The organism is Pantanalinema rosaneae CENA516 (assembly GCF_050753385.1).
GTDB lineage: Bacteria > Cyanobacteriota > Cyanobacteriia > Leptolyngbyales > Leptolyngbyaceae > Pantanalinema > Pantanalinema rosaneae.
The window spans coordinates 1-48844 of the sequence record NZ_JBLZFZ010000051.1 but is presented as its reverse complement, the minus strand read 5'-3'; the positions used below and the strand labels follow the sequence as shown (position 1 = coordinate 48844).

At 47.9% G+C, this 48844-nt stretch carries 44 protein-coding genes, 32 tRNA genes and 1 pseudogene; 55 read left to right on the top strand and 22 right to left on the bottom strand.

The window, feature by feature from the left end:
* Positions 1-228: 228 nt before the first annotated feature.
* Both ACN4EK_RS24235 and ACN4EK_RS24230 read right to left on the bottom strand, forming a co-directional pair.
* The gene (locus ACN4EK_RS24235) at positions 229-1596 is read right to left on the bottom strand and encodes a helix-turn-helix domain-containing protein (protein WP_431660848.1); all 1368 of its coding nucleotides are present in this window, start codon (positions 1594-1596) and stop codon (positions 229-231) included.
* 612 nt (positions 1597-2208) lie between these two features.
* Positions 2209-2430 (bottom strand): hypothetical protein, encoded by a 222-nt coding sequence (locus ACN4EK_RS24230; protein WP_431660847.1) that lies wholly within the window; start codon positions 2428-2430, stop codon positions 2209-2211.
* 221 nt (positions 2431-2651) lie between these two features.
* Between ACN4EK_RS24230 and ACN4EK_RS24225 the strand changes: the two genes are divergently transcribed.
* The 6 genes from ACN4EK_RS24225 to ACN4EK_RS24200 all read left to right on the top strand — a co-directional run bounded on the left by ACN4EK_RS24225 (position 2652) and on the right by ACN4EK_RS24200 (position 5039).
* Complete coding sequence (locus ACN4EK_RS24225) at positions 2652-2939, top strand: hypothetical protein (RefSeq protein ID WP_431660846.1); 288 nt, start codon at positions 2652-2654, stop codon at positions 2937-2939.
* 5 nt (positions 2940-2944) lie between these two features.
* Entirely contained in the window at positions 2945-3220 is a 276-nt protein-coding gene (locus ACN4EK_RS24220; protein ID WP_431660845.1) for a hypothetical protein, read from the top strand.
* A 138-nt stretch (positions 3221-3358) separates the two neighbouring features.
* Positions 3359-4009 (top strand): hypothetical protein, encoded by a 651-nt coding sequence (locus ACN4EK_RS24215; RefSeq protein ID WP_431660844.1) that lies wholly within the window; start codon positions 3359-3361, stop codon positions 4007-4009.
* A gap of 122 nt (positions 4010-4131) precedes the next feature.
* A complete protein-coding gene (locus ACN4EK_RS24210) occupies positions 4132-4443 on the top strand; it encodes an HNH endonuclease (protein WP_431660843.1) in 312 nt (103 codons plus the stop codon).
* 72 nt (positions 4444-4515) lie between these two features.
* Entirely contained in the window at positions 4516-4887 is a 372-nt protein-coding gene (locus ACN4EK_RS24205) for a hypothetical protein (RefSeq protein WP_431660842.1), read from the top strand.
* Positions 4888-4895: 8 nt separating this feature from the next.
* Positions 4896-5039 (top strand): hypothetical protein, encoded by a 144-nt coding sequence (locus ACN4EK_RS24200; RefSeq protein WP_431660841.1) that lies wholly within the window; start codon positions 4896-4898, stop codon positions 5037-5039.
* Here the strand turns inward: ACN4EK_RS24200 and ACN4EK_RS24195 are convergent.
* Complete coding sequence (locus ACN4EK_RS24195; RefSeq protein WP_431656348.1) at positions 5016-6080, bottom strand: IS4 family transposase; 1065 nt, start codon at positions 6078-6080, stop codon at positions 5016-5018. The two genes, ACN4EK_RS24200 and ACN4EK_RS24195, sit on opposite strands and share 24 nt — an antisense overlap.
* 10 nt (positions 6081-6090) lie before the next feature.
* Here ACN4EK_RS24195 and ACN4EK_RS24190 point away from each other — a divergent pair, with 10 nt between their 5' ends.
* Positions 6091-6315, top strand: coding sequence for a hypothetical protein (locus ACN4EK_RS24190; protein WP_431660840.1), 225 nt, complete (start codon positions 6091-6093; stop codon positions 6313-6315).
* 373 nt (positions 6316-6688) lie between these two features.
* Here the strand turns inward: ACN4EK_RS24190 and ACN4EK_RS24185 are convergent, their stop codons facing one another.
* The 3 genes from ACN4EK_RS24185 to ACN4EK_RS24175 all read right to left on the bottom strand — a co-directional run bounded on the left by ACN4EK_RS24185 (position 6689) and on the right by ACN4EK_RS24175 (position 8662).
* Positions 6689-7912, bottom strand: coding sequence for an IS110 family transposase (locus ACN4EK_RS24185; protein ID WP_431660839.1), 1224 nt, complete (start codon positions 7910-7912; stop codon positions 6689-6691).
* A gap of 166 nt (positions 7913-8078) precedes the next feature.
* Positions 8079-8336 carry a hypothetical protein gene (locus ACN4EK_RS24180; protein WP_431660838.1) on the bottom strand — a complete coding sequence of 86 codons (258 nt, stop codon included), beginning with the start codon at positions 8334-8336 and terminating at the stop codon, positions 8079-8081.
* The gene (locus tag ACN4EK_RS24175; protein ID WP_431660837.1) at positions 8324-8662 is read right to left on the bottom strand and encodes a hypothetical protein; all 339 of its coding nucleotides are present in this window, start codon (positions 8660-8662) and stop codon (positions 8324-8326) included. Before ACN4EK_RS24175 ends, ACN4EK_RS24180 begins: the two co-directional genes overlap by 13 nt.
* A gap of 203 nt (positions 8663-8865) precedes the next feature.
* Between ACN4EK_RS24175 and ACN4EK_RS24170 the strand changes: the two genes are divergently transcribed.
* Positions 8866-9828 (top strand): helix-turn-helix domain-containing protein, encoded by a 963-nt coding sequence (locus ACN4EK_RS24170; protein WP_431660836.1) that lies wholly within the window; start codon positions 8866-8868, stop codon positions 9826-9828.
* 77 nt (positions 9829-9905) lie between these two features.
* Here ACN4EK_RS24170 and ACN4EK_RS24165 read toward each other — a convergent pair whose 3' ends face one another.
* Complete coding sequence (locus ACN4EK_RS24165; protein ID WP_431660835.1) at positions 9906-10946, bottom strand: PDDEXK nuclease domain-containing protein; 1041 nt, start codon at positions 10944-10946, stop codon at positions 9906-9908.
* Positions 10947-11088: 142 nt separating this feature from the next.
* Between ACN4EK_RS24165 and ACN4EK_RS24160 the strand changes: the two genes are divergently transcribed.
* Positions 11089-11727, top strand: coding sequence for an AAA family ATPase (locus ACN4EK_RS24160; RefSeq protein WP_431660834.1), 639 nt, complete (start codon positions 11089-11091; stop codon positions 11725-11727).
* On the top strand, positions 11711-12625 hold the full coding sequence (locus ACN4EK_RS24155) for a ParB/RepB/Spo0J family partition protein (RefSeq protein WP_431660833.1): 915 nt from the start codon (positions 11711-11713) through the stop codon (positions 12623-12625). Before ACN4EK_RS24160 ends, ACN4EK_RS24155 begins: the two co-directional genes overlap by 17 nt.
* Positions 12626-12868: 243 nt before the next feature.
* On the opposite strand, the gene ACN4EK_RS24150 is transcribed toward ACN4EK_RS24155, so the two are convergent.
* Positions 12869-13654: a hypothetical protein gene (locus tag ACN4EK_RS24150; protein WP_431660832.1), complete on the bottom strand. Its 786-nt coding sequence runs from the start codon at positions 13652-13654 to the stop codon at positions 12869-12871.
* A gap of 178 nt (positions 13655-13832) precedes the next feature.
* Here ACN4EK_RS24150 and ACN4EK_RS24145 point away from each other — a divergent pair.
* The 9 genes and pseudogenes from ACN4EK_RS24145 to ACN4EK_RS24105 form a co-directional block, all read left to right on the top strand.
* A pseudogene (locus tag ACN4EK_RS24145) lies at positions 13833-14750 on the top strand (helix-turn-helix domain-containing protein); the annotation flags it as partial.
* A 15-nt stretch (positions 14751-14765) separates the two neighbouring features.
* Positions 14766-17501, top strand: coding sequence for a protein NO VEIN domain-containing protein (locus ACN4EK_RS24140; protein ID WP_431660849.1), 2736 nt, complete (start codon positions 14766-14768; stop codon positions 17499-17501).
* A gap of 147 nt (positions 17502-17648) precedes the next feature.
* A complete protein-coding gene (locus ACN4EK_RS24135) occupies positions 17649-18650 on the top strand; it encodes a hypothetical protein (protein ID WP_431660831.1) in 1002 nt (333 codons plus the stop codon).
* Complete coding sequence (locus ACN4EK_RS24130; RefSeq protein ID WP_431660830.1) at positions 18643-19503, top strand: hypothetical protein; 861 nt, start codon at positions 18643-18645, stop codon at positions 19501-19503. The genes ACN4EK_RS24135 and ACN4EK_RS24130 overlap by 8 nt, the downstream gene beginning before the upstream one ends.
* Before the next feature lie 12 nt (positions 19504-19515).
* Positions 19516-22680, top strand: a complete 3165-nt coding sequence (locus ACN4EK_RS24125; RefSeq protein ID WP_431660829.1) for a DUF1156 domain-containing protein — start codon at positions 19516-19518, stop codon at positions 22678-22680.
* 54 nt (positions 22681-22734) lie between these two features.
* Positions 22735-26100, top strand: a complete 3366-nt coding sequence (locus ACN4EK_RS24120; RefSeq protein WP_431660828.1) for a DUF499 domain-containing protein — start codon at positions 22735-22737, stop codon at positions 26098-26100.
* Positions 26101-26287: 187 nt separating this feature from the next.
* Positions 26288-26968 carry a tyrosine-type recombinase/integrase gene (locus ACN4EK_RS24115; protein ID WP_431660827.1) on the top strand — a complete coding sequence of 227 codons (681 nt, stop codon included), beginning with the start codon at positions 26288-26290 and terminating at the stop codon, positions 26966-26968.
* Between the two features lie 176 nt (positions 26969-27144).
* Positions 27145-27762, top strand: coding sequence for a hypothetical protein (locus ACN4EK_RS24110; protein WP_431660826.1), 618 nt, complete (start codon positions 27145-27147; stop codon positions 27760-27762).
* 178 nt (positions 27763-27940) lie between these two features.
* Positions 27941-28174: a tautomerase family protein gene (locus ACN4EK_RS24105; protein ID WP_431660825.1), complete on the top strand. Its 234-nt coding sequence runs from the start codon at positions 27941-27943 to the stop codon at positions 28172-28174.
* 19 nt (positions 28175-28193) lie between these two features.
* Here ACN4EK_RS24105 and ACN4EK_RS24100 read toward each other — a convergent pair whose 3' ends face one another.
* From ACN4EK_RS24100 to ACN4EK_RS24090, 3 genes are all read right to left on the bottom strand, one after another.
* A complete protein-coding gene (locus ACN4EK_RS24100) occupies positions 28194-29897 on the bottom strand; it encodes a protein adenylyltransferase SelO (RefSeq protein WP_431660824.1) in 1704 nt (567 codons plus the stop codon).
* A 320-nt stretch (positions 29898-30217) separates the two neighbouring features.
* Positions 30218-30370, bottom strand: coding sequence for a hypothetical protein (locus ACN4EK_RS24095; RefSeq protein WP_431660823.1), 153 nt, complete (start codon positions 30368-30370; stop codon positions 30218-30220).
* Positions 30371-30442: 72 nt separating this feature from the next.
* A complete protein-coding gene (locus ACN4EK_RS24090) occupies positions 30443-30619 on the bottom strand; it encodes a hypothetical protein (protein ID WP_431660822.1) in 177 nt (58 codons plus the stop codon).
* 99 nt (positions 30620-30718) lie between these two features.
* Between ACN4EK_RS24090 and ACN4EK_RS24085 the strand changes: the two genes are divergently transcribed.
* The 35 genes from ACN4EK_RS24085 to ACN4EK_RS23915 all read left to right on the top strand — a co-directional run bounded on the left by ACN4EK_RS24085 (position 30719) and on the right by ACN4EK_RS23915 (position 35135).
* Entirely contained in the window at positions 30719-30958 is a 240-nt protein-coding gene (locus tag ACN4EK_RS24085) for a hypothetical protein (protein WP_431660821.1), read from the top strand.
* Between the two features lie 75 nt (positions 30959-31033).
* Positions 31034-31585, top strand: coding sequence for an HNH endonuclease (locus ACN4EK_RS24080; RefSeq protein ID WP_431660820.1), 552 nt, complete (start codon positions 31034-31036; stop codon positions 31583-31585).
* 27 nt (positions 31586-31612) lie between these two features.
* A complete protein-coding gene (locus ACN4EK_RS24075) occupies positions 31613-31999 on the top strand; it encodes an alr0857 family protein (RefSeq protein WP_431660819.1) in 387 nt (128 codons plus the stop codon).
* A gap of 193 nt (positions 32000-32192) precedes the next feature.
* Positions 32193-32268 (top strand) — tRNA-Asp (locus ACN4EK_RS24070).
* A 6-nt stretch (positions 32269-32274) separates the two neighbouring features.
* Positions 32275-32351, top strand: a tRNA-Glu gene (locus ACN4EK_RS24065).
* Between the two features lie 2 nt (positions 32352-32353).
* Positions 32354-32427: transfer RNA gene (locus ACN4EK_RS24060), tRNA-Arg, on the top strand.
* A gap of 90 nt (positions 32428-32517) precedes the next feature.
* A tRNA-Cys gene (locus tag ACN4EK_RS24055) sits at positions 32518-32593 on the top strand.
* Between the two features lie 5 nt (positions 32594-32598).
* Positions 32599-32673: transfer RNA gene (locus ACN4EK_RS24050), tRNA-Ile, on the top strand.
* Positions 32674-32675: 2 nt separating this feature from the next.
* Positions 32676-32746 (top strand) — tRNA-Trp (locus ACN4EK_RS24045).
* Positions 32747-32776: 30 nt separating this feature from the next.
* Positions 32777-32841: transfer RNA gene (locus ACN4EK_RS24040), tRNA-Tyr, on the top strand.
* 32 nt (positions 32842-32873) lie between these two features.
* Positions 32874-32950: transfer RNA gene (locus ACN4EK_RS24035), tRNA-Glu, on the top strand.
* Positions 32951-32959: 9 nt separating this feature from the next.
* Positions 32960-33043, top strand: a tRNA-Tyr gene (locus ACN4EK_RS24030).
* 108 nt (positions 33044-33151) lie between these two features.
* Positions 33152-33229 (top strand) — tRNA-Arg (locus ACN4EK_RS24025).
* A gap of 5 nt (positions 33230-33234) precedes the next feature.
* Positions 33235-33317, top strand: a tRNA-OTHER gene (locus ACN4EK_RS24020).
* A 5-nt stretch (positions 33318-33322) separates the two neighbouring features.
* A tRNA-Phe gene (locus tag ACN4EK_RS24015) sits at positions 33323-33395 on the top strand.
* 5 nt (positions 33396-33400) lie between these two features.
* Positions 33401-33475, top strand: a tRNA-Asn gene (locus ACN4EK_RS24010).
* A 5-nt stretch (positions 33476-33480) separates the two neighbouring features.
* Positions 33481-33557: transfer RNA gene (locus ACN4EK_RS24005), tRNA-Gln, on the top strand.
* A 6-nt stretch (positions 33558-33563) separates the two neighbouring features.
* Positions 33564-33636: transfer RNA gene (locus ACN4EK_RS24000), tRNA-Gln, on the top strand.
* A gap of 52 nt (positions 33637-33688) precedes the next feature.
* A tRNA-Leu gene (locus ACN4EK_RS23995) sits at positions 33689-33765 on the top strand.
* 5 nt (positions 33766-33770) lie between these two features.
* Positions 33771-33847: transfer RNA gene (locus ACN4EK_RS23990), tRNA-Leu, on the top strand.
* Between the two features lie 5 nt (positions 33848-33852).
* Positions 33853-33928: transfer RNA gene (locus tag ACN4EK_RS23985), tRNA-Pro, on the top strand.
* Positions 33929-33931: 3 nt separating this feature from the next.
* Positions 33932-34005 (top strand) — tRNA-Leu (locus tag ACN4EK_RS23980).
* A gap of 5 nt (positions 34006-34010) precedes the next feature.
* Positions 34011-34086: transfer RNA gene (locus ACN4EK_RS23975), tRNA-Leu, on the top strand.
* A gap of 84 nt (positions 34087-34170) precedes the next feature.
* Positions 34171-34245: transfer RNA gene (locus tag ACN4EK_RS23970), tRNA-Pro, on the top strand.
* 3 nt (positions 34246-34248) lie between these two features.
* Positions 34249-34324, top strand: a tRNA-Lys gene (locus ACN4EK_RS23965).
* A gap of 7 nt (positions 34325-34331) precedes the next feature.
* Positions 34332-34407: transfer RNA gene (locus ACN4EK_RS23960), tRNA-Lys, on the top strand.
* 3 nt (positions 34408-34410) lie between these two features.
* Positions 34411-34484, top strand: a tRNA-Leu gene (locus ACN4EK_RS23955).
* Positions 34485-34486: 2 nt separating this feature from the next.
* Positions 34487-34557: transfer RNA gene (locus ACN4EK_RS23950), tRNA-Met, on the top strand.
* A gap of 9 nt (positions 34558-34566) precedes the next feature.
* Positions 34567-34641: transfer RNA gene (locus ACN4EK_RS23945), tRNA-Thr, on the top strand.
* Between the two features lie 4 nt (positions 34642-34645).
* Positions 34646-34717, top strand: a tRNA-Gly gene (locus ACN4EK_RS23940).
* A gap of 23 nt (positions 34718-34740) precedes the next feature.
* Positions 34741-34812 (top strand) — tRNA-Gly (locus ACN4EK_RS23935).
* 5 nt (positions 34813-34817) lie between these two features.
* Positions 34818-34892, top strand: a tRNA-Val gene (locus ACN4EK_RS23930).
* Between the two features lie 5 nt (positions 34893-34897).
* Positions 34898-34974: transfer RNA gene (locus tag ACN4EK_RS23925), tRNA-Arg, on the top strand.
* 5 nt (positions 34975-34979) lie between these two features.
* Positions 34980-35056: transfer RNA gene (locus ACN4EK_RS23920), tRNA-Ala, on the top strand.
* 2 nt (positions 35057-35058) lie between these two features.
* A tRNA-His gene (locus ACN4EK_RS23915) sits at positions 35059-35135 on the top strand.
* 46 nt (positions 35136-35181) lie between these two features.
* Here ACN4EK_RS23915 and ACN4EK_RS23910 read toward each other — a convergent pair.
* The 5 genes from ACN4EK_RS23910 to ACN4EK_RS23890 all read right to left on the bottom strand — a co-directional run bounded on the left by ACN4EK_RS23910 (position 35182) and on the right by ACN4EK_RS23890 (position 41356).
* Positions 35182-35751 carry a protein NO VEIN domain-containing protein gene (locus ACN4EK_RS23910; protein ID WP_431660818.1) on the bottom strand — a complete coding sequence of 190 codons (570 nt, stop codon included), beginning with the start codon at positions 35749-35751 and terminating at the stop codon, positions 35182-35184.
* The gene (locus ACN4EK_RS23905) at positions 35717-37777 is read right to left on the bottom strand and encodes a Tn3 family transposase (RefSeq protein WP_431660817.1); all 2061 of its coding nucleotides are present in this window, start codon (positions 37775-37777) and stop codon (positions 35717-35719) included. Before ACN4EK_RS23905 ends, ACN4EK_RS23910 begins: the two co-directional genes overlap by 35 nt.
* Before the next feature lie 166 nt (positions 37778-37943).
* Positions 37944-38708: an IS21-like element helper ATPase IstB gene (gene istB, locus ACN4EK_RS23900; RefSeq protein ID WP_431656493.1), complete on the bottom strand. Its 765-nt coding sequence runs from the start codon at positions 38706-38708 to the stop codon at positions 37944-37946.
* A gap of 24 nt (positions 38709-38732) precedes the next feature.
* Positions 38733-40280 carry an IS21 family transposase gene (gene istA / locus ACN4EK_RS23895; RefSeq protein ID WP_431656492.1) on the bottom strand — a complete coding sequence of 516 codons (1548 nt, stop codon included), beginning with the start codon at positions 40278-40280 and terminating at the stop codon, positions 38733-38735.
* A gap of 134 nt (positions 40281-40414) precedes the next feature.
* Positions 40415-41356: a DUF4158 domain-containing protein gene (locus ACN4EK_RS23890; RefSeq protein ID WP_431660816.1), complete on the bottom strand. Its 942-nt coding sequence runs from the start codon at positions 41354-41356 to the stop codon at positions 40415-40417.
* A gap of 100 nt (positions 41357-41456) precedes the next feature.
* Here ACN4EK_RS23890 and ACN4EK_RS23885 point away from each other — a divergent pair, with 100 nt between their 5' ends.
* Complete coding sequence (locus tag ACN4EK_RS23885) at positions 41457-42053, top strand: tyrosine-type recombinase/integrase (RefSeq protein ID WP_431656548.1); 597 nt, start codon at positions 41457-41459, stop codon at positions 42051-42053.
* 457 nt (positions 42054-42510) lie between these two features.
* Here the strand turns inward: ACN4EK_RS23885 and ACN4EK_RS23880 are convergent, their stop codons facing one another.
* From ACN4EK_RS23880 to ACN4EK_RS23855, 6 genes are all read right to left on the bottom strand, one after another.
* Positions 42511-43044, bottom strand: a complete 534-nt coding sequence (locus ACN4EK_RS23880) for a hypothetical protein (RefSeq protein ID WP_431660815.1) — start codon at positions 43042-43044, stop codon at positions 42511-42513.
* 29 nt (positions 43045-43073) lie between these two features.
* Entirely contained in the window at positions 43074-43616 is a 543-nt protein-coding gene (locus tag ACN4EK_RS23875) for a hypothetical protein (RefSeq protein ID WP_431660814.1), read from the bottom strand.
* Between the two features lie 77 nt (positions 43617-43693).
* Entirely contained in the window at positions 43694-44179 is a 486-nt protein-coding gene (locus ACN4EK_RS23870) for a hypothetical protein (RefSeq protein ID WP_431660813.1), read from the bottom strand.
* Positions 44180-44206: 27 nt separating this feature from the next.
* A complete protein-coding gene (locus ACN4EK_RS23865; protein WP_431660812.1) occupies positions 44207-44698 on the bottom strand; it encodes a hypothetical protein in 492 nt (163 codons plus the stop codon).
* Positions 44691-45083 (bottom strand): hypothetical protein, encoded by a 393-nt coding sequence (locus ACN4EK_RS23860; RefSeq protein WP_431660811.1) that lies wholly within the window; start codon positions 45081-45083, stop codon positions 44691-44693. The genes ACN4EK_RS23865 and ACN4EK_RS23860 overlap by 8 nt, the downstream gene beginning before the upstream one ends.
* A gap of 191 nt (positions 45084-45274) precedes the next feature.
* Complete coding sequence (locus ACN4EK_RS23855) at positions 45275-48700, bottom strand: plasmid replication protein, CyRepA1 family (protein WP_431660810.1); 3426 nt, start codon at positions 48698-48700, stop codon at positions 45275-45277.
* Positions 48701-48844 lie beyond the last annotated feature (144 nt).

Genomic DNA, 48844 nt, shown 5'->3' with positions numbered 1-48844 from the left:
ACTCTATATTGATCAGGGTTGTAATCAAAGCTGAAAGACTTGCTACATAAGGCTTTTAGAAAATTATTATCCTAAGATCCTAGAGAAATTATCCTGAGATCCTAGAGATTTGATCCTAAGATTCTAGAGGTTTTGTAATCAAACTGAAACGCTTTGTCTACAAGGATTTAAGGGCAAAATTCTCAAATATTTTTTTGATTACAAGTACCAAGAGCAACTGTGTTGTAATCAGCCTTCAATGTTGAGCACAAGACGCAAACGAGCTTCCTGATCCGGACTAGGGGTGCGCTTGCCCTTCTCCCAATGGTTAACTAGGGATTGGGAAACTCCCATCCATCCTGCTAACTTCCTCTGATTCCATTTTTTCCCTTCCCGTGCTTGACGAATCTGCTCGCCAGTCAGAGTTGGGGGAGGTTTTATTTTCGGTTGTATTCGCTTAGGCTCAGTTTTAGCGCTAATTAGTTCAGGAATAGGTGCTTTGGGTTTGATGGTGATTCCGGCAGATAGCAAAGTTTCAAAGTAGCCTTTAGGATTCCGTCCCTTATGGTTGGGTCTGATTGCCTCTAAGTAAGATTCATCAAACTCGACAGACCAATCTAGTTGCATCAATAGCAGTAGGGCTTTATCCCATCTCTTCTTCAGGTCGAAAGCTCGGCGGGAGTCTTTTCGGGCATTATCTACGATCGCCTTGGGCATGATGGTTTCTAACAATGTCCCGACTTGGTACTTCCCGCTGGGATGGATGCGGCTATCCATCGTCATGTGGATTGCTAGCCGGAGAGCTAATTCATCATGATAAGGATCGATTTTAAGAACCTCTTGGGCAAGGTAACCAAATTGGTAGAGGGCTTCTCTCAGCTTGCTTCCGGCTCTATTGAGAAACCTTTCAAAGATCATTCCGGGTTGAACACCTAAGTAAATCTCTTCTGGATGCGAGATTTTGCCGTCTACATCAAGTTGTCCATGAGGATCGATTACAACGGTCCACATTCTGCCAGTGGGGGTACTGGCATCAAGTCTGCCTTGTTTACCTCGTCCCTCAACCCACACCGTTCGTACTAACAAGCAATCCAGAATAAAAGCCGCTTTAGCAATCTCATTCAGTTTTGTATGTAAGGGAAGGTCGGTACGTTTATCCCATCCCAGTTCCTTCAAAATAGAAGTTCCTTTCAAGACAAAACCATTTCTCCAGGGTTCAGCCTGACTCATGGTATGAGCCGCAAAGAGGAGATGCAGCTTCACGGTTGTGAATCCAAATTTATCGATAATTTGTTCAGCCTGCTCCCAAGGAAGAATTTCTACATCGCCTGGGCTACTGATGTAATGCTCAACATAGTTATTGGGGTTTCCCTTAGCTCGATGCAGGAAGTATCCTAGTCCATTCTGATCTTTTTGCCAAAGGTCTTTCCGAAGCTGAGCATAGATACTACTAACCATTGCTACTGACGTCGGAATTGTAGTGAATGACTCCGACTGGAACAATGAGGACTCAACCTCTGAATAGGTTGAGTCACTGGTACTTTTAACCTCTAAGTCTTCAAAAACCTTTGTAATATTGGTGCTGAGGGCTGCCAAGGATTCAAAGGATTCACTCAATCGTTCGGCTGCTTGCCGCAAGGTGTCCGCTTTAGCGATCGCCTTCTCAGGTGTGAGCTTCCGAATGACATTGAGCGTTAAACCAAATTCGGCATTCAATACTCTGCGCCAAACGGTCTTTTCCTTAGAGGGCTGCTCAAACTCAAGAAAGTATTCAGGATGAAGAAATTTAGGTGGTTCGTCGTCAGCACACTTACGGTAAAGGGACCCATCTCCAACTTCATAATAGAGCGTTCCAGGAGGGGGTTTCGTGTCACACGAGCCATCAAATGCGAAAACCTGAGGGGTTTTGGCGATCGTTTCTAGAACCTCAGCTAAGTCCAGAAGTTGCAATGTCGTTAGGCGGACCGCTGTTTTCTCCAAATCCCGATCAGTTTCCACCCCAATCAGGTTTTCCCCAATTTGGTTTAATCGTTCAATGACGAAGGCTCTAAGTTGGGCACGTTCGATCAGTTCCATGCGTTAGTAACCTACCTTGCAGGATGATCTGGAGACGATAAGCAAGTCAGATGCTGCAAAACAATGGATTTTAAGGAGAGTTTTGAACAATCCTTCTTTTATATCCTGGCTCCAGGTTAATCCTTGCAACAACTGTAGTGTTGTCTTTGAGATTTAAGGCGAATTTGATAAATTCTTCCTTTCCTGGGCAAGTTCTGCTTCCTTCTGAGCGACCCATGCCTCTAATAAAGGAGCGAGAGCATCTCCGTGTTCCAACCCCAGGACGGCACAGACACCCTTAAATCTTCTTGCTAAATCTTTGGGTACAAAACCCCGGATTGCCTCAAAATTTGGATCTTCACGCTTTCCCACATCTATAAATTCCACGATCGCCATTTTTGATTAACCCTCAATGTGACTTGATGGTCAATGCTACAGCGATTCAGAGCAATAAATGTATAAAGCTTTGTTGCTCTGTTGCTCTGATGCTCTAGCTATTCAGAGCAACAACGTATTAAACTGTATTTTGAAGCCAACCTGTCAGCCACGATCGCCCGTCGTTGACTATTCGGTTTGCTCAATGCCTAGTCACTCAACCCTGCGACATGCCAAACCCGTTGCCGCAACTGCCACCTATTGCTCTTCCTGAGCAGATTCCGCTGATTCTGCCTCAGCCCAAATTTCAAGTCGGTGAATTTGTTCGTTGGCAGGCTGTTGTGGAACCAGATTTTGGGCGTGTAATTGGAGTAATTTTCACCCATGAGGCAACTCATCAGGTAACGGGGTTGCATTATTTGGTTTTGCTTGATCGGCAAAGTCCCTCTTATGAGTTTTGTATTCATGACTTTGCTTTTGAAGAAGATTTGGAGGCAATAGAGAAACCGCCTTATAAAGCTGAAGGGTGAGCGGTATGAGCAACTCCAAGCAACGAGTTGTCGAACTACAAAATCAGATGATGATGCATCCTGAAATTTTTAGCTTTCGCTGGGGAATGGATGCAACTGAAATTGCGGCAATCTGCGGAGTGTCGCGATCCAGTGCAAATCACTGGCTAGGTGGACGCTCTAGTCGTCGTGTGCCGGGAATTCCCTATCAAAGGATTTTGGCAATGACGGATTTTCTATTGACGAATGCAGAGCGTATACAACCGTTGATGGAACGATGGCATCAGCAATCAGAACAGTAGAGTTAATTGCACTCGGATCAATTTCCTGAAGATTAGAACACCGGGGGAAGTAGCTTTTGTCAGATTGACAACGATTTCTTGCTTCCTGTTCAGTGTGGTTTTTTAATATTCAGCAATACGTTCGTTCTGACTCAGCAAATGGCAAAATCTGCTTCAGTGATTGGCAATGTGATTACTGCTCGCGTCTCTATCCAAGGAACTCGGGCACTCCTTTGGCACCACTTTGGAATCGACTCCATTCCCCTAGAAAAACAGGAGCGAACTGGGGTTTCGGGCAATGATCCGGAGGAATGGCGTAGGACCGTTTTGATGGACTCGAATCGGCAGCTTTACCTGTTGAAAAGCTATCTTTTCCGGTGCATCCGCGACTCAGCCCCTTACATCAAACGGGGAAAAGCTTTCCAAACCGCAGTCGCCGCCACATTGCAAATCGTCGAAGATATCATTCTAATTCCTGATCGCTATGTTCCCCAAAAACCAGTGCAAGTAGAGGAAAGACAGATTTTTGAGGATACACCCCCTACGTATGTGCTGGTTGCAGGAGTTAAAAATCCCAGCACCAACAGACGCAATATCCGGTATCGCGTTGCAACCTCTCCCGGCTGGTTTTGCAACTTCACCATGATGTGGGACAAAACAGTTATTTCGAGAGGCGAAATGGAGTCTCTCTGCTTAACAGCCGGACAACTTGTCGGTGTAGGTGATGGGCGATCAATTGGCTACGGTCGTTTTCTAGTGAAGGAGTTTGAGGTGCAGACCTCAGTCGCGACATCAGCCGATACTTCTTAATGAGGTGTCGGCGCACGAGGCTAGACAAGACGTGACGTGGTCCGGCTTGTTACGGCAAAGGCTGGGCACGGTTGGGCGTGATGTGGCTAGACAAGACACGACAGGGTTTTAGGTGAGCCTAAATGAGACGGCAGCGGCGACCACCTAGCAAGATTTGGCAGCAGAAGCGGCAGCAAGTGTGGCAACGCGATGAGGGCAGATGTCAGGGACCGTACTGTGAGGATACTCTTCCCTTTTCGCTGCCATTAGAGCGGGCGCAGATTGACCATATTTTAGAATTGTCCTACGGAGGGACAAACGAGTTGAATAATTTGCGAACACTCTGCCGCCGTTGTCATACGCTCCGAGCTAGTAAAGCTCATCAGGGGTTAATTGCTAAAGCCCTGAAAGATGAAATTATTCCAGCTGACTGGCGATCGCTTGTATGGGAGTGAAAATGCTACGACAATCCTGGCGACGCCTTCGTTGAATCCAATCCCGACTCTAAAAATAGAAAAGTGAAACTATTGAGTAAACGATATATTGCAGTTACTACGACATTGTCATGGATACTATGGCTCAACAAGAAAATTTACGCTCTAAAAGTAATCTCTCTTCAACAAGCCATACGCATAGAACAATGGTTTTTACAAGGGTGGGAGAGAGAAAAGAAACGTTTGTGCCGTGCCAGTCTGAAGGCATTAGAGCAGAGTTTTGCAGAGGGGAGGTTACTCGCCGAACCTGACGTCGTCAGTCTTTTTCTTGATTTGCGGGCATTAGAAGACGAAGGGTATTACAACCAAGTTCTCAATGAACTGTATGGTAAGGGTGAGGCGCTTTTTGATGCACTCATCTATCCAGGTCTTTTGCATTTGGATTCCAAGCATAGGCAGCAGTGAGGTGCAGTATGGGCAAAGAGGTAGGATACATCCTCGATCGCGATGAACTTCTCCAGATCCGGCAGCGGAAGTTGCTGACCAGCGATCGTGACTACCTGTACTTTGCCTTACAGATTGATTATCCGGGTCTAAGTACGGGACAAAAGTTGTAGAGATTGCAAAAAGTCGGACCCATTAGACGCAGATGGATTGAGCACCAAATGGCGCAAATAATCGAATCCTAAGCGAAACAAACTTTTGGCACGACGACCGTGTTTTTTCATCTCAATCGGCTGCCATTGATGCAACCATACGCCTGTTTTCATGGCCCAACATAAAGCTAAGGTCAACAAGGCGAACAACTTGCTCAACCGCTCGGCATCGGTGAAGTGAGTGGATTCCAGACAGAAACCCCGCGTTTTGAAAATGCCAAACAAGGTTTCAATCGACCAACGTTTGGCGTAATCTTGAACCAAATTCTGGGTGTGGACGGGCGCAATGACCACGAGTAACTCCCCATCCTCAAGTCGCAGGGCTTCCACAGCAACCGGATAACCCCAGACCCGGCAAGTGCCAGTGAGTCTTTGAGATTGACCGACTTGCAGATGGGCAAAGACGACCCGCGCCGCCAGGACCTTGCCATCGTGCTCAATCTGGTCGGTGTCCCGAATCCGTAAGCGAAAGGCTAAAGCCGGTTCGAGCAGGAGATAGCGCACCCAGGCTTGGCCAACGAACTCGCGATCCGCACACAAGCAGTTCACCCGAGCGGTGGGAAATCGTTTGGCAAAGGTTTCCATAAACCGCATCCGCTCGTCGCTGTTGGAGTTCCCTTTTTTATCCAACAGCCACCACAGAATCGGGAAGGCAACCCCTTCATGCACAATGCCTAAGGTCAAAATGTTGTGCCAATGACTCCCGAATTTCCAGGTCGTGCGATCCAGGCTCAACACCCACCCTGGTGGAATTTGCATCCAACTCACCAACAGGGTCGCCAGTTCGGTGTAATCCAGGTCAAACTCTCGAAAAAAGCGCTGCAACCGCTTGTAGCTCGATTCGGGCAAAGCCTTGCCGCCAAAGCCTAAACATAGTTCGCTTAAATTTACCGTTTTGACTTTCAGCAAGGCTAACAAAAACAAAGCCAGAAATGAAATCCTGGCTCCATGCCAGTTCAATTGGGCTTGGAGGACTCGCCTTAATTCGCTATATTGGCTCATAGGGTTTCTGATGAGTGTCGTAATTCTGATGAAACCCTACCCTGCTCAATCTTTCAAGCTTTTTGTCCTGTACTTAGATCCGGGTAAGCTCAATCCAGTTATTGATGTAGAAGCATTTTGCGAACGATGGGAACTTTCGATTGGTAATTTCTATAAATCACTTGGTGATTTGAAAAATAGAGGTGTAGTAGAGGCAATCACCAACCAGTTAAACCTCAGAATTCAGGAAACCTGAGGTTCTCGTGAGAGAAAAAGAATTTACTGGGGATTCACTCTAGTAAATTCCTACGAGTTACCAAACAACTCTAATACCCAATCCTCAACAATACAGAGATGAAAATAGCTACCTAAATCGAGGTAGCTATACCAATTACCAATAAGGATGCTAGAAGTAGGTTATTACTCTTAGGTGCGTTTGCAGATTGAGCAATTTATGGTCAATAGCCGAGTCCATGAAAACGAAAGAACCAGAGGTTCATTTCACTGTGGAGACCCTAAGCTATTGGCGAAAGGTGTGGACCCTACCGCTATGTTTTATGTATCATCAATACGGAAACATTTCGCTGCTGGGTCAGTACAGCTCATCAGGCGGTTCTTAAGTAGACGGTTTAGGGTTTGCTAAAAACTTTGAGTAACTCCCTAAACAACAGAGTTGCAGCTTTAGCGCTTACTTTTGATCGAATAATCCTAATATTTCCTCTAGTCCCGTTAGCTTTGAGTTGATCGCATAGCGAACCAAGCTCCTCCACAATTTCACTTCCAACACTAGATCGTGTCCTGCGAGGCTCAATCATAGTAAAAACCCACTGCCAGATCGCTTTACGGCACAGAGCTGACCCACTTACAGTAGCTTCTTTCTTTTTTCCTGAAGATTTTTCAACGGGTGCAAACCCTATAACATGTTTAAACTTCCGCAGTGAAAAGTGCTTTTTGATCGTCTTACTACTTTTTGTGCTTGGTGCATATTCAGTATGCGCTTTACCCTCTGCAGTAAGAAAGTGTTCAAATGGAAATATTTGACTCATCAAAACCGCTTGCACTCGCGGTCCAAATCCAAATTTAGCAAATACCTGTCGGTATCTGACAAACTCCTCACTGTCAAGTAGACTATACAACTCATTTTCAATCTCAATTTCTAACAAAGATAAAGTGCACAAGATTTCTGCATAGACTTTCGTAAAGTGAGTAACCCCCAATCCAACAGATTTTTGCAGGAGGTTGTTATACCGCGTAGAAGCATTTTTGCTAACTTCTCTTCCAGCTAGCCACGCCCAAAGAGGCGGCGGCTGATCCAAAGAGTTTTTTGGTCGTTGCGATTTCACCTTTGCAATTTCCGGAAACTCATGGGCTAATCCCTGTCGTAATCGATTGATAATTGGACTTTGTGCTCGATTAATATTTTCCAACTGCAATACAAGCTCACGAATTCGAGCTGCTTCTGGAGTTCGAATTTGAAGAAATCGAGTTGGATCGTTCTGGTAGTCAAAGTAGTAACAGGCTAAAGCCAATGCGTCCGCTTGATCACTTTTTCCAGACAGGTTTAAGTGCTCACGTTGTGTCTTTAACTGATTATGTCCAACAAAAACAACCTTTACTCCATGATTTATCAGGAAAGTGCTCCAAAGACGAGAATAATGCACCCCAGTAGGTTCCAAAACTGCAATTTCTAAGTTAAGGGACAGAAGTTGCTGAAGCCCCGTAGTATCCGAATTAAGTGTTTGAAAATTGCAAAGATCTGAATGGAAAAAACTGCGAGGATTCTCAGGTCTCTCAGAAATTGAGCAAACTACAGCAGAGCTATTGCCAATATCAATGCCAGCAACACGAGTCATATTTATAGATATTTGGGTACTAATCTGTGCTTAAAAACCCCGTTGAGGGTGCCATTGAATCTCCCGAGAGCCTGGGGCTCAATTCACTCTTATAAGCACCAAGGGGTGAACTGTTCAAGCAATGCTTGACAGGCGGTGGTTTGGACCCAGTCCGCGACCTCAATTTTTAGCAAGGTTTCGCTGTCGGGTTAGGCAGCTCATCAGGCGGTTCATGACAAAAAGGTAAATTGTTACCATCTGGAAGACTTTGTTCTAATGCTTGTATTAGTTCCCAAGCATCCTCTCCACGAAAAATCGAATCCTCAACCCCGTTTGCCCAGCAAATTGTAACAAGAGGGGCTTCAGATCCAGCTTCTAAGAGAAATTCAGCAAATTGAATTTGCGCTAAATTAACAAAACAAGAGGATAATTTTAAGAACTGCATTCTGTATCTCCAAAGGTTTGCTGGTCAGAACCGGTAGATGAGTTATCTTTACCATTGCTTAGGAATGCCTCTAGCTCCTTTTGGCATTCCCTAGCAATCTCTAAATCACGGCGTTTGCACTCAATCCCTTCAAGCAGGTCAGAGATTGAAATCCCTTTTCTTGCAGCAATTTGAAGCTGTTTTTCAGATATCCCCCGCTTCCGCCCGATCCACTGCGATGCATTTGCCTTGGTCGTTTCAAAAATTCTTGCAATTTGGCTGGTTTTGGCATACCGAATGTGAAAGGCTGTAATTTTTGAGTTTTTTGGAGGAATGACGTGTTCCATTCTTGTATAACTTGTTTTACAAAACGATAACACTTTGCCAGTTCTACGTCAATATCTGGTTTCTCAGTTAAAGAACCCTCTTCCTAGATTTCTTGAGTCCCACGTCTTACGAGAGTGCGGTAGGTTACAGTAGTAGTGTTAACAAGTTATTCATTTGTATAACTTGTTTTCTAAATTCCTAGAAGCTTGTTGGTGTCATAAGAGTGATACACCTGGATGAATCTGTTACAACTCAAGAGGCATTACGCCAAACGCTTTTTGAATTCAGGCTATCGGCCGCCCAGTTAGCAAGAGATACTGGGCTGACGAAAGCACAGATTAGCCTCTTTAAAAATGGGGAACGAGATTTAACTACTCAGAGCTGGGTTAAGTTGGTTAGAGCTTTACCGGTAGAGGCACGCCTGTATTACCTAGACTTGTTATTCGGTCTTAAATTAGTTCAAAGTAAAGACTTACCTACAACCCCAACTGGTAATACTAATGAAGAGATTCAAAATATTTATAGGAATGTTCGTGAGATTAGTGAGAGCAAAATCGGGAATATTATTCAGAATCTAGAGGTGCTTAAACAGCGTTGTGATCCGAAAAACGAGAATTTATTTGTGAGTCTGCAACGTCAACTTAGAGAGTTAGGAGAAACTTTAGCGACGGTTAATACTCAATCAAAATTTGACGAAATATTTGATGCTATTTCTGAATTTGAAAGGGAAGAAGCCATCCTATTTTTAAAAGAACGAGCTGAATGTATTCGAGAACTATACCTAGAGAGTATTAGGCAAGATGGTTTAAACAAGGCAAGGGAGAAGCTTGGCTTGCCTGCACGAATAACATCCAGCGATACGCTTCCCAGTTACATAGCAGTAATGAAGGAGTTGAAAGAACTGCAAGGGTTAAGATTTTCGCAGCAAGCAGTAAGCGAATTGACTCAATTAGTTCAGAGAAGAATAACGCGCTACTTTGATCGGAGTCTCAAAGAGTACTCATTGCATCTTGGGGTCCCAATGGAGCAATTGCAGCAATTTATTAGAGGGGATATTCAGGACATAATTAACGTATTCTTAGAGCGTTTAGCTCCTGACCTGACTAATCCAGATACTAAACAACCGTTCACTGATGCAAATGAGTTGGCCCTATGGAGTGGATTAATAGACACTAGTCATCCCTAATAAGAAACTCACTTTTCTCTAGAAATTTAGATCTACTACAAGGGTATCTATCTCCGGCACGTTGAACGCTGCTTACTCTACTCGGGTATATTTCCGATGTCAGAGGCGATCGCCTCTAGCTTCATCTCCAACTGCTCAATCGAAGGTAGGTTCTCTTGAAGTTTGCCGGGTAGCTGATGGGTCGCCACCGCGATCGGTGTGTTCAAGTTTCGGAGGGCATACTCTGCCTTTGTCTTCCTCTTGGATTTGCAGAGAATCAGTCCGATTGTCGGGTTATCGGTCTCATGGCGCATCAGGTCGTCTACTGCCGACACGTAAAAATTCATTTTTCCAGAGTATTCCGGCTGAAACTCGCCCATCTTTAAGTCGATCACAATGAAGCAACGCAGCTTGAGGTGGTAGAAGAGCAAGTCCAAATAAAAATCCTCACCATCAACCTCAAGGTGGTACTGACTGCCAACGAAAGAGAACCCAATGCCAAGTTCGATCAGGAAATCACGGATATGATTGACCAGTGCCTGCTCTAATCCACGCTCCTGTATGTCGTCCTGAATTGAGAGAAAATCGAAGCAATAGGGATCTTTAATTAGATTCTGTGCCAGGTCTGACTGGGGTTTGGGTAATGTGCGCTCGAAATTCGTGACAGCTTTACCCTGCCTTCCGAAAAGATTGCTTTCAATCTGCCAGACTAGGACATCCCTACTCCATCCGTTTTCGATGGCTTTTTCTGCGTACCAGAGCCGTTGCTCCTGGGTCTTTACCTTGTCGAGAAGAGCAATGTTGTGCCGCCACGGTAATTTACCAACGCTGCGTTGGTAAATTGCTTCATCTGGGTATGCCTCTGCAAAAGCCTTCATGTAGCCCAGGTTGGAGCGGGAAAATCCTTTGATTTCTGGAAACTCCTTCCGTAGGTCTTTAGCCAAGCGTTCGATCACCCTGGTTCCCCATCCCTCGCTCTGTTGTTGTTCCAGAATTGAGCGTCCAATTTGCCAGTAGAGGTGGATTAGCTCCTGGTTTACAGCCAGCGCCGCCCTAACTTGAGCGGTTCTAATCCGCTCTTTGAGTCGATTTAGAAAGTCATCGTAGTCCTGGGGCAGGGAAAGCAGGCGATCGCTCACGAAACTCGCACTCTAAAAATCTGGGGTTCAGCCTCTTATCGTGACATGATCCCAATGCATTTGCTTAAAATTGGCGAGATTTTAGGTTCATGGAGATGCGATTCCTGGCATCATTAAGAGCAAAGAGGTTATCAGAATAGCAATGCTCATTGGTGTTTTAAACAGAAAAGGGGGATGTGGTAAGTCAACAACGGCTGTCCATTTGGCGTACTGGCTATCTCAGAAGCAGCAACGTGTAATCCTGATTGATTCAGATGGGCAGATGAGTTCCAGCCAGTGGCTCAAGAAGTTGGATATGCCTTCTGTCGTGATTGATGACCCCGATGACCTGTTTGACCAGATCGGCAAGCTATCTGAGGAGTATGATTCCGTCGTTGTAGATTCTCCTTCCGTTCTAGGGGAACCAGCTAAGTCTGTATTACTCAGCGTGGATCTGGCGATTGTTCCGGTACAACCTTCCAACCTGGATCTCCTCTCAGCCAAGGATATCGTTCGTTTGGTTCACCAGGCGCAAAAGATTCGGAAGGGCGCACCCAAAGCAGCGATGTTTCTCAGCCGAGCGTCTCGGGGAACCGTGCTCATGAGAGAGGCTCAGGAAGCATTGAGCAAAACTCAAGGGTTTGTACTGCTGGATTCTGTAATTTACCAACGGCAGGCGATCGCTGATGCACCCGGACAGGCAGCAACAGTTTTCACAATGTCGGGAGAAGCTGCTAACTCTGCTGCGAAAGATTATGACAGTTTGTTTGAAGAGGCTGTGAGTTATGGCAAGGCGAAATAGTTTGAAAGACGAATGGCAATTTGAGGCTGATGCTACTTCTGTGGATAAGCAGAGCCTTTCAGTTGAATCAATTACCTTGCCCGCAAGTCAGCCCCGCCGTTATTTCGATCCCGAAAAACTCCGGCAGCTTACGGAATCGGTTCGGCAGCATGGAATTCTTGAACCTATCCTGGTTCGTCCCTCTCAGAAGGAGGGATTGTATGAGTTGGTTGCCGGGGAGCGACGGTTCAGAGCAGCCCAGGAAGTGGGGTTATCTTCCGTTCCGGTCACAATTCGAGAGTTGAGTGATGAAGAAGCTCTACAGCTTGCCCTGGTTGAAAACTTACAGCGCGAGGATTTGAACCCTGTTGAAGAGACGGAGGGAATTCTGCAATTGCTGGCTCTCAGGCTCAAAATTCCCCCGATTGACGTTCCCCCTCTCCTTTACAAAATGCGAAATGAGGCGATCGGCACAGTTAATCAAAACGTTTTGATTAGCTCAGAAGCTGAATCAGTACAGGCTGTTTTTACCGAGGTGGGGACGATTACCTGGGAGTCCTTTGTAACTAGCCGACTCCCTCTTCTCCGGCTACCACCAGAGATCCTTGAAGCTCTCCAAAGTGGGAAGATTGCCTACACCAAGGCACAGGCGATCGCTCGCGTGAAGGACGACAACCAGCGCAAGGAACTGTTAGAAGAAGCGATCGCACAAGACTTCTCCCTAAGCCAAATTAAAGAGAAGGTCGCTATCCTTAAATCTCCTAAAACGGATGTCGAGGCTGAGCCGTCATTGAGAAGCCAGATTGATGATGTTTTGCGACAAGCGAAGCGATCCAAGGTATGGGATGACCCCAAGAAGCAGCGCCGGCTAGAAAAAATATTGACAGAACTAAAGATGCTAGTAGACGATGCTGATTAATGTTCTTTAAAGAAATTTATCTGAAGTGGGAAATATTTCCGCTATGCTGATGTCTGAGCAAAGAATTGTTTCATTTAAATCTGGGCTAATCTGATAACAAGGGGATGGGTTAATCAAAACGTTTTGATTAACACTAAGGGATCGTTAATTAGTTGGTGTATTAGCTTTTAACGCTTCTAAGTAAACAGCAGATGTTCTTTAATAGCCACATCTGCTGTTTAGAGGAAATCATGCAAGCATCAGCTATGCAGACTCTGCCAATTCTGGTAAGAATCTGTTCTTCTCAAGCTTGCGGAACCGAGCTAATCGTTCTAACCACTCATGTTTGTAAATCTCCATCTGAACTGGGGAGAAGACAAACTCATCACACGTACCATCCCCAACTAGGTAAATTAGCGCGGCTTGTTCAACTGGGTACAACAATTCGATCGGAAGATAATACGCAGCAAGTTGCAGAATCTTATCTTGAACCCAGTCCAGAGAGGTCTTCGCCTTTGAAGAGGTTTTTAAGTCGCTCAACGTGAGTTTGCCTTTGTATGAGCTTAGCTGGTCAATAACCCCATAGTACCGATGAGTAAAGCTAACGACCATCTGCTCAGAGAGGATTGACGGTTCATAGTTAGGCAACACCTTCTCCAAAGCTTGAAAATATGGCTCAAATCTACTGCTAACTGGCGGAGGAACTTCGCCAGTTACGTAGGAGTGAAGCAGGGCATGGGCAGCCTTTCCAGCAGCAATTGCCTCATTTCGAATTCGCTCTGCTTCTTGCACTCCAACACGCTGCTCCCACCGCTGTAAAGCAGCTTCAGATGCGGGGTCTTTAGTTAATCCTTGGATTGCGCCAACACTGTAGAATGTACTGTCTTGGCATGGTTCCAACCCATGGGGTACGTAGCAGAACTGCCCTAGGTATTTCCGACCTTGTAACACTGGGAGATGTTGCTGATTAGGATCAGCAGGGCGCAAGGTTTTATCAGGTGCACGAAAATAGAGTGCTGCTGCACTCAAAGATTGAGATAGAATAGTCATAGTTATTTTTGAACTCGGCGATTTCACACAGGTGTGATGTCGCCGTTTTTGTTGGCTTATTCACCTGTGTGATCGAAATATAGCTTGACGCTATATTGTCGTCAATAGGTCACGCGATGGTGTAAAGTTTATCTGTTGGATCAACTAAAGCCGATATAGCGGTGCTAAATTAGCAAGCATGGAACATGATTTGCCTAGGGACTTCCCAACCAGAATCAAGCGGTTGCGTACCAAACTTGGATTGACTCAGAAAGCGATGGCTGAAGTGATGGGGTTGTCTTTTACCTCTGTCAACCGATGGGAGAACGCTAAGGCTGAGCCATCTATCCTTGTTTGGAACCGCATTCTTCGTGCTGAAAGCTTGGGAATTGAAGCACTGAAGCCAGATTATATCGAGCAACTTCTATCTGGGGAACCGATCCTAGAACCTGTTCTCGAAGAAGTAATAGAGGAGGTACCTGACTTTTCTGCTGAACCAGATATTGTTTGGGTTGTTTCCGAAGCAGAACGATTGACCTGTGGGCATTTATTCAACCCTACCTTTGCCACTGAAACATCCCAAATTGACCCCTTACCCCACCAGCGAGTTGCAGTCTATGACTTCATGTTGAAGCAGCCTAGGCTACGGTTTCTGCTGGCAGATGATGCAGGAGCTGGGAAGACCATTATGACTGGTCTCTACATCCGAGAGATGATATCGAGACGATTAATAAATCGAGTGCTGATTGTGCCGCCTGCTGGCTTAGTTGGCAACTGGGCAAGAGAAATGAGAGCGCTCTTTAATCTACCGTTTCAAGTTGCAGTAGGCGCTGATGCCAGAATGGGTAACCCGTTTGTAGGTACAGACAGCAACCTGCGGATTGTTAGTGTAGATACACTGTCCGCTCAAAGGATGTTCTCTCGGCTGCAAGCACCGGATGTTGTTCCCTACGATCTTGTAGTTTTTGATGAAGCCCACAAACTATCAGCAACGCAAGAAGCGGATTTCAGTGTACGCCGAACTCGCCGATATCGCCTAGCGGAAACCTTAGCTGGAATTAGTAGCGCTGATCCAGATTGGCAGTTGACATGGAGTTGCCGACATCTATTGTTACTAACTGCAACCCCACACATGGGTAAGGACTTACCCTACTACTACTTATGGCGGCTATTAGAACCAGAAATTTTATCAACGCGGGACGCGTTTGATGCTTATCCACTAGAAGCAAGAGCGCACCATTTTATTCGTCGCACTAAAGAAGAAATGGTGGACTACAACGGAAATCGTATCTATCCTCTACGAACCTCGGATACTCTTAGCTATGTGTTGACTCAAGGTGAAATTAGCGAGCAGGCACTCTACGATCAAACGACTCAATACATTCAAAAATTTTACAATCGTGCCCGAATATTGAACCGTTCTGCTGCTCAACTAGCAATGAGCATTTTCCAGCGGCGATTAGCAAGTTCAACTTATGCGTTAATGCGCTCATTTGAGAATCGCTTGAAGAAACTGGATGGGCTGATCGAAGAAATTGTGTCTGGACGGTTGGATTTGGAAGAACTGTCGTTGCGTCAAGGGCGATTAGACAGAGATGCTTATGATGCTCTAATCGAAACTACGGCCGAGGAAGAAGAGAGTGAGGACGAATGGGAAGGTAATGAAATTGCAGAGAACAAGACGTTGGGTGGTGTTGCAGCAGTTTCTTTAGACGAACTGCACGTGGAACGACATCAAGTGAATCATCTGTTGAAGCTGGCGCAGCAGGTTTATCAGATGGGACAAGAGTCGAAGTTTGAGAAGCTACGGGAAGCTTTAAGTGATCCTCACTACAAAGCAGAAAAATGGCTAATTTTTACAGAACACCGCAACACACTGGAGTTCTTAGTACAGAGGTTAGAGAGTTTAGGCTACACCGATAAAGTGGCGCAAATTCATGGGGGCATGAACTATGAGGAAAGAGAACGACAGGTAGAGTTGTTTCGCCGTGAGGATGGGGCCAATTACTTGGTGGCGACAGATGCTGCGGGGGAAGGAATTAATTTGCAGTTTTGTTGGTTGATGATCAACTACGACATTCCGTGGAATCCGGCTCGATTAGAACAGCGTATGGGTCGAATTCACCGCTACAAACAGAAACGGGATGTAATTATCTTAAATCTTTTGGCTCAAGGAACTCGTGAGGGACGAGTTCTAAAAACATTATTGGACAAATTAGAACGAATTCGTCAGGAGATGGGTTCAGACAAAGTTTTTGATGTAGTGGGGCGAGTGTTCAAAAAACTTTCTATCAAACAATATATGGAGCAATCTTTAACTGAAGAAGGAGCGAGAATTGCTCAGCAGGAGATTGAGTCACTGTTGACGAAGCGGCAGATTGAGAAAGAGATTCAGAAGCGGGAGCAAGAACTTGGATTTAGTTTTAAATCCAAGTCTGTTTCACCAAAATCTTCCAATCAATTACTAACCCAATCCCTTGCCTTATCGCAACTGTCCTCACTAAAACAGCAATTAAGCCATGAGGAGTTACGATTACTCCTGCCAGGTTATGTTCTGCGGTTACTGACAAAAGCAATGCCACTACTGGGAATTGCTTTTGAAGGCAACATCGATGGCTACTTTTCCTTCAAAGCAATTCGTTCTGGTGCACTTGATCCGCTTTGGCTTACTTTGGAGACATATCCCTCTGAGAATCGGAATCGCTTTACAGTTTACAAACCAGGCGATAAACGATCAGTTATTCATCCTGACGCGGATTTACCATCGATCTTCTTACATCCCGGCGAACCCGTTTTTGAGCGCCTCTGCGCTTATATTCGGTCGCAGTTTGCTGATCGGGCACTAAAAGGAGGAGTATTTGTTGATCCGACAGTGGTACAGCCCTACCTGTTTCATTTATTGCGGGTAACTGTGCTGCGGAAAGCAGACCCGGCTTTTCCAAACCTAGCCCAGGAAGAGCAGTTGGATTATCGTCTAGTAGGGTTGAAGCAAGATCAGTCAGGACGAATTACACCCTGTTCAGTGGAGCATTTGATGTTGCTGAAGGGAACTAAGGGTATTGCAGCTAAAGCAGAACAGTTAGTGGCTTCGAGTCGTGAATCTTGCAAATTGGCAAAAGCTTTCGCACTAGAGCGAGTGGCAAGGACGTATGCTGACCAGAAAATTCAGGAGGTTCAAGCGGCTTTACCAGAGAAGGAAGATTTCTTGCGGCGTGGTTATGACTATCAGGAAGCAGAACTAGCAGCAGCACGGGCAAAGCAAACTGAAAAAGCACGGACAGGTAACATTCGAGCGAAAGGGGAACTAACGCGGATTAAGGAGCGCCAACGACGGCTAGCTTCTATTAGGGATGAAGCGATCGCAACATTGCGACGAGAACCAGAGTTAATTGTGCCTGGTGAGGTTTCATTCTTGGCTCATGCGTTAGTGTTACCGTCAAGTGATCCGGAAGAGATGCAGCGTTTTGACCAGGAGGTAGAAGATATCGCGATGAAAGTAGCACAGGGATATGAAGTAGCACAGGGTGCAACTGTTCGGGATGTTTCAACTCCTAGTCAAGCAATTGAAGCTGGATTAAGCGAATATCCAGGATTTGATTTGTTATCAGTACGACCTAACGAGTTACAAGGACGGGCAATTGAAGTAAAGGGGCGTAAAGGAATTGGTGTTGTAGAGCTTACTGACAACGAATGGAGTAAAGCATGTAATTTGCGCGGTCGCTACTGGCTCTATGTCGTTTATGAGTGTGCTTCTGCTCATCCCCGGTTGCTACGAGTACAAGACCCGTTTGGAAAACTAATGGCACGTACCAGTCAACATTGGCTGATTAACGAACGAGATATTTTTAACGCTGCAGAAGCTGATTAGAAATTTATTTATTGAGTGACTAGAGGAGAAGTAAATGCAAATCAAATTTGCAAGCAAAAACCCATTTTATTAGCTAATGGCGAATTACTTAAATTTTTGAGGATTGAAGAGACCGAATCACTAATCAATAAAGGACAAAATTGTTGAATGGTATATACGGTTTGGAGCGCGTTTAATCAGTTTAGACAGAATACTGTTGACCTTGATCCTAATGCTGTCAAAGTTGCGAGGTCAAGTCGAGATCACCTCTTTGAGCAAATTGAAAGACTTGCTCAGAATAATGTTGGGTTTCCTAAATTACAAGGTTCATTCCTACCTTTTGGCTCATTTGCACGACGAGCAAAGACACGTCCCTTAAATGATATTGATCTGCTTATTCTCCTTAAAGGAAATGGGCTAGAGGTTCAGCAGGCATGGTCGTCGCTCTACACCTATCGATTGAAGCTTGTCAATAGTAAGGCTCCTCTAGCCTTCTTTGTAGATGAATATGGATACATCAATTCAACCAGAATTCTGAATAGCTTCAAGTCTAATTTGAGTTTGGTTAGTAGTTACCAAAAGGCTGAATTGAAACGGTCGATGCAGGCCGTTGTATTGAATTTGAAATCTTACTCTTGGGTTTACGATATTGTTCCAGCAGTGCCAGTAGAAGGTTATGACGGTAAGATCAGTTATTTCTTAATCCCAGATGGGGCTGGGAATTGGATTAGAACTGATCCGCGCACTGATTCCAAAAATATCACTGAGGTCAGCCTAAAACATAATGGTAAATTTTTACCTACAATGAGGCTGCTGAAATATTGGAATTTTAGAGTTCATAAACCTCGGCTTGCTTCTTATTATTTTGAGACGCTTGCAATCAAAGTCTTTCAATATGCCCCTGCTATTGAGGACTATCCAAAGGCAATTAAGTATTTCTTTGACTATTGTCCTAGCTATCTCCAATCGTCTTGTCCTGATCCTAAAGGTTTAGGTTCAAATTTAGATGAGAACGTAACTTGGGAAACAAAAACGAAGGTTGTTCAGGCGATGAACGGGGCCTCAAAGCTTGCAACAGCAGCTTTCATTCATGAGGCAAGAGCAGAACAGAAACAGGCGATTGCCTGCTGGCGGCAAGTGTTTGGTTCGGAGTTTCCTATCTATGGTTAATCCAGGAAGTCCTTCACGACACGATCCACGAGCTATTTGCAATGCCTACTTTGTATTAGCAAAAAAATGGCTAACATTTGCGTTGCTTTGTAAGTTGCTGATTTTTGTAGTTGGAACGATTACAGTTTTTGTGCCAAGTCTTGGAGGTTACATCCCCCCTTTATTGATTACGCTCTTCGCGATCATTGCAGAACTGTTTTCATGGCGCTCTGATGTATACAAGGGTAGTGCTGAAGCATTGCTTAGGAAGTTAGATGCCAGAGATTCATTGGGTTGGGCCATTTCTGGAGCAGAGATGTCTGACTTGGGAATTCGTAGTCCGAAGAAGTTGAGCAAACTTGTGTCTGCTGCTGCTCTAAACCAAGAGTATTTTGCTAGTCAAGAAGGAGTTGGTGCAAAGCGAACGTTAGAAAACATTCAAGAGTCGGCCTGGTGGAGCAAACACTTATCTGAACGAATGGGGCAGTACTATCTGCTCCTAACTGTTGGTCTGATTATTGGGCTAGTTTTGGTGTTAGCTGCAAGTGTTGAAACAGTTCGTAACTACACTCTTTTGGTTGGAATTGGGCGAGTTGTAACGGCTTCGCTCATGTTGGTGTTTTCGCTGGGCTTATTTCGGTCAGTGCTGGGTTACTACAGCTTTGCTGGGAAGGCGGCGCGAATTGAGGAGAGGATTGAGCATTTATTGGGAAACGTCTCGATCACTGAAATTGATGCCATTAAAGTCATGCATGAGTATCAACTCGCCCGCTCGTCTGCACCGTTAATTCCATCTTGGCTATGGGAGCAGATGAAGGATGATCTCAATGAAATGTGGCATCAGTATCGACAACCACACGCAAATCAGCCATAGGGGAAGTGGAACATGACAGATTTACAAGGTCGTCGGTTGATTGAGGTGGCATTTCCACTCCGGCAAACTTCTATTGACTCAGTTCACGAGAAGAACGTCCGGCATGGTCATGTCTCGACATTGCACCTCTGGCCTGCACGTCGTCCACTGGCAGCTTGTCGAGCTGCACTGATCGCTACCTTGCTTCCAGATCCGGGTAATACAGAAGAGCGCAGACAGCTATTGGAAAAGCTAGGCGGACGAACGACGCCGGTGCTTAAACGGAAAAAGATGCCGAGTGGCAAGGTTGAAGAAGCGGAAGTTGAAGAAACGGTCGGTGGCATTTTGCACTGGGGACGGGAGTCTAGCCCAGACTTGGAATGGTTTCGGCAAAAAATTCGAGAAGCTTATGGTGGTAGATCCCCCAAAGTGCTTGATCCATTTGCAGGAGGTGGGGCAATTCCTCTAGAGGCAATGCGATTGGGTTGTGAGGCAACAGCGATCGATTTGAATCCGGTCGCATGGTTTATTCTCAAATGTACATTGGAATATCCACAGAAGTTAGCAGGACAATACCGCCCACTACCACAGTTTGCCTTGGAGTCACCGGAGTTTATGGAAGGTTTCTTTAAGGGAACGGGGAAACTAACTAAGAAACAACTGGAGCGCAATTTAGAAACGGTGCAATTGGGATTGTTCCCACCACCGGATGTGGGGTTGGGATGGCATGTACGAGCGTGGGGCTGGTGGGTATTGCAACGTGCCAAACAGGATCTCGCCAAATTCTACCCAACCTATGCCGAGTGCCGTCGTGAGGATGGTGGAGTTGAACGAGTGTTATGTCCCCTCAAACTTAACGGCAATGTTGATCATGAAGCACTAGAAGCACTTCGACCGACTAATGCTTCTCCTTGGATTGTGAAACCAACGGTTGCCTATCTCTGGGCACGGACGGTGCAGTGTAAAAACTGTCGAGCCACGATTCCACTGTTAAAAACGCGATGGTTATGCAAGAAAGATAACAAACGAGTGCTGCTGAACTTAGAACTGAATTCAGAAAAAAATGGTGTGGTGTTCAGTGTGGAGAATAATGTGCCGAAGGTTGGTAAGAACACGGCACAGCGACGGGAGCATGACAAGAAGATTGGCATGGGGACAATGTCGAAAGCTGGAGCTTCTTGTCCTTGCTGCAAAGTAGCAATTATGACGATGGAAGACATCAGAATAGCAGGAAGGGCAGGCAAACTAAATTCTGTGATGACGGCTGTAGTTGTAGACGGATTAAATAGCAAGGAATACCGAGATCCCACTACAGAAGAACTTGAGGTTTTTTCTCAGGTTAATCAAGAGCTAGAACAGGTTTTTTCAGAGATTCCATTTAATTTTCCTAATGAACCAACACCAGGACCAGCAGGACCTCAAAAAAAATCTTCGTCCCTAACAATCTACGGCTTTTTAAAGTGGAAAGATATTTTTACCTCTCGCCAACTTCTCGCTTTAGGTACGTTCATTAAACACACTCGCATAGCTTATCAAGCTTTAAAAGATGAAGGTTACCCAGCAGATTTAGTTGAAATTATTGGAGCATATTTGGCATTGTCAATTAGCCGTATGAGTGATCGCTCCAGCACAATTTGTCATTGGAGCTTAGGCCGAGAAACAATACAAAATACCTTTTCACGTTTTGCGCTTCCCATTAGCTGGGATTTTTCAGAAAGTAACCCAATAGCTACAAGTTCGGGTACTTATGATGGTCAGATTGATTGGATTACCAAAGTAATTGATCACTGTGCTACAGCTGAACAAGCTGCTGATCCCTCTAGTGTCAGGCAGATGTCTGCTCTCGCGATACCAGAGCAAGAATATTGGGATGTAATCATGGCTGATCCTCCCTATTACGAGAGCATTATCTACTCAGACATTATGGATTTCTTCTATGTCTGGCTCAGACGTACCCTTTACGGTTTATCGCCAGAATTAGATGCCATTTTTCATGAGCCATTAGCTCCAAAGTGGAACCATGAAAAAAATGATGGTGAGTTAGTTGATGAACCAGGACGACATGGTTGGGACATTAGAAAAGGAAAGGACGTTTACGAAGACGGCATGTTTCGGGCTTTCAAAGCTTGCCACAAAGCTTTGAAGCCCAACGGTAGATTTGTCATTGTATTTGCAAATAAGAAGCCAGATGCGTGGGAAACTCTTGTTTCCGCAATTATTCGAGCAGGTTTTATTGTGGATGGAAGTTGGCCCATTCAAACTGAAATGGGTAATCGAACTCGTGCGATTGCTTCTGCAGCCCTTTCTTCCTCTGTTTGGCTTGTTTGCAAAAAGCGCCCTACTTCTTCCCGTCCTGGTTGGGATAACGCTGTATTAGAAGAAATGCACGCTAATGTGCAAACTCAACTACGCGAATTTTGGGATGCAGGTATTCGGGGGCCTGATTTTGTGTGGGCAGCAACAGGTCCTGCACTAGAGGCATTCAGTCGTTATCCAGTCGTCAAAAAAGCGAACGAATCTGGTGTGATGAAAGTCGAGGAGTTTCTCGATCATGTTCGCCGCATGGTTGTTAACTTTGTCATCGGACGTATTCTTCCTGAAGGCGACTCTGAAGTCGCTAGTGGCTTGGATGATATTACGGCCTACTACCTACTGCACCGCCGAACTTTCGGCATGGAAGAAACACCGATCGGAGCTTGCATTCTCTATGCCCTTTCTTGTGGACTCAAAGATCGTGATTTAGTTGATCTAGACATCATCAGTCGTAGCGGTACTGCTGCACCTGTTGAGGAGCCAGAGGATGAGCTTGACCCTGATGCAGACGAACCCGTTAGTAAAGGCAGCACCGTCAAACTCAAGCCGTGGCACCAGCGGGATCGACGCAATCTTGGTTATGAAGCTCCAGGTGGCAAACCAGTTCCTCTTATCGACCAAGCCCACCGTCTCATGTATCTCTGGAGAGCAGGCGACAAAAGCAAAGTGGATGAGTACCTTAAAAGTAGAGGATTGCATCACAACGTGCTTTTCCACCAGCTTCTTCAGTCTTTGATTGAACTGTCAGAAAACAGCGAACGTGCCACTCTGGAGAGCATTAGTAACGACATAACCCCCAAAGCCACTGCTGTTGTACGGGAGCAACTGTCAATCTATGACAGCGAAAAGACTGATAGTCCAGACCCCACAGAAGAAGGGGAATGATAAGTACAGAAACCCTATTGCCAGGATCTTAATTAACCTAACCCGTAAACACATATGAGCAAAACAGCATGGAAACCGTGGCATCAGGTCGTTGAGCTTCAAGATGAGTTGAAGCTGGGCGAATTAACGCAGGCAATCTTTGCCGCTGACTTATGTGACGTAGTGCTGCAACGAGGTAAGCGTCAACTTCACGAAGATCCTGCTCAATTTTTCGAACTCACCTATCCAACTCAAAACTTGCTAGATCTTGCAAAAGATGTGTTGTGGCGATTAGCAGGGCGCACTCCAAAAGCGGTTCGCCAGCTAGAACTTACCTATGGTGGTGGTAAAACTCATGCCCTAATCACTCTTTATCATCTAGTGCATCAGCCCACTAGCTTGCCCGATCATATTGCCGCAGTTCAAGAATTTAAGGCTCATATCGGTATTGACCTCCCTCAAGCTAGGATCTCTACACTCACCTTCGATCGTCTAGATACAGTACGTGGTTTGGAGGTAAAAGCACCAGATGGCAGCATTCGTCGTTTTCTCTATCCATGGACGGTGCTGGCATTTCAACTTAGTGGACAGCGAGGCTTAGAACTCCTCGGTATGACAGACGATACTGAGCGCGAAACTCCACCACTCACGAATGTTCTGGAAGATGTTTTGAGTTTGCCCGAGCAAGAAGGGTTGTCCAGCTTGATTTTGATTGATGAAGTGCTGATGTGGGCGCGCACTAAAGCTGGTGAGAATGAAGTATGGCGCGGGCGATTGCAAGATTTCTTTCAGTGCTTAACCCAGGCTGCTGTACGAGTTGACCGCTGTGCAATCGTTGCTTCCCTACTGGCAGCGGATCCCAAAAAGAATGATCCGTTAGGCAAAAAGATTGCTAGTGAACTCTATGCCGTTTTTCGTCGGGAGGGAGAGGCAGGGATATTACCCGTGGCAAAAGACGATGTTGCTAACATTTTGCGTCGTCAACTCTTTAAAGCTGAGTCCATTCGCGATACCAGTAAATTCCGCCCTCAAGTCCTTGCTGCTTTGCAAGGTATTTATACTTTCGACGAAGAGACTCGCAAGGAAGGTAGCACTGCCGAGGAGCGTTTCCTCAAAAGCTATCCCTTCCACCCTGACCTGACTGAGGTGTTTTACACCAAATGGACACAGTTAGAAAGCTTTCAGCGAGCGCGAGGTGTACTGCGAACATTTGCAATGGCACTCCAAGACGCCGTTCATTGGGACAATTGCCCTCTTATCGGCACCAATGTTTTTCTAGGAGCACCGCGTAATCTCGGCGATCCGCCTCGACCTGGACTCTCAGATGCTGCTACTGAACTGACTGGAATTGCCAGTTCGGATGAATACGAAGGCAAAAAGATTGACTGGTCAGGAATTCTGGAAGGAGAGCTTACCAAAGCACAAGATATTCAGTTTGAGGCAGTTGGCATTGAGCATCGAGAAGTTGAACAAGCTGTTTTCGCCACCTTTCTACACTCGCAACCCATTGGTCAACAGGCAAAAGCTCTAACCCAGGAAGTTTTTATTTTAGTTGGGCAGACCAAACCCGATCGCATTGATCTGCAGAAGGCTCTGCTGCGGTGGAAAAAAGTTTCCTGGTTTTTGGATGAAGACCTTCTACAGGAAGTGGAAGCTGTTTCTGATACCTCTGAATCCTTACCAAAAGCATGGCGGCTTGGTCCAAAACCAAACTTGACTCAAATGCATGATGTTGCCTGTAGGCGGGTAACTGATTTAATTGAGCCAAGACTGATTAGTGAAATTGGGAAATTGAAAACGTTAACGGCTGGCGCAAGTGGTGCTGGAATCAAAGTTCATACACTTCCTCCTCATCCCAAAGATATTTCAGACGATGACGAATTCCATTTCGCGATTCTTGGACCTAAAGCTGCTTCGTTGCCGAATCGTCCTAGTCCTGAAGCTAAACGGTTCATTGAGGAAACGACTGGTGCTGACAAGCCGAGAGTTCACCGAAACGGAATTATTCTGGCAGTCCCTTCACCAGACGGACTTGAAGCTGCGAGAGAAGCAATTCGTCAGTATATAGGTTGGGAAGAAGTTAGAACTCAACTACAAAATAGTACTGATCAGGAACTAGATTCAATTCGCCTTCAGCGATTAAACAAATTCATTGACGATTCTCGGAAGGAGATTGCAGGTGCAATTCAACAAGCCTATTCAATTGTCATTACGGTTTCTGATAAAAATGAAATTCAAGCATTTAAAGTTACCGTTGGTGACGATAACTTATTCAATCTGATCAAGCAAGATACTCGATCGCGCATCAAGGATACAGCTATTAACGCTGAATCTCTAGTTCCAGGTGGTCCTTACGATCTATGGCGCGAAGAAGACCCAGCCCGTCGAGTGAAAGATTTAGTTGGGGCGTTTGCTCAATTTCCTCGACTGCCCAAAATGCTTAACAGCAAAGCCATCCTCGACACATTAGTAACAGGTTGTGAAGAAGGACTTTTTGTCCTGCAATTGACACGCCCTGATCGTTCCCTTCGTACCTTCTGGCGAGAAACTCCTGATGACGCAGCTTTAAAGGATTCCAGTTTAGAAGTTGTGTTGCCGGAGAAGGCAACTCTAGCTGCGATCTCGCCAGCCCTTCTACTACCTGGGAAACTACCTGAACTCTGGCAAAACGCAGTTCTGTCTTTAGAAGAGCTATACCACTACTTCTCTGGCGTACAAGAAATTCAAATTCAACGTGATGGTTATACTGAACCTGCTTTCATTCCCAAAGCAGCTCCCGAAGTAGTGAACGAAGCCATCGCCTCAGCGGTAAAAATGGGCAAACTATGGCTGACCTCTGGTCCTGCCAGTATCTTATCTGAACCTGTTCCAGCTGGCTTACTTACTACTAGTGCTCAACTTCAGCTTCCACCTCAATCTATCAGCATACTCGACATCTTGCCGACAAACCTTCCAGACTCCTGGAATGAAGGAATTACAACTGCATTAGCCCTTTCTGCTGCTCTTTCCCACAAATTTGGTCAAACTCTTCCCTGGTCAATTATTCGAGATGTCATTGATGGTGCTTGTAAAGCACAGCTTTTAGAACGTACACCGGATTCAGGTTCTTGGCCCTGCGATTATGGTGGTGCTGGAGCTATCAAGTTAAGGCTACCCGATTCATCTAGCTCACCTTCACTTCCTACTGTCACTCCTAACGTTGCGGATCCTGCACCCCCAGCGTATGAGTCAAGGATGCGAGTAGCAGAAGCAGTGCTACAACCAAACCAGCTCCAGGATCTTGCCGATCAAATTGGAGACATCGCCAAGGTTGCTGTGGGGTTGAACCCAAAATTTACCATCCGCATTGAACTGGGTGAATCAGTACAACCCTCTGACGAGGTCATCGACAAGATTAATCAACTGTTGAAGGATGTTTCGGATGATCTGCAATTTCAGTAGAACACCAAACAGACGCTTTACCCCATTTGAATATGGAAGTTCACTTAAAAGTAGAACGATAAGTTTTGCTTAAGCTAGTTTGATTTTAGAAACCGTATCAACGGAGGAATAGGTATTTGAGGTGGATACATTAACTTTTGATGATTTCCTAATGTAGAATTGGCTGAACACCCGTACTGCTTCAGCCGTGAAAATCAACCGCCACGACCAAGCCAAGATCTTGTCAGCGCAGGAGATTGCTTGGCTGTTTGACGGAAAACTGGGGTTGGTTTCAGATCTGAAGCTATTGCGGCTGCTGGTTTGGTTCGAGGGAGTGAAAGGGATGGAGGCGATCGCCTCCCTGTCGTTGCTCTCTTATATAGAAGGATTGCCGACCGGTCGCGATCGGGCGTTGTTTGGCATCTGCCTCTACACGACTGCGCGGGTCAACGAGGCATGTTCGTTGCATACTGCTGATGTGTATGGGGCAGATGGGCGGGTGCGCGATCGCATTACCTTCCGGCGAGCCACAACAAAGGGAAAGCAGGAGACACGATCCGTTCCGGTGTCGCCGGAGTTGAGGGAATTGTTGATGGGGTATCGGAGCGGTCGTCCCTACCTATTTCCAGGACGCTGGGGTAGAGGACATATTTGCCCGGAGTCTGCTGATGCAATTTTACGGGCAGCCTTTAAACGGTTAGGGATTGAGGGAGCCAGTACTCACAGCTTCCGGCGCACAGCAATTACCTGGATGCACAATGAGCGAGTCCCAATTAAGCATATTCAGTCGATCTCTGGACACAAGAGCCTGTCGGCGTTGCAGCGTTACATCGATGTGACCGAGAAGGATAAGGAGATGGCGATCGCCACGCTGAGTTTTCGATCGTAATGGTTTCTGCTGTCACTCTGGCAAAAAAGTCATCTGGATTGCACAAGGGAAACGCTTATTGGATAGCAGATGATTACGATTGCCCCTTGCTCTTGTAGTCCGGATGTCGAAAAACTGCCTACTTGCCTTAACCTCAGCGATAATGATGGATACAGCACAGGCATTCCGGGAAGCGTATGGCATACAGTGACTTCACCCTGCAAAAACTCAAGAAGGACTTTGGCTTACAGGTCGATGAGCAGCGCGACCTGTTTGCATCCGTTGAGCCTGTTGCGGGCAGTGACCTGTTGAATGATACGCTTCAAGAAACTGTGCAGTTGGCGATCGCGATCAATACCGAGAAGGCGCGATCGGAGATGATTATTACCCCTGTGTTACTAGAAGTGCGACGGCAGGCGAAGGGGCAGGTCAGCCTGTTTTCAGGCACAGAATTTAATGTAGATGAGACGAAAGGGTTGGTCGGCTACTGCGATTACATTCTCAGCCGCTCAAAAGAGCAACTCACCATCAATGCGCCTATCATTCTCATTACGGAAGCCAAAAACGAAAACATTAAAGCTGGCTTGGGGCAGTGTATTGCAGGTATGGTTGCCGCCCAGCAGTTTAACCAGCGGGAAGGGCAGGCAATTGACGCAATCTATGGAGCTGTAACCACCGGCGAAATCTGGAAATTCCTGAGACTGATAGGTACAACGGCTTCCATTGACCTGACCGACTACTACATCTCGCCCAATCTCAACAAAATCCTCGGCATTCTGGTTCATAGCTTGGGGTTACCGGTTCCTGCACTCTAGCTTTCTGCATTTCTTCGAAAACAGTGCGTCGTAGCCCCACATCCTCAACCAGATGAGAAAGGATGCAGTAGAGTGTGATCCTTACGCAGTAATTGTCGGCTCGTCCCCGGTCATGAGAATGACCTCCGCATCCAATGGCTTTAAACTTTGTTCAGCAAAGCACTGAAGGAGAAAAACAATGCCTCATATCAGCATCAAGCTTTATCCCGGCAGGTCGGAACAGCAGAAGGTTCGGTTTGTCGAGCAAATTGTGAAAGATGCGATGTCAATTCTCGAAAGCAGCGAAGACTCGATTTCGGTCGCGATCGAAGAAATCAACCCAGAGGCTTGGGTAGAGACAGTCTATAAACCAGAAATCTTGAACAACCCAGAGAATCTCTACAAAAAGCCAGGCTATAACCCACTGGAATAGAAGTAGACGGCTTCGACTTTTAAGATGAACAGCTATAGTGCGACACGCCACCCGTGTTAAAAAACGCCTGAGGTCTTAGACGATAGTATTTATCTTCTACGTCTTGTGATTGCTCATCATAGGGATAGCTAAAGACTTCTTGCAACTCTTTAACTAACGTATAGTCACCCTGCATGGCTTGTTGGTAGGCAGGGGCAATCAACCACTCTCGCCATGTGTATTTGGGGTTCGTCTGTTTCATCTTTGTGGATATCTCAGCCAAATTGCCGTCCTTAATGACGAGGTCGCGCCAGCTTTTTAGCCAAGATTTCCATTGTTCATCGAGTTGTGGTGAAGTTTCAACGTAGAAGCTTTTTTTCAATGCTGAAATATCATCTGGTATATGGGATAACTCGCGGAAGAAAATGGTGTAATCAACCTCTGAGTCAGTCATTAACTGCATTAATTTTTCAAATAGCTGTGGGTGATATTCAGTCAAGCCAAGTTTGTCTGCCCACATCTTTTGGATTTGTGTTTGCATGGCTTCTGAAAAGCCGCGACCTACCTGGTCGAACTGTTCTAACGCTTCAGCATCTTCTGTCAGTAGCAGTCTCACTGCTTTCCAAAACATGTAATAATTTGCTTCTGCTGCAATGGGCTGATTGAAGAATGAAAAGTGCTCACCGCCACCCGTCCAAGGTTGAAACCAAGGGTCAAATTTTTCACAAAATCCAAAGGGTCCATAGTCTAGGGTAAAGCCTCCAGCCGCGCAGTTGTCACTGTTAAAATTACCCTGGCAATAACCAACCCGTAGCCAATTAGCTACCAGGGTCGTGAGACGCTGGCGAAATAGCTTAGCCAACTCAACTAATTGATCGGCAAAACCGAGGCTTTGATTAATGTCGCTTTTGTACTCTCGCTCAATTAAGTGCGACACGATCATGCTCAACTCTTCTAATGCTTTTGGATGAGCATTGCTGCGAGTGCGGCGGGCAAATAACTCTAGCTGACCCACCCGCAAAAAGGAGGGTGCAACGCGAGTTGAAATGGCCACAGCATTGTCAACCAAAACATCAGGGTCAATCGAGTCGGAGTCTTGAGAATACCAAGGCCGGGTAACAGTCTCAGATTTAGAAACATACAGGGTCAAAGAGCGCGATGTGGGCACACCTAACGCTTGCATATAGTCTTGCGCTAGAAACTCGCGCACACTTGATCGGAGGACAGCGCGCCCGTCAGCACCCCGGCAATAAGGCGTTGGGCCACCCCCTTTCAATTGCATTTCCCAGCGCTGTCCATTGATGATTCCTTCAAATACAGATATCGCTCGCCCATCGCCATAACCATTACCCGTACCAAATGGACATTGTCGGGTATATTCGGTGCCATAAATCGACAGGGCATAACCCGTTGCCCAGCCCACCTGACGCATCGGCTCATGGGCAGCAGAGAGATCACCAGAAAATACACGGCGAAATTTTTCATTCAGCGCTAGTCCATCGCTCAACCCAAGTTCCTTAAAAAAAGTGCGGCTATGAGCGACATATTCTGGGTCTGCAATCGGCGTGGGTGTCACAGGTACGAAATGACCAGAAAAAACCTGGCGGGGCCGGTGATCATCACCATCGACCGTGGCATCAGGATCGGCATTTAAGGTATCCATCAGAGAATAATCCGCCAATTGAACAAACTCATCGAAGGTTGTTACGCAAGGCTCAGCAGAGGGTTTAGATGGATATGACATTGTTGCTAGCGCCGATACTGTCGGGAAGGATTCGTGTTTAATTGAGGACTTTGCAGAGGCTAACACATTAAATGTGAAGCTTTCCAGACTAAACCGACTGATTAGTGGGGGTAATTGAAGCAGACACCTTGAATTCCTTGGGTACTACCGGAGGAATCTGCTCATCTGAGCTTCAGCGCTACAAATAACCGAATAGCTGCCTGCCCAGCAAACAGTTAATGCTTTCATTTCGGTCGCCGCAAACCTGATCCAGTAAAGCTTTGATGCCTATACGATAAATTTTTCACGGTATCTCGGCTCAATGCCTGTTACTGGAAGCACTATTTATCGATCGCCATACTGAGAGCAATAATCTCCTCGTTTGTTGTTAACCCTAACAGCATCTCTTGCTGTGGTTGAGTCCGCTGCCCTGTAATGGCACATTGCTCTTCTTGTTGAGAGACTGCCCTAAACGTCGCTCGAATATCCGACATGGATAACAGTGGAGGATGAGAGGGCGATCGCCTATCTTCAACCGAGTACGATTCTCGTTCCGAGAGGCTACGCTAACGCACCTCATCCGACACCATCTGCTGATCCACAAACTGCCAAAGGACTTCTCGAATCAGGGTTTGATAGCCCTGTTCCCCAGAAATCTGCCGCAATCGCTCTTTCAATTCGGGTTCCATTCGGATACTCGTCACCTGCATTTCCGAAGTGTTACCCCGTTTGCGTGTATCCATAACCGAACATCCTAAATTTCAATTCCCGGGTGGACAATCTAATACTACAAGTGTAGTATGTAAGCATTCGACCTTGTAACACAAATACTACAATCTTCCATGATACGCATCCTTCACGCCACCTTAAGCAGCGCCATGCAGTGCCGACCTCAACACGGTCTAGGCAGAGCAGCGGCGCTGTTTGCGTTTGAGGGAACGTATTGGTTTAGCGGCGGTAAATCCGTCAGCGAAGGCATTGATAGCACAATTCCTGCGGAACGCTCCGCGAACGCCGGACGACTCAATCCGGATCAACTCACTAGCAGCGGGAGGTGCAGGGCAATCCTGACACCGACATAGGGAAAAGCATATCTATTTCCCCAACCCCCGCTCCTGGTCATCAGAGGCGGGGGTTATTTTTTGAGGAGAAAACTGATGCAGACCGAGCAGCGACAGAAAATTCCAATACTCCAGAACCATGTGGTGGTGTTCTCTAAGAACTACTTGCCCCTGGCACGGATCAACATTAAGCGGGCGATCGTGCTCCTGGTTACCGGACAGGCAGAGACCCTGGAGTTCAGTAGCACCCAGCAATGGGAAGTACGCTCTCCCAGTGTCGTACTACAAATTCCTAACCACATCCGGTTGACCAGTGGCAATCCAGAACGGCACTGGAAGGTTCCTCCGGTAAATCGTCGGGAAATCTTTCGCCGCGACAACTATACCTGTCAGTACTGCGGCAACACCAGGCACCTGACGCTAGATCACGTCATTCCCCGATCAAAGGGTGGAACCCATACCTGGGACAACGTAGTGACCGCCTGCGAGAAGTGCAATTCATGCAAAGGCGATCGCCTTCTGCATGAAACCGGGATGGTACTCCAAACCAAACCCAAAGCACCAATGCATCCTGCGTTAGCGCAGCTTTCCGCAGGAATCGCCTTCGCTGAGCAGTTCTGGAAAGAACAGCAGCCTATTGAACCCTGACCTCAAGCTAGAAAGGAGGCACGACCAATGTTGAAGCTGAATTACACCGACGTTGGGCTGTACATGGAGCGAACCATGACCAACCCCGAACTGTTGATTGCCCAGCGAGTCCTCCTGGCAATGCGGTTAGGGCAAACGCTCCATGTTGAACCCGGTTGTGCCTCCTTTCTGCTGCCTGCTGATATTCCTCAACTGAAAGTGCTGGAGATGGCACTGCATCAGGACTATGGCTCAGCAGTCACTCTCATTGCTGTAGACGAGGAGTTTGTGGAAGTCGGACTCAGTGGAAGCTGGATTGCCGAGGACAAGGACGCTCACGAAGGGATGTTCCTGGCAGTGATGAGCGATCGCGCTGAATTCCTGATTTACAAACTGTGGCGGATGAGTGAAGCCCGCATTTCCTCCCTGGCGTAAGGGGGAAAACCAGTAGGAGAGGGCGATACGACCATTTCTTTCTCGATCGCCCTCCTACTTAAGAAAAAAAGTTGTAGTACGGGGTTGACATTTTGTAGCACGTTTGTAGTATAACTGTAGTATCAACACTACAACCTCTCACAAAGGCGCTGTAGTCACCCTTCTGAACCTAGACAATTGAATCGCCACCTTTGGGGGTGTAGCTTAGCCCGGTTAAAAGCGTCGGTTTGTCGAACCGAAGATCGTGGGTTCAAATCCCATCACCCTCGCCTTGTAGCATCGTGGACGAATAGAGAAGCCGCCGTGCCTCTCAAGCATGGAGAAGCGGGTGCAACTCCCGTCGATGCTCCCAATGAGGATGTAACTCAGATGGACAGAGTGCTTGTTTCCGAGACAAGTGGTCACAGGTTCAAACCCTGTCATCCTCGCTCGTGGGAACGGATTGGCATCACTTGCTCCGAAACCAACAAACGGACGGTTGCAGGATTGGGGTTCAATTCCCCTCGTTTCCACCAAATCTCCAGGTCGCCAAGTGGAAAGGCGTTGGTCTGCAAAACCGACTACTCGTGGGTTCGATTCCCACCCTGGAGTCCAATCATTGCAGCGTAGCTTAATGGCAAAGCCCCAAGCTCATAACTTGGTCATTGCGGGTTCAACTCCCGCCGCTGCAACCAATGCACAGATGGTGTAACGGCAACATCGCGGTCTCCAAAACCGTTGTTCGAGGTTCAAATCCTCGTCTGTGCGTTGTCGTGCCCTAATCGAAAAAGCTTACATACTCGCCTAATGGTAAGGCAACTGTTCGTAAAACAGTCCATTGCAGGTTCAAATCCTGTGTGTGAACAACAGCTTTTTCAACTTGCACGGCATACCTGGTGCAGAAGCGAAGTGGTCGAGCGGCACGTCTTTCAAGCGTGTGATTAACGGGTTCAAGTCCCGTCTGCACTGCCAATTCAACATAGGTCGGCTCGCCTACTGGTGTGGGCAACGGTCTGTAAAACCGCCGCGATCGCATTGCTGGTTCAATTCCAGCCCGACCTACCAACGGTTTGATTGACAACAGTATGGAGAGTAAATCGATCAGGCGATCGGCGCTGTTTGCTAAACAGATGGATGAACAATTGTGGTTCGACTCCACTGCTCTCCGCCTTTGAGAACGTGGTGTAACTGGATAAACACATCGGTCTACGAAACCGAAGAGTGAAGGTTCAACTCCTTCCGTTCTCGCCAATGATGGAGGGCACCGCTGAATGGTCGGCAACTGGTCTTGAAAACCAGGGTAGTCCTTGGGCTAGGGGTTCGATTCCTCTGCTCTCCGCTTGTGGGAAGTTGGTGAAGCTGGTGCTCACGTGCCGCTGAAGACGGCGAGATGGCAGTTCGATCCTGTCACTTCCCACTCATTGCCCCATAGCTCAATGGCGGAGCGGGCGGCCGTTAACCGCACGGTTGCAAGTTCGACTCTTGCTGGGGCAGCCATTCATTGCCGAGTGGACGACATGGAAAGTCGCTGTGACTCTGAATCACGGAGATGCTGGTTCGACCCCAGCCTCGGCATCCAATTCAATGCCCTGTGGTGTAACTGGCAACATCCCGCTCTTTGAAAGCGAAGATTCCAGGTTCAAACCCTGGCGGGGCAGTTGGGAGGTAAACAGTCGCCTGGGTCAATCCCCTGTATTCCTCCCATTTCTCACTCCTGTAGCCCAATTGGAAGAGGCGGCTGTCTCAAAAACAGTCACGTGCGGGTTCGACTCCCGCCAGGAGTACCAACTCTGCTCCTGTAGCCCAACCGGAAGAGGTGCTGGTCTTAGAAACCAGAGGTTGTGGGTTCAAATCCCACCAGCAGTACCAAGTATCGGGATGTAATTCAGTGGTCAGAAGCCTTGGTTTGGGACCAAGGAGTCGTGGGTTCAAATCCTACCATCCCGACCATTTGCCCTTGTGACGGAACTGGCAGACGTGCTGGCTTCAGAGACCAGATTTTGTGGGTTCGACTCCCACCAAGGGTACTGATGCTCCTGTGGCGGAAGGGAAGACGCTCTAGACCGAGGATCTAGGTTTTGTGGGTTCGATTCCCACCGGGAGTACCAAGCACCGAAGGCGAAAGTGATCGACGCGCCCACCCGATAAGTGGGTAATTAGCAAGTTTGAGTCTTGCTCGGTGTACCAAATATCTGAGTGTAGTGCAGTGGCAGCACGTCGGTTCGGGGAACCGGAGGTCGTAGGTTCAATCCCTACCACTCAGACCATTCGGGTCGTTAGCTCAACGGTTAGAGTGGCTGCCTTTTAAGCAGACAGATCAGAGTTCAAATCTCTGGCGACCCACCAATGCTTCGGGTTGTTAGCTCAGTTGGTAGAGCAGCCGCCTCTTAAGCGGAAGTGCATAGGTTCAAACCCTATACAACCCACCAAATGCCCCTGTGACGCAATTGGCAGACGTATCCGGCTTAAACCCGGATTGTTGCGAGTTCGACTCTCGCCGGGGGTATAGCGGGGATAGAGCAAGAGCGGCTCGGCAGTCTCATAAGCTGCGATCGGTGAGTGCAACTCTCACCCCCGCATCCACTCACGCTGGTGTGGCTCAACGGCAGAGCAATCGCCTTGTAAGCGATGGGTTGCAGGTTCAACTCCTGTCACCAGCCCCAGAATGCGATCGTGGTGCAGCGGCAAGCACCTCTGGCTTCCACCCAGAAGACACGAGTTCGAGTCTCGTCGATCGCTCTGAACCAGCAATGGTTCTGCCTGCGATTGTGATGTAACGGCTAGCATCTGAGTCTGCCAGTCTCAGCGTATGGGTTCGAGTCCCATCGATCGCTCTCGTAGTCCTGTAGCTCAATGGTGGAGCGGGTTCCTTACAAGAACAGGGTTGCAGGTTCAAATCCTGCCAGGACTACCAATGATGGGCGTGTCGCCTAAGGGATAAGGGCATCGGTCTTCTAAACCGACTCGTATAGGTTCGACTCCTATCACGCCTGCCAAACATGGGTCTGTAGCTTAACTGGGAAAGCGTCTGCCTTGCAAGCAGAAAGATGTCGGTTCAACTCCGACCAGAATCCACCAATGGTGCTTAAAGTCGAAGCGGTCGAGACACCAGCCTGTGAAGCTGGCTATTAGCGGGTTCGAGTCCCGTTAGGCACCCTTAAGATGATGAACAACTGAATAAATGGAATCAGGAATACGATCGCCTACGCAATCCGAGCAACAAACTGTACTGGACTCAGATTGCAGATGTGATTCAATGCGCCTGTAAGGGTGAATAGCCGTGGATCATCCCGGAATCGAAACACACGGTATAGATGGTAATGATCGCTGTAATTCTGGGAGATCATTACCTCATTCTGGGAAACGAAGAAGGGGACTTGCTTACCATAGGCAGTTGTCTTGACTTCGATGAAGCGATCGCGCCCATCTGCATCAAACGATCGAACATCAAAACCAGCCCCATCTCCCTCGGTCACAGCAATGTGTTCTACGCGGTCTGCAAGGCTTTCTTGCCCCAATCGGATGAGCCGTGCCCGTTCAAAATTAAGCACAAATTCTTCGCCAGCCCTACCAAGGGAGGCATTACGAGCTTCTCGTTCCAGATAATTGATGGGAGGACGGACACGACGCGATGGTTCTGATCGCTCTGCGGTTGGCGCAGGTGTGTAGGGTTCAGGAGGAGAATCACGCCTTTGTATAGCAATGGAGAAATTTTGGTCGCTAAGGCTGAAAGTCAGACTAGCGTAGACTTCTAAACGGTCTTTCCTTGCCAATGTGCTCTATCTCGAAGTGATACTTCCCGTAAACATTGATATGACCATGACGGGTAGGCCATAGATGCATGAGATGTTCATCCTTTACCACTTGCCCCTGCTGCCGAAGTTGCTGCACCACCTTTTCCATGTACACAGTGTTCCAAATGATGATCGCGTTTGTGACCAAGTTGAGGCAGCCCACCTGATTGCGAAGCTGTTCATCGGTCTGCCCCCGAACTTCCCCCTGGTTGGCGTAATAGAGGTGAGATCGCAAACTATGTAAAGCTTCCCCTTTATTCAGTTGTCGATTGATTCTGCGACGGTTGGTTTCGTCGGCATACCAGCGCAAAATGTGAATGGTCTTAATCAACCTGCCATACTCTTGCAAAGCACGGGTTAACGGATGCTGTCGTGGATAGGCTTGCAGCTTTTGCACAATTAACGACGCTGTGACCCGTCCTGTTTTGAGAGACCCTGCTAACCGTAGCATTTCATCCCAATGGGGCAAAATACGCTCTTTGTGGATGACGCTTTGCAGATGGCTCTTCAGTTTTGGGTAGGCATCTAACTGGATCTGACTGGTGCGATACAGTTCCTGGTCAGCCAGATCGCGAATGCGAGGCGAGAACTGTAACCCCAACAAGTCAAACAGCGCAAAGATCAGTTCGGTGTAGCCTGCTGTATCGGTCGTGTGTTCCAAAATGGGCAGTTCCGTTTCGTTATTGAGAATCTCATCGAGAACATAGGTTGCGTCTCGCAGTGTGGTTGGAACTGGCTTGGAGCCGTATTGGGAAAACTGGTCGCTAGTCCAGCTATAAAAGGTGATGCCTTTACCGTACCCAAAGTAGCGGGGGAGTGCTCTCGCCTGACGCACAGAGCCGCGCACTGGAAAGCGTTGCCCATCTGAGGACGATAGCATCCCACCACCCCACAAACGGCTCAAGGGCAACTGATAGTGGTAATTAACCAGGGCGGTATTTGCGTTTCGCAGCGTTTCATCTCGGATATACCAGGTGTTACACCAACTCAGTTGTCTGTACCCCAGATTGGCAGAGGTTGCCATTTGCTGTAAATCCAGATTGCAAGCTTGCGCCAGAAGACAGCTATAGAGGTGCAGCAACAAATTGGTATCCCGGCGGTGGGGACTCTGCAAATGCTCAAAAGCATCGGAAAAGTGGGTCCAGGAATCAACCTCGACTAACAAGTCCGTGATGTCCAGAGTCGGGAGTCGGTTCGTGATCAGATAGGTCAGTTGATTGAGTTCGGCAGTTCGCTCCTCTGCCTCAAAAGGACTCAAAACCAGCTTGTCCTTTTCCTCTCGCAGATCCCCTTCGGCTTCATTTAACAACGCCTCTACTTGCTCAATCAGGCGAAGCAGTTCAGCCTCTCGTTCCGTCAGACGAACAGTTGCATCAATCGGAGTGCCCAGTAAACTAACTGTTTCTTGTCGTTGCTTTTGCCATTCTTCTTTGGACATGAAGTAGCTTTCCAGGGTGCTGAAGCGGCGACTATGGCTGAGATAGATATCGCCTGAACGCAGGTGTTGCCGTAGTATCCATAGGGCAGCAAGTTCGTAGTAGCGACGGTTAAAGCCCTCTGCGTCAATGACATACGAACGCCAGGTATCCGGGATAAACTCAGTAGGAGTCGTATCTGGCAGTTTGCGACGAATTCCAGCATGGATCTCGCGAACCAGGTCGAGGGCTTGTAACAATCCTTGATCCTTGCTGCGACTGTGGAACTGCAAGGTGGACAGGAAGTGACTGGAGAATCGGCGAATGCGCGGATAGAACTTACCAAAGTAATCGACGTAGGCATCATTTTCGGGACGAATCAGTTGTTTCGTTTCGCCCAATGCAGTTTCCAGTTTTGCTGGTGTGATGTACTCAAACGCAGTTGTCCTAACCTTTTGGTCATCGACTTCTGCATCTAGCAAAATCTGTCCGATTTGATGCAACGTTTTCAACTTTTCATTGATCGTTTTTGTTGCTTGTAAGCGATCTGCCTCAAAGGTTCGCTTTGCTTCGTTGTGCAATTCCTGCATATTCTCATCACTTCGGCAGGGTCAACTCAGTGACTTCGGCACTGGATTCTCACCCAACTTCGGCAGGGTTAATTTCGTCTGCTTCGGCCGGTCAATTTGTTGTAGATCAGATCGCATGTGAGATCACCTTTGCTCCAAACGATAACATGATCCCTCTCTGGCTGAATTAGGCGATGGCATATTCAGCCGTATCGGGTTGAACCGAACTGGTTAACTTTCGCATCGACTCTCCTTTGAGAGACAGTCTCAGCGCATCGTGAACAATGCGGTCGAGCATAGCATCAGCCAGGGTGGGGTCTTGGATTTGTTGATGCCACTGAGAAACGGGGAGTTGGGTCGCAAACAAACAAGCCGCTTTGCGATAGCGTTCGTCCAACAGATCGAGTAGATCGCGTGCCTGTTCCTGGGAGAGAGGATCGCGCAACCAGTCATCGAGGATGAGCAGGTTGAAGGTGGCTAATTGTCGTTTCCACTTAGGCAATGATCCATCTGCTTTGGCAAGTTTTAATTCCAACAAGAGGTCTGCGGTTCTGAAGTAGCGCACACTGTGTCCCTGCTGACAGAAGGCGTCTGCCAACACCGAAGCCAGGAAGGTTTTGCCCACACCTGTGGGTCCGACAAGGATCAATTGAAGGTGTTGGTGTAACCATTGTCCCTGTGCCAACTCCAGAAACTTCACCTTGCTCAAGCCACGAGCGACGTTAAAGTCAATGTCATTCAAACTGGCAGTGGTCGTCAGTTGAGCTTGCTTGATGCGGCGTTGCAACCGTTGCTGGGCACGTCGCCAGTGCTCACGTTCCACCAACAGTGCTAGTCGTTCATCGAAACTGAGATCGTGATAAGTGCTGCTGGTCTGTTGCTCACTCCAGGCTTCGAGCATCCCGACCAGGCGCAAGGCTTTGAGTTGTTCAATCGTAGACGGATTCATCATGAGAATTGATCCAATGAGAAATAGTTAGGAATAGTACTGAGCACCCCGGACGTTTGCATGTTCAACAACCGGAACGACTGGATTGTCATCCGCCAAGGGTTCTTTGTCCAACTGGGTTTGCAGCATGGAGCGGATGCGACGCAAACTGACAATGCCAAACACATTCGCCCGATGACAAGCCGCTTCCAGCCGCGCCGTGCCATACTGCGTTGCTAGAGACTGCAAACCTCGCACGGTACGAAACGCCTGCTCTTCATGGTCTTTGCGTTCAAACATTGCCTCCACCTGGCTTGTCGTGTGGCGTCCGACCTGTTGCGCCCAGGCTAAAAAGCGTTCTTTCGACTGGCGTTTGTAGGCCCAATGTTCAGGCGGCATATGGTCGGGTAGCGTCGTGTGGCGATGGGGCAGGCGGCAGCGTTCGTGGGCAGCAATCCGCTTGCCATCGTGAAAGATTTCGACCATTTGCTCAGACACCTTGACTCGCACTTCGTGCTGCACAAACCAATAGGGGACGGAGTAATAGTGCTTTTCGACCTCAATGTGATAGTCCAGGTTGACCTTCGCTGTCTTCCAGTGGGCAAACGTGAAGGGTTGAACCGGTAAAGGAGAGAGGGCAGGTTGGTCTACTTGCTCAAACAATACCCGTCGCGACACCCCATAACCGGGCATCGTCCGCTCATTTAACGCCTTCAGCCTCTGGGCAATAGCAGCATTAAGGTCGCTCAGTGTGCTGAATTGCTCGTGCCGCAACGGTGCCAGCACTTGTCGTTCTACCTCCTGCACTGCCTTTTCGACCTTGGCTTTGTCACGCGGTTTGTACGGTCGAGCCGGAATAATGGCGACCCCATAGTGCTCGGCGAACTCCTGGTAACTCGGATTAATGCCCGGTTCATACCGACAAGGGTCGGTGACCCCGGACTTGAGGTTATCCGGCACAATGCACTGCGGCACACCACCGAAAAACGCTAGTGCCCGCTGGTGCGACCCAATCCAGTGCGGTAATTCCTGCGTAGGTGTAGCTTCGGCGTAGGTGTAGTTGCTCGCTCCCAAACAGGCGACAAAGATTTGGGCTGCCATCACTTGTCCGGTTTCCTTGTCCTGCATGGGCACCGTCAGCCCGCAGTAGTCCACAAATAGCTTGTCACCTCCCTTGTACACCTGCCGCATCGACAACTGGTGCCGCACCCGCCACTGGTTGTACCAGCGGCAAAAAGTGGCGTAGCTACAGTTCCATTGTCCTTTGTCCAGTCCCTCCTGCCACAGCAGAGCTAGCGTCACGCCTTTATGCTGTAATTGGGCATCTACCGCACTAAAGTCAATCGGTTCCGCCCGCTGTTCGGGGTTCTGTCTTCCTTTGCCCAGCGCCGCTTGCGCCTCACTGTCACTCAACTGGGTCAACTCGGTATAACTCAGGTTCTTGGCAGTGGCGCGACGAATGTAATCTTGCACGGTTGAGCGTGCCACCGCACAGCTTTGGGCGATCTGGCACTGGCTATAGCCCAGATCGTGAAGTCGCAAGATCTCTCGAAATTTTGCCACAGGCAGTAATCCTCCTTGTTGCTTCCGTTTCATATCCCCGCTACCTCCGCTTGTCGTTGACAGCGAGTGTAAAGGGGGTGCCGAAGTTTGTGAGAATTACCTGCCGAAGTTCGTTGGGAATGGGGTGCCGAGGTTTGTGAGAATCACCCGCCGAAGTTCAGTGAGAATCACCTGCCGAACTTTGTGCGATTTTGCAATTCCCATAGCCGTTGGTCAAACATCTCAATGAGATCATCGACAAAGTTGTAAAGAGACTGTTTCAGGAAAGCAATTAAAACAGGATAACGTCTGAATTGTGGTGCTCGTTTCAGGTATTGATTTGTCGCTCTAGCACCGATCTTTGCCAGGTAGTTGACGCGATTGGGGTTGAGCATATTGAGGTTCCAAGCTCCCACCCCCTGTTGTTGAAGAAAATCAATCTTCTCAAGGGTTTCGAGGATTTGCCTGGTATTGTTACCAGTGGGGGTCCGCTGCAACCAGGACAAGCGTGTTCGCTTTAATTCATCATCCACTTCCAATAAGTTGTCTAAAAACTGGCACTGTTCCTGTTTGAGCAATGGTTGCAATGCTTGATAAATTGCTTCTTGGGCTTGTTGGCGAGCCGTTGCCACCATCTTCTCAAGACGGGTTGTACCAATCCGAATCATCTTGTGCTGCTGAAGGTACTGACAGGTCAGTTCAAAAAGAAGCATGGGTTTGTCGTGTTCTAAAGCCCGTTCTAACAGCCATTGTTCCAACGCCAGCAGATCCAGTGGGGATGCACGACGATAACCTAAAAGGACTTGCACCTGCCGTTGATGATTGCGTTGCGTGCTGGTTCGTTTACCATAAAGAGAGAAGGCATCAGCAGACACCTGTAGTTGCACAGCGACATACTCAATTACAGAGGCAGGAAGCTGTGACAACTGTTCTGGGAAGAATCCCAGATAGCGTAAGCAGCACAAAAACAGGGCAAACCCCAGGCGATTATGATCACCGCGTAGTCTTAAAATGGCACGGTGGTCGTCTGGAGATAACCAAAAGAAGCGGTCTAAATCGGTCTGTGTGATCTCTTGCGGAAAGCGATTTAAGCGATCATGATCTGAGTCAGAGAGAAACTGAACAGGCATGGGATAGACTCATCAAACTGTCCCACTATTGTTCGTATCTGGGACAGTCTGTGTCTAGAGAAGTCCGAAAAACAACGGTTTCAGGAGGGGGAAAGCAAGGATGCCAACCATCGAAAATGGGACAGTTCCTCCCAAGATGTTGCCTCATGCCCAAAAGCGCCCACGTGAGTATCTCACTACCGCAGAAGTTGAGGAGTTGATTTTAGTTGCCAAGAAGCGGGGACGGTATGGGCAGCGGGATGCCACGATGATTCTCTTAGCCTATCGACATGGGTTACGGGTGAGTGAACTCTGTTCACTGCGCTGGGAGCAAGTAGACTTTGAGGTGGGGCTATTGCATGTGCGCCGCGTCAAGCATGGCATCCCCAGTGTGCATCCTCTCCGAGCACCTGAACTGCGAGCACTGCGTCAGTTGCAACGGGAATCATCCCCATCTCCCTACCTGTTTGTGACAGAGCGTGGCAGTCCCATGACTGCTGCCGGATTCCGCAAAATCCTGACCCGTGTGGCTCAACTGTCATCTCTACCCTTTTCAGTTCACCCTCACATGCTCAGGCACGCTTGTGGGTATAAGTTGGTGAATGACGGGCACGATACGCGATCCATTCAGCACTATCTGGGACACAAGAATATTCAGCACACGGTGCGCTATACCGAGCTTGCAGACAGTTGTTTTCAGGAGTTTTGGCAAGACTAACTTCCTTAGCGACCAAAATTTCTCCATTGCTATACAAAGGCGAATCAAGCCGAGACAGCAAATCCTCTACGGTCGGGATGGTAGCAGGTTCTTCCACGGCCTGCTGCACAATTGCGCTAAAGCTTGAATCCAAACTGATGCGATCGGCGACAACCTCATAAAGTAGGGATTGATAATTACCCAACGGCTTGTAGCCAAAGATGTAGGGGTAGCCAAACTCCATCAGGATTGCACTGATATTTTGGTGTTTTCGCTCAACGGCTCCTTCCGATCGCCCGTTGAGAAGTTGGATAAGGTTCCGTCGATGTGCCGCTTTGTTGTAAGGCTCCCGTCGTAATTCCAGGGAGAGCATGGTGAAGTAGTCTGCAACAACAGCCTTGACTTCCGCTTGTGACCACTCCCCCGGCACGTCATCTTTCCTTTGAACTGAGAAATTGAACCTTCAATGCCGCAAAGCTCATACCGCCGTTGTTACAGACTGTGTTTTTCCTGCGCTCAACACCCGTGATGAGATGGAGTGCGATGCGGCTTCCGCCATTGCCTGCCAGTCTTCCTGGGTGAACATTCCCGCCAACAGTGACACGGCTTGCTTCCCGGTCGATGGGTTCATATTTCCCGGCTCATCACTTTCTGCCAGGAGCTTATCAATCGTTGCAAGTTGAGTTTCATTTGGATTCGCTAAATGATGACGAATTAACCGCCGGGCGATCGCATAGGTATCGTCGAACCCCGCCCCCAAATCCCAAGATTCCATCCACTTCCGCAAAGCAGTAAAGAGAATTGACTGGACTTTCATGTGTTGCCGCAACTGCTGGTTTTGCTCACTCGTAAGCGCAGCAACAGCCTGGCTATACTCCCTCATCGGCAACCCTGCTTCTACTTGCACCCCGTCCTCAACTTGAGCAGACTCGCGCAACCATGCCTCGTTGTTGCACAAATCCATCAAGTCTCCGCTTTGGGCGTATTGGGCAGCGAGGGTGGGATCATCCATTGAAAAATTTCCTAGAAATTAGGGCAAACTTAGCGCCGGAGCACACCGTATTCAAAGTATACCAAGCCCTCCTTGTCCGGGTCTGGATCATACTCCGGCATTTGGTTGCGACGATAAAATTCTTCTGACTTGGGTAAAGAGTGAAGCCCAACTCGACCGCCATAGCCCAATTCCAAGCTGCGCTGCCGCGCAAACAGCAAAAGGGTTCGTCCTACTCCCCGTAAGTAGGGTGGGTCTTCCAAGCGCCGACGGTTCCAGGGAGCCACAGCCAATGCTTCAACATAGACCAATGGGTAACGCTGGGGAAGTTGCGATCGATGCCACTGGGTCTCAAGAAACATCAGTCCCTGGGTCAGACTATCCACTTCAATTGCGTAAGCTTCATACCGGGACTCCTGATTGCCTTGCCGTAGCTTGTAGTCCCAACTCCAATAGCTATCAGGTTGCTCGGTTGCCCTCAAAACACCTTTCCAGATTGTCTCGAAGTCCTCTAAGTGACGATCGCTCATGCTACAGAGTAGTCCAGCTACGGTGTCTCCTGTCCCACTTAGCAGTTGAATCGATCGTTGCATTCCCAGAAATTAAAGTGATGGTTCGGAACGTTGCGGGCAATGGTATCTCCAGGAGAGTATCTCATGCTGCTGCTACATCAGTTCTCCAAGGAATCAAATAACTCTGGATATTGGTCAGCAAAAATGACCTTGCCGGGCACCTGCCGATGTTGCCCGTTCATGAAGACATGTCGCCAATGTTCATTGTTATCCTGAAAGGCATCTACGCGAGGATTACAACTGTAGTCAAGAAAAGGGGCGATCGCATCGAATAACACGCTCTCATCTCCCTCTTTGTCGCACCGATACTCCACAATCTCAATACTGCCGTCTGATTGCTGTACACTCCCTAAAGACCACTCCTGCAACGCATCCATTAAAGTCGCAAAACTTCCAGTAGACGGAAGTTGACCACCTCGATAGCATTTTCTCATCGTCTTAGTTGTGTGGTCGTAGATCGTTGCTGTACCCATTCGTTCAACCATTTCAGGTTGATGCAGATAATGAATTGCTGCTAGAGCTGCCGTAACTTGAGATGCAGGAATACGAACATTGTGAAATGAATAGTAAATCAAATATCCCATCGATTTATCCCCCGATTCAATCGCTGGTTAATCCCACCACATCGCAATAATAGGCGCGCAAATTGATCTTTCTTTCCATTGGTCAATTTGTTGAGACATCTTCTCCTCCCCTAAAACTTCAATTAAAGTTGTCAGGTGCCCTAAAAGTTTTGCTAAACGAGTTCTGTCATAGATTTCACAATCATCCACTTGCCACTGTTTTGCCAGGTCTAGCAGCGCGGGGACACAATCATCTTCCGCACTCTGGATGTATAACACATCATTTTTAAACAGCCGATCATCCTGCGCGTAAACGAGCATCTCTAAAAGCCGGGTGATTGGAGCTTCGTTGGTTTTCTGATAAAAATCCAGGTCAAAGACCAACCACCCTAACCAAAATTTCTTCCAAAGCTGTGGATATGCATAGAGATCCCGGACAATCGGTTCTGGCTCAAAACTGTTGAAGCGACGTTTGAGCAGTAACGCTGTCCATAAATCCTGCGTTGTGGCATCTCGCAGTGACCGTTCAGGGTTATACATTTGACTCAAATGCCGCAAAAATGGAGGGACGCTCAATCACAAACCACTCGTGGTAAACAATGGCAATGAAGAAGTTTTCTAAGCGATCGCACACAGCTAAGAAACCGGAATCATCCCAGTCCTGACCATAGGTTATATCTTGCAAAAATAACGTCAATGAACAGCCATCAACACTCAAAATTTGACGCAAAATAGTAACGTTAGAATGATGCTCCACATCAATCGGCAACAGCACATGGTGTTCCCCAACGGATAAGAATTCAGGGTTGCTGTATCGCAAGACTGCCTCCCAGGTTTCGGGACCCTCATGCTTCTCCAAAATGCTATCCCAACGAACAGACTTAATTTTTTCCAGCGTTGCCTTAGGGATGTCAGCAAGATTCATTTCCATCATCCAAGAGGTTGCACGTTATGTGAAATGGAGATGATTGTTATCCACGTTAGCAGGTTAGTTCAAATGTATCATTATTCGTAGAAAAAATCTGGCAGTTCAGGAAATGTCAACAGAAGTCTTGTTTTGAAAGTGTTTCAAGCTCTTGCTTCTCCTAAATCATCTGTAGACCAGCCCGAAGAGAGTCAAGCAAATCCCTCTTCACTGACCAAGATCAGCTCGTCCAGAGGCACTATACACTCCTCTTTCGTTTGAGGATGCTTGAGTAGAGCTGTAACTCCCTCCAGGCGCTTGACAACCCAGCAGCAAGTTTGCCGTAACCGTTTTACTAAGCTACCAGCCTCGATACTTGGCATCTCGCAAATACGGTCTCCGCCCCCTCTCCCATTTACCTCATCTGGTCTAAAGGATCTGCCCCCCCGTCCTTCTGTCACTTGGGGTGTTTCTTTTAACAGCCTTTCAGTTCGTTCTGCACTATCTAACGATTGATTTGTAATAGATATATCAAGGGGTGGATCAGGAGTGGTGTCTGTAACCGGAACTGAGGACATTAATCCTTCCTGACTTGAGCGAGCGAGACTGTCTCGTTGTTGCCACTGGGCAAAGATAGCGTCTCGCCCATCCTCAAGGGGTTGGTACTGATAGATTCTGGCTCCTCCCCGTCGTCCGTTTGCTGCGACATCTCGTCCGACACAGGTCAACTTCAACCCCAGTTTTCCGAGTAATGCTTGCACCACCTCAATCGGGGTCATCTTCTCGGAAATAGTGAGGTTAAGGACGGCTTTGATGTCGTGGCTAAACTGAACAGCTCGGTGACGGAGTTGCTCAACATCCGAATCGATCGCACGAACCTGTCGCCCATGGTCTAGAAGGTTGAGGACTCCCAGAACTTTGAAGGTTTCAACCTGGGCGGTCAGCAAGCGCACGTCTTGTAAAGCAATCTTTCCATCGCCGCGATCGAGGTGCCCCTTCCACTCTTTGAGATCCCGCAACCGAACGAATTCTGGGTCATGGGTTAGATAGTAGTGCAGCCGCAGCTGGGCATACCAGCCTTCATCGTCTTTGATCTTTAGCTCTGGCGTAATCGGGACTGAGTAGCGGCGCTGCAATTCATGTTTGTGTTGGGCATGGCGTTCGTCTGCGGTCTTCGCCCGCTGGTCTTTGAGTTGCTCATATTCTGTTGTGCTGAGCATAGGAGCAAGGGCGATCGCCTGCGCCTCACTGAAGCGGCTGGCTTCCTGAATTCCTTTAATGTTCTGAGTGACCAGTTCTGCAACGATCTCGTTATGCTGCCATTGCAGATACTCAACGCCGGGGAATTGCAGCACTCCCTTCAGTAAATCTTCTTTTAATGCCTGGGCGATCGACTTGGCTCCAAACATCTCAGCAAGTTCGGTGCAAAGCGATTGAAACTCCGGCGGCAGCAGTTTCAGTAAATCATCGGTAACAGTTGTAACCTGGTGCCCTTCCATCACCAAGCCATTGCGGAACTCGCTGCGGTAGCTCCATAGGGACACATTGACGCGCGCTGCCATTTTTGCCCAGCTGCGGAGGGTAATGGGGTCAGTCTGGGCATCAATGTCAAAATCCACTTCCTTGAGCAGGGTGATGTTGTACTTCACAGCTTTAGTCGTGGAGTGAATCACGTCCTGATAGCTGCAACTGCCATTGCCGACCTTGCCCGGACCAAATCGGGCTGCCCAAATGAACCGAGGCACTGACTCTCGTACTCGTGCTAAAGCTTGCCGGGATTCCGCATCGGGGGTGACTCCCTGGAAAATGCCAAACACAGCTTTGAAATGACCGCGCACATCGATCGAAACACCGGTGCCGATCGTTGGAGTCGCCAGCACGATGTCATAGTTCAGAATGACCTGGTTCAGCCGTTCCACAATGCCGTAAGCCGGATGCTGGGGGTCAGCAACGCTTTCAGAGTCAATCCGAAGGATGCGCTTGTCGGGATAGCGAGATTGCAGGTAAGTTTCCAGGTTTTTAGAACTCCACCGACCGCTGACTTTTTGAGAATCCAACGCCACAAACACAGCTCCCTGCTGGATGAAGTCATCCATCCGCGCCACCAGGGAAGCAGGGTTTTTGGTGTCGTAGAACGAGACTGCCCATCCAGTTTCTGGCTTCCATTGGTTAACGACAATCCAGGGTTCGATCGGCTCTTCGACTAACCCCTTGAGATAATCAATGCTCACATCAGACAGGTCGGCATCTTGAGCAATGATCAGACCGCCACTGTTCAGAACTACCTGCACCAGTTCACGCAGGGTTTCAAGGATTTTGACGCGATGGTCGTAGCAGGTACTGGAGTTTAGGGCGTGCCACAAAACCTGCTCCACTTCATCGAGAATGACGATCGCCCCTTTCCAAAATTGAGGATTGAAGCGCGCTTGGGAGGTGGAGTGCAGCGAGTCGATGCAAAGCCCATAGCCCAATAATCCCTGGGTTTCTGACTCTTTCACCTCTTCAATCCAATCAATCCCAATGCTTTCACAGATAGCACGACCCAATTGAATCCGATGGGTCACGACCAAAACCTTTCGTCCCAAACTTGTGGCTTCTCGAATCAGGGACTGGAGTGCCGTGGTTTTGCCAGTGCCCTTCGCACTCTTAATGCAGGCTAGACCAGACGTGGGATAAGAAAGATTGCCCAAATAGGGTGAATCGAGGGTTAGCGATGGGATATAGGTGAGTGCCCATAATTTGGTTGCCAGCCAGAACTCCAGAGACAGGGCAGAGTCATAGAGGTCGGCAAAGGGCTGGACTCCTGCCACGATGAAATCATCGACCCCTTTCTGCGGTCCCGGAAGTGAGATGACGTTGACTACACACCCAGCGCGGTTCAGCAGCTTACCGAGCTTCGTTGTTGCCAGGTTAATGTCTTTGATGGTTTTGGGCTTGGTTTCGTAGTCGAAGCAGATGTAGACTGCGCGATCTGCTGTTGCAAAGTGCGCCAACTCTGGAATGAGCTTCTTGGTGTCTTTGCGATAACCGTTGAAAATCCCTGGCAGGGCGATCGCGGCATACCCCTGCGTCAACAAGCAACCCGCTTTCTTCTCCCCTTCTGTCAGAATGACGGGAACGAGGTATTTCCAGACCCAGTGCCAGAAACCTAAGGGGCGATCGCCATTAGCAATAGGAATGTTGTAGCGTCGAGCAACTTTGTCCCAGATATGTTGTGGAACATCGAGAAGCACAAGGCGACTGGAACCAGGCCCAAGACTGGGACTGAGGTATTTGGCAGGCTTCCCTTTCTCCCGATCCATGACAGGTGTGGCAGCATCAGGTTTGAAGCGTCCCCATTCCATGCGTTGCCAGTTGTTCAGGGGGTCAATTCCGCTGACCCACCAACCGCGTAGGTTAGAGCGGGTTTTCTGCCCAAATCGAGTAATTTTCCAGTTCAGTCGCTCGGCGATCGGGAATAGGCTATCTGAGTAGTCATTGGTTGCGGTGTCGGTGAGGGTTTCAACATTGAGCGCAATGATGCCAAGGTCAACGCCGCTGTCCAACCATTCCTGAACATGATCTGTTGCAGCTTGGTAGAGCCATGGATCAAGTTGAATAGCAATTGGAGGGCTGGTGGAGGCAAGGAACCCTGGCATTGGTCTTGTGCTCACTTTGAACTAAGGGCATTGGGGACATATTCTGCCAGAGATAATTAGCTGCCATTGGCAACCTGATCTATTACTCTATATTGATCAGGGTTGTAATCAAAGCTGAAAGACTTGCTACATAAGGCTTTTAGA

What these genes read in the sequence shown, in the direction of transcription:
- ACN4EK_RS24155 (WP_431660833.1), top strand. Translation starts at nt 11,711, where the DNA reads ATGGCAAGGCGAAATAGTTTGAAAGACGAATGGCAATTTGAGGCTGAT.
- ACN4EK_RS24150 (WP_431660832.1), bottom strand. Translation starts at nt 13,654, where the DNA reads ATGACTATTCTATCTCAATCTTTGAGTGCAGCAGCACTCTATTTTCGT.
- ACN4EK_RS23905 (WP_431660817.1), bottom strand. Translation starts at nt 37,777, where the DNA reads ATGCAGGAATTGCACAACGAAGCAAAGCGAACCTTTGAGGCAGATCGC.
- ACN4EK_RS24185 (WP_431660839.1), bottom strand. Translation starts at nt 7,912, where the DNA reads ATGACTCGTGTTGCTGGCATTGATATTGGCAATAGCTCTGCTGTAGTT.
- ACN4EK_RS24090 (WP_431660822.1), bottom strand. Translation starts at nt 30,619, where the DNA reads ATGGATACACGCAAACGGGGTAACACTTCGGAAATGCAGGTGACGAGT.
- ACN4EK_RS24080 (WP_431660820.1), top strand. Translation starts at nt 31,034, where the DNA reads ATGCAGACCGAGCAGCGACAGAAAATTCCAATACTCCAGAACCATGTG.
- ACN4EK_RS24130 (WP_431660830.1), top strand. Translation starts at nt 18,643, where the DNA reads ATGGTTAATCCAGGAAGTCCTTCACGACACGATCCACGAGCTATTTGC.
- ACN4EK_RS24175 (WP_431660837.1), bottom strand. Translation starts at nt 8,662, where the DNA reads ATGGAACACGTCATTCCTCCAAAAAACTCAAAAATTACAGCCTTTCAC.
- ACN4EK_RS23885 (WP_431656548.1), top strand. Translation starts at nt 41,457, where the DNA reads ATGCCAACCATCGAAAATGGGACAGTTCCTCCCAAGATGTTGCCTCAT.
- ACN4EK_RS24110 (WP_431660826.1), top strand. Translation starts at nt 27,145, where the DNA reads ATGGCATACAGTGACTTCACCCTGCAAAAACTCAAGAAGGACTTTGGC.
- ACN4EK_RS24120 (WP_431660828.1), top strand. Translation starts at nt 22,735, where the DNA reads ATGAGCAAAACAGCATGGAAACCGTGGCATCAGGTCGTTGAGCTTCAA.
- ACN4EK_RS24160 (WP_431660834.1), top strand. Translation starts at nt 11,089, where the DNA reads ATGCTCATTGGTGTTTTAAACAGAAAAGGGGGATGTGGTAAGTCAACA.
- ACN4EK_RS24210 (WP_431660843.1), top strand. Translation starts at nt 4,132, where the DNA reads ATGAGACGGCAGCGGCGACCACCTAGCAAGATTTGGCAGCAGAAGCGG.
- ACN4EK_RS24230 (WP_431660847.1), bottom strand. Translation starts at nt 2,430, where the DNA reads ATGGCGATCGTGGAATTTATAGATGTGGGAAAGCGTGAAGATCCAAAT.
- ACN4EK_RS24140 (WP_431660849.1), top strand. Translation starts at nt 14,766, where the DNA reads ATGGGTAAGGACTTACCCTACTACTACTTATGGCGGCTATTAGAACCA.
- istB (WP_431656493.1), bottom strand. Translation starts at nt 38,708, where the DNA reads ATGATGAATCCGTCTACGATTGAACAACTCAAAGCCTTGCGCCTGGTC.
- ACN4EK_RS24125 (WP_431660829.1), top strand. Translation starts at nt 19,516, where the DNA reads ATGACAGATTTACAAGGTCGTCGGTTGATTGAGGTGGCATTTCCACTC.
- ACN4EK_RS24085 (WP_431660821.1), top strand. Translation starts at nt 30,719, where the DNA reads ATGATACGCATCCTTCACGCCACCTTAAGCAGCGCCATGCAGTGCCGA.
- ACN4EK_RS23870 (WP_431660813.1), bottom strand. Translation starts at nt 44,179, where the DNA reads ATGGGATATTTGATTTACTATTCATTTCACAATGTTCGTATTCCTGCA.
- ACN4EK_RS24220 (WP_431660845.1), top strand. Translation starts at nt 2,945, where the DNA reads ATGAGCAACTCCAAGCAACGAGTTGTCGAACTACAAAATCAGATGATG.
- ACN4EK_RS24100 (WP_431660824.1), bottom strand. Translation starts at nt 29,897, where the DNA reads ATGTCATATCCATCTAAACCCTCTGCTGAGCCTTGCGTAACAACCTTC.
- ACN4EK_RS24190 (WP_431660840.1), top strand. Translation starts at nt 6,091, where the DNA reads ATGAGTGTCGTAATTCTGATGAAACCCTACCCTGCTCAATCTTTCAAG.
- ACN4EK_RS23875 (WP_431660814.1), bottom strand. Translation starts at nt 43,616, where the DNA reads ATGCAACGATCGATTCAACTGCTAAGTGGGACAGGAGACACCGTAGCT.
- ACN4EK_RS23880 (WP_431660815.1), bottom strand. Translation starts at nt 43,044, where the DNA reads ATGGATGATCCCACCCTCGCTGCCCAATACGCCCAAAGCGGAGACTTG.
- ACN4EK_RS24105 (WP_431660825.1), top strand. Translation starts at nt 27,941, where the DNA reads ATGCCTCATATCAGCATCAAGCTTTATCCCGGCAGGTCGGAACAGCAG.
- istA (WP_431656492.1), bottom strand. Translation starts at nt 40,280, where the DNA reads ATGAAACGGAAGCAACAAGGAGGATTACTGCCTGTGGCAAAATTTCGA.
- ACN4EK_RS23890 (WP_431660816.1), bottom strand. Translation starts at nt 41,356, where the DNA reads ATGCCTGTTCAGTTTCTCTCTGACTCAGATCATGATCGCTTAAATCGC.
- ACN4EK_RS23865 (WP_431660812.1), bottom strand. Translation starts at nt 44,698, where the DNA reads ATGTATAACCCTGAACGGTCACTGCGAGATGCCACAACGCAGGATTTA.
- ACN4EK_RS23855 (WP_431660810.1), bottom strand. Translation starts at nt 48,700, where the DNA reads ATGCCAGGGTTCCTTGCCTCCACCAGCCCTCCAATTGCTATTCAACTT.
- ACN4EK_RS23860 (WP_431660811.1), bottom strand. Translation starts at nt 45,083, where the DNA reads ATGAATCTTGCTGACATCCCTAAGGCAACGCTGGAAAAAATTAAGTCT.
- ACN4EK_RS24195 (WP_431656348.1), bottom strand. Translation starts at nt 6,080, where the DNA reads ATGAGCCAATATAGCGAATTAAGGCGAGTCCTCCAAGCCCAATTGAAC.
- ACN4EK_RS24215 (WP_431660844.1), top strand. Translation starts at nt 3,359, where the DNA reads ATGGCAAAATCTGCTTCAGTGATTGGCAATGTGATTACTGCTCGCGTC.
- ACN4EK_RS24075 (WP_431660819.1), top strand. Translation starts at nt 31,613, where the DNA reads ATGTTGAAGCTGAATTACACCGACGTTGGGCTGTACATGGAGCGAACC.
- ACN4EK_RS24095 (WP_431660823.1), bottom strand. Translation starts at nt 30,370, where the DNA reads ATGTCGGATATTCGAGCGACGTTTAGGGCAGTCTCTCAACAAGAAGAG.
- ACN4EK_RS24180 (WP_431660838.1), bottom strand. Translation starts at nt 8,336, where the DNA reads ATGCAGTTCTTAAAATTATCCTCTTGTTTTGTTAATTTAGCGCAAATT.
- ACN4EK_RS24135 (WP_431660831.1), top strand. Translation starts at nt 17,649, where the DNA reads ATGGTATATACGGTTTGGAGCGCGTTTAATCAGTTTAGACAGAATACT.
- ACN4EK_RS24200 (WP_431660841.1), top strand. Translation starts at nt 4,896, where the DNA reads ATGGGCAAAGAGGTAGGATACATCCTCGATCGCGATGAACTTCTCCAG.